General features: G+C 31.4%; 48 protein-coding genes, 5 tRNA genes, 1 pseudogene and 2 riboswitches (1 of these 56 cut by a window edge). Of the genes and pseudogenes, 15 read left to right on the top strand and 39 right to left on the bottom strand.

The window, feature by feature from the left end; genetic code table 11:
* The 5 genes from HMPREF3241_RS03940 to HMPREF3241_RS03920 form a co-directional block, all read right to left on the bottom strand.
* Positions 1-360 carry the start of a DNA translocase FtsK gene (locus tag HMPREF3241_RS03940; protein ID WP_070853472.1) on the bottom strand. It extends 3,150 nt beyond the left edge of the window, so only the first 360 of its 3,510 coding nucleotides appear in the window; the start codon lies at positions 358-360; its stop codon lies beyond the left edge, outside the window.
* A 20-nt stretch (positions 361-380) separates the two neighbouring features.
* Positions 381-977 carry a YtpR family tRNA-binding protein gene (ytpR, locus tag HMPREF3241_RS03935; RefSeq protein ID WP_002446696.1) on the bottom strand — a complete coding sequence of 199 codons (597 nt, stop codon included), beginning with the start codon at positions 975-977 and terminating at the stop codon, positions 381-383.
* A 22-nt stretch (positions 978-999) separates the two neighbouring features.
* Positions 1,000-1,854 (bottom strand): DUF1444 domain-containing protein, encoded by an 855-nt coding sequence (locus HMPREF3241_RS03930; protein ID WP_002457840.1) that lies wholly within the window; start codon positions 1,852-1,854, stop codon positions 1,000-1,002.
* A gap of 137 nt (positions 1,855-1,991) precedes the next feature.
* On the bottom strand, positions 1,992-2,303 hold the full coding sequence (locus tag HMPREF3241_RS03925; protein WP_002446698.1) for a thioredoxin family protein: 312 nt from the start codon (positions 2,301-2,303) through the stop codon (positions 1,992-1,994).
* Between the two features lie 5 nt (positions 2,304-2,308).
* Entirely contained in the window at positions 2,309-3,394 is a 1,086-nt protein-coding gene (locus HMPREF3241_RS03920) for a M42 family metallopeptidase (RefSeq protein ID WP_070592812.1), read from the bottom strand.
* 84 nt (positions 3,395-3,478) lie between these two features.
* Here HMPREF3241_RS03920 and HMPREF3241_RS03915 point away from each other — a divergent pair, with 84 nt between their 5' ends.
* Complete coding sequence (locus HMPREF3241_RS03915; protein WP_002474691.1) at positions 3,479-3,793, top strand: PepSY domain-containing protein; 315 nt, start codon at positions 3,479-3,481, stop codon at positions 3,791-3,793.
* Positions 3,794-3,952: 159 nt separating this feature from the next.
* Here the strand turns inward: HMPREF3241_RS03915 and trmB are convergent, their stop codons facing one another.
* From trmB to HMPREF3241_RS03880, 7 genes are all read right to left on the bottom strand, one after another.
* Positions 3,953-4,600 carry a tRNA (guanosine(46)-N7)-methyltransferase TrmB gene (gene trmB, locus HMPREF3241_RS03910; RefSeq protein ID WP_002457843.1) on the bottom strand — a complete coding sequence of 216 codons (648 nt, stop codon included), beginning with the start codon at positions 4,598-4,600 and terminating at the stop codon, positions 3,953-3,955.
* A 13-nt stretch (positions 4,601-4,613) separates the two neighbouring features.
* Positions 4,614-5,405: a phosphotransferase family protein gene (locus HMPREF3241_RS03905; protein ID WP_070853471.1), complete on the bottom strand. Its 792-nt coding sequence runs from the start codon at positions 5,403-5,405 to the stop codon at positions 4,614-4,616.
* Between the two features lie 386 nt (positions 5,406-5,791).
* Positions 5,792-6,640: a D-amino-acid transaminase gene (dat, locus tag HMPREF3241_RS03900; protein ID WP_002474955.1), complete on the bottom strand. Its 849-nt coding sequence runs from the start codon at positions 6,638-6,640 to the stop codon at positions 5,792-5,794.
* Between the two features lie 3 nt (positions 6,641-6,643).
* Entirely contained in the window at positions 6,644-8,053 is a 1,410-nt protein-coding gene (gene pepV / locus HMPREF3241_RS03895) for a dipeptidase PepV (RefSeq protein ID WP_002486735.1), read from the bottom strand.
* A 302-nt stretch (positions 8,054-8,355) separates the two neighbouring features.
* Positions 8,356-8,784: a YtxH domain-containing protein gene (locus tag HMPREF3241_RS03890; RefSeq protein WP_002457847.1), complete on the bottom strand. Its 429-nt coding sequence runs from the start codon at positions 8,782-8,784 to the stop codon at positions 8,356-8,358.
* A gap of 17 nt (positions 8,785-8,801) precedes the next feature.
* Positions 8,802-9,494: a pseudouridine synthase gene (locus HMPREF3241_RS03885; RefSeq protein WP_002446706.1), complete on the bottom strand. Its 693-nt coding sequence runs from the start codon at positions 9,492-9,494 to the stop codon at positions 8,802-8,804.
* The gene (locus tag HMPREF3241_RS03880) at positions 9,491-11,152 is read right to left on the bottom strand and encodes a putative polysaccharide biosynthesis protein (RefSeq protein ID WP_002457848.1); all 1,662 of its coding nucleotides are present in this window, start codon (positions 11,150-11,152) and stop codon (positions 9,491-9,493) included. The genes HMPREF3241_RS03885 and HMPREF3241_RS03880 overlap by 4 nt, the downstream gene beginning before the upstream one ends.
* 271 nt (positions 11,153-11,423) lie before the next feature.
* Between HMPREF3241_RS03880 and HMPREF3241_RS03875 the strand changes: the two genes are divergently transcribed.
* Positions 11,424-12,686: a BaiN/RdsA family NAD(P)/FAD-dependent oxidoreductase gene (locus HMPREF3241_RS03875; protein WP_002457849.1), complete on the top strand. Its 1,263-nt coding sequence runs from the start codon at positions 11,424-11,426 to the stop codon at positions 12,684-12,686.
* 551 nt (positions 12,687-13,237) lie between these two features.
* Here the strand turns inward: HMPREF3241_RS03875 and HMPREF3241_RS03870 are convergent.
* The 4 genes from HMPREF3241_RS03870 to HMPREF3241_RS03855 all read right to left on the bottom strand — a co-directional run bounded on the left by HMPREF3241_RS03870 (position 13,238) and on the right by HMPREF3241_RS03855 (position 28,978).
* Positions 13,238-24,316 (bottom strand): SasC/FmtB family protein, encoded by an 11,079-nt coding sequence (locus HMPREF3241_RS03870; protein WP_070853470.1) that lies wholly within the window; start codon positions 24,314-24,316, stop codon positions 13,238-13,240.
* A 404-nt stretch (positions 24,317-24,720) separates the two neighbouring features.
* Positions 24,721-25,032: a rhodanese-like domain-containing protein gene (locus tag HMPREF3241_RS03865; protein WP_001830891.1), complete on the bottom strand. Its 312-nt coding sequence runs from the start codon at positions 25,030-25,032 to the stop codon at positions 24,721-24,723.
* A gap of 25 nt (positions 25,033-25,057) precedes the next feature.
* Positions 25,058-27,475 (bottom strand): leucine--tRNA ligase, encoded by a 2,418-nt coding sequence (gene leuS, locus HMPREF3241_RS03860; protein ID WP_002490143.1) that lies wholly within the window; start codon positions 27,473-27,475, stop codon positions 25,058-25,060.
* 288 nt (positions 27,476-27,763) lie between these two features.
* Entirely contained in the window at positions 27,764-28,978 is a 1,215-nt protein-coding gene (locus HMPREF3241_RS03855) for an MDR family MFS transporter (RefSeq protein WP_002474989.1), read from the bottom strand.
* 106 nt (positions 28,979-29,084) lie between these two features.
* On the opposite strand from HMPREF3241_RS03855, the gene HMPREF3241_RS03850 reads away from it, so the two are divergent.
* Together HMPREF3241_RS03850 and HMPREF3241_RS03845 are read left to right on the top strand one after the other, a co-directional pair.
* On the top strand, positions 29,085-30,038 hold the full coding sequence (locus HMPREF3241_RS03850; protein WP_001830802.1) for a tRNA modification radical SAM protein MnmL/YtqA: 954 nt from the start codon (positions 29,085-29,087) through the stop codon (positions 30,036-30,038).
* Positions 30,035-30,598 (top strand): tRNA 5-(aminomethyl)-2-thiouridylate-methyltransferase MnmM, encoded by a 564-nt coding sequence (locus HMPREF3241_RS03845; protein ID WP_002486538.1) that lies wholly within the window; start codon positions 30,035-30,037, stop codon positions 30,596-30,598. Before HMPREF3241_RS03850 ends, HMPREF3241_RS03845 begins: the two co-directional genes overlap by 4 nt.
* Positions 30,599-30,864: 266 nt before the next feature.
* Here HMPREF3241_RS03845 and HMPREF3241_RS03840 read toward each other — a convergent pair whose 3' ends face one another.
* Together HMPREF3241_RS03840 and HMPREF3241_RS03835 are read right to left on the bottom strand one after the other, a co-directional pair.
* Positions 30,865-31,266, bottom strand: a complete 402-nt coding sequence (locus HMPREF3241_RS03840) for a SarA family transcriptional regulator (protein WP_002457854.1) — start codon at positions 31,264-31,266, stop codon at positions 30,865-30,867.
* 490 nt (positions 31,267-31,756) lie between these two features.
* Complete coding sequence (locus tag HMPREF3241_RS03835; RefSeq protein ID WP_070853469.1) at positions 31,757-32,584, bottom strand: alpha/beta fold hydrolase; 828 nt, start codon at positions 32,582-32,584, stop codon at positions 31,757-31,759.
* A gap of 242 nt (positions 32,585-32,826) precedes the next feature.
* Here HMPREF3241_RS03835 and HMPREF3241_RS03830 point away from each other — a divergent pair, with 242 nt between their 5' ends.
* A complete protein-coding gene (locus tag HMPREF3241_RS03830) occupies positions 32,827-33,828 on the top strand; it encodes a proline dehydrogenase family protein (RefSeq protein WP_002490148.1) in 1,002 nt (333 codons plus the stop codon).
* A gap of 45 nt (positions 33,829-33,873) precedes the next feature.
* Here the strand turns inward: HMPREF3241_RS03830 and ribE are convergent, their stop codons facing one another.
* From ribE to HMPREF3241_RS03795, 7 genes are all read right to left on the bottom strand, one after another.
* Positions 33,874-34,335 carry a 6,7-dimethyl-8-ribityllumazine synthase gene (ribE, locus tag HMPREF3241_RS03825; RefSeq protein WP_002446718.1) on the bottom strand — a complete coding sequence of 154 codons (462 nt, stop codon included), beginning with the start codon at positions 34,333-34,335 and terminating at the stop codon, positions 33,874-33,876.
* Positions 34,336-34,347: 12 nt separating this feature from the next.
* Positions 34,348-35,529, bottom strand: coding sequence for a bifunctional 3,4-dihydroxy-2-butanone-4-phosphate synthase/GTP cyclohydrolase II (locus HMPREF3241_RS03820; RefSeq protein WP_002487544.1), 1,182 nt, complete (start codon positions 35,527-35,529; stop codon positions 34,348-34,350).
* 12 nt (positions 35,530-35,541) lie between these two features.
* On the bottom strand, positions 35,542-36,174 hold the full coding sequence (locus HMPREF3241_RS03815) for a riboflavin synthase (protein WP_002457857.1): 633 nt from the start codon (positions 36,172-36,174) through the stop codon (positions 35,542-35,544).
* Positions 36,175-36,180: 6 nt separating this feature from the next.
* A complete protein-coding gene (gene ribD / locus HMPREF3241_RS03810; protein WP_002495708.1) occupies positions 36,181-37,224 on the bottom strand; it encodes a bifunctional diaminohydroxyphosphoribosylaminopyrimidine deaminase/5-amino-6-(5-phosphoribosylamino)uracil reductase RibD in 1,044 nt (347 codons plus the stop codon).
* Positions 37,225-37,373: 149 nt separating this feature from the next.
* Positions 37,374-37,514, bottom strand: a riboswitch (FMN riboswitch).
* A gap of 148 nt (positions 37,515-37,662) precedes the next feature.
* A complete protein-coding gene (locus HMPREF3241_RS03805) occupies positions 37,663-39,147 on the bottom strand; it encodes an FAD/NAD(P)-binding protein (RefSeq protein ID WP_002457859.1) in 1,485 nt (494 codons plus the stop codon).
* A 348-nt stretch (positions 39,148-39,495) separates the two neighbouring features.
* Positions 39,496-40,347 (bottom strand): peptidoglycan release complex glucosaminidase SagB, encoded by an 852-nt coding sequence (locus HMPREF3241_RS03800; protein ID WP_001830727.1) that lies wholly within the window; start codon positions 40,345-40,347, stop codon positions 39,496-39,498.
* A 378-nt stretch (positions 40,348-40,725) separates the two neighbouring features.
* The gene (locus tag HMPREF3241_RS03795) at positions 40,726-40,941 is read right to left on the bottom strand and encodes a hypothetical protein (RefSeq protein WP_002446723.1); all 216 of its coding nucleotides are present in this window, start codon (positions 40,939-40,941) and stop codon (positions 40,726-40,728) included.
* 206 nt (positions 40,942-41,147) lie between these two features.
* Here HMPREF3241_RS03795 and HMPREF3241_RS03790 point away from each other — a divergent pair, with 206 nt between their 5' ends.
* Both HMPREF3241_RS03790 and HMPREF3241_RS03785 read left to right on the top strand, forming a co-directional pair.
* Complete coding sequence (locus HMPREF3241_RS03790; protein WP_002446724.1) at positions 41,148-41,627, top strand: sigma-70 family RNA polymerase sigma factor; 480 nt, start codon at positions 41,148-41,150, stop codon at positions 41,625-41,627.
* Positions 41,628-41,632: 5 nt separating this feature from the next.
* On the top strand, positions 41,633-42,076 hold the full coding sequence (locus tag HMPREF3241_RS03785) for a competence protein ComK (RefSeq protein WP_002457860.1): 444 nt from the start codon (positions 41,633-41,635) through the stop codon (positions 42,074-42,076).
* Here HMPREF3241_RS03785 and HMPREF3241_RS03780 read toward each other — a convergent pair.
* The gene (locus HMPREF3241_RS03780) at positions 42,063-42,506 is read right to left on the bottom strand and encodes a hypothetical protein (protein ID WP_070853468.1); all 444 of its coding nucleotides are present in this window, start codon (positions 42,504-42,506) and stop codon (positions 42,063-42,065) included. The two genes, HMPREF3241_RS03785 and HMPREF3241_RS03780, sit on opposite strands and share 14 nt — an antisense overlap.
* 139 nt (positions 42,507-42,645) lie before the next feature.
* The gene (locus HMPREF3241_RS03775) at positions 42,646-43,359 is read right to left on the bottom strand and encodes a transaldolase (RefSeq protein ID WP_070853467.1); all 714 of its coding nucleotides are present in this window, start codon (positions 43,357-43,359) and stop codon (positions 42,646-42,648) included.
* A gap of 276 nt (positions 43,360-43,635) precedes the next feature.
* Between HMPREF3241_RS03775 and HMPREF3241_RS03770 the strand changes: the two genes are divergently transcribed.
* Genes HMPREF3241_RS03770 through HMPREF3241_RS03760 form a run of 3 tightly spaced genes read left to right on the top strand, consistent with a single transcriptional unit; the run spans position 43,636 to position 44,696 of the window.
* On the top strand, positions 43,636-43,944 hold the full coding sequence (locus HMPREF3241_RS03770; protein WP_002446728.1) for a hypothetical protein: 309 nt from the start codon (positions 43,636-43,638) through the stop codon (positions 43,942-43,944).
* 36 nt (positions 43,945-43,980) lie between these two features.
* Positions 43,981-44,346 (top strand): fluoride efflux transporter CrcB, encoded by a 366-nt coding sequence (gene crcB / locus HMPREF3241_RS03765; protein ID WP_002446729.1) that lies wholly within the window; start codon positions 43,981-43,983, stop codon positions 44,344-44,346.
* Positions 44,343-44,696: a fluoride efflux transporter FluC gene (locus tag HMPREF3241_RS03760; protein WP_002457861.1), complete on the top strand. Its 354-nt coding sequence runs from the start codon at positions 44,343-44,345 to the stop codon at positions 44,694-44,696. The genes crcB and HMPREF3241_RS03760 overlap by 4 nt, the downstream gene beginning before the upstream one ends.
* Positions 44,697-44,944: 248 nt before the next feature.
* Here HMPREF3241_RS03760 and HMPREF3241_RS03755 read toward each other — a convergent pair whose 3' ends face one another.
* The 3 genes from HMPREF3241_RS03755 to metK all read right to left on the bottom strand — a co-directional run bounded on the left by HMPREF3241_RS03755 (position 44,945) and on the right by metK (position 48,171).
* Positions 44,945-45,781, bottom strand: a complete 837-nt coding sequence (locus tag HMPREF3241_RS03755; protein ID WP_002446731.1) for an aldo/keto reductase — start codon at positions 45,779-45,781, stop codon at positions 44,945-44,947.
* Between the two features lie 179 nt (positions 45,782-45,960).
* A complete protein-coding gene (locus HMPREF3241_RS03750; protein WP_002457862.1) occupies positions 45,961-46,869 on the bottom strand; it encodes a hypothetical protein in 909 nt (302 codons plus the stop codon).
* A gap of 102 nt (positions 46,870-46,971) precedes the next feature.
* On the bottom strand, positions 46,972-48,171 hold the full coding sequence (gene metK / locus HMPREF3241_RS03745; RefSeq protein ID WP_002457863.1) for a methionine adenosyltransferase: 1,200 nt from the start codon (positions 48,169-48,171) through the stop codon (positions 46,972-46,974).
* Positions 48,172-48,279: 108 nt separating this feature from the next.
* Positions 48,280-48,389: riboswitch (SAM riboswitch) on the bottom strand.
* Between the two features lie 151 nt (positions 48,390-48,540).
* Between metK and pckA the strand changes: the two genes are divergently transcribed.
* On the top strand, positions 48,541-50,133 hold the full coding sequence (gene pckA, locus HMPREF3241_RS03740) for a phosphoenolpyruvate carboxykinase (ATP) (protein WP_070853466.1): 1,593 nt from the start codon (positions 48,541-48,543) through the stop codon (positions 50,131-50,133).
* Positions 50,134-50,359: 226 nt separating this feature from the next.
* Here pckA and HMPREF3241_RS03735 read toward each other — a convergent pair whose 3' ends face one another.
* Positions 50,360-51,148, bottom strand: a complete 789-nt coding sequence (locus tag HMPREF3241_RS03735) for an alpha/beta hydrolase family protein (protein WP_083324161.1) — start codon at positions 51,146-51,148, stop codon at positions 50,360-50,362.
* Positions 51,135-51,602, bottom strand: coding sequence for an RNA deprotection pyrophosphohydrolase (gene ytkD, locus HMPREF3241_RS03730; protein ID WP_002457866.1), 468 nt, complete (start codon positions 51,600-51,602; stop codon positions 51,135-51,137). The genes HMPREF3241_RS03735 and ytkD overlap by 14 nt, the downstream gene beginning before the upstream one ends.
* A gap of 70 nt (positions 51,603-51,672) precedes the next feature.
* Between ytkD and yidD the strand changes: the two genes are divergently transcribed.
* The gene (gene yidD, locus HMPREF3241_RS03725; protein ID WP_002457867.1) at positions 51,673-51,921 is read left to right on the top strand and encodes a membrane protein insertion efficiency factor YidD; all 249 of its coding nucleotides are present in this window, start codon (positions 51,673-51,675) and stop codon (positions 51,919-51,921) included.
* On the opposite strand, the gene menC is transcribed toward yidD, so the two are convergent.
* Together menC and menE are read right to left on the bottom strand one after the other, a co-directional pair.
* A complete protein-coding gene (gene menC / locus HMPREF3241_RS03720) occupies positions 51,918-52,919 on the bottom strand; it encodes an o-succinylbenzoate synthase (RefSeq protein WP_032604475.1) in 1,002 nt (333 codons plus the stop codon). The two genes, yidD and menC, sit on opposite strands and share 4 nt — an antisense overlap.
* On the bottom strand, positions 52,909-54,333 hold the full coding sequence (gene menE / locus HMPREF3241_RS03715; RefSeq protein ID WP_070853465.1) for an o-succinylbenzoate--CoA ligase: 1,425 nt from the start codon (positions 54,331-54,333) through the stop codon (positions 52,909-52,911). The genes menC and menE overlap by 11 nt, the downstream gene beginning before the upstream one ends.
* 1,234 nt (positions 54,334-55,567) lie before the next feature.
* Between menE and HMPREF3241_RS03710 the strand changes: the two genes are divergently transcribed.
* The 3 genes and pseudogenes from HMPREF3241_RS03710 to HMPREF3241_RS03705 all read left to right on the top strand — a co-directional run bounded on the left by HMPREF3241_RS03710 (position 55,568) and on the right by HMPREF3241_RS03705 (position 56,937).
* Entirely contained in the window at positions 55,568-56,233 is a 666-nt protein-coding gene (locus tag HMPREF3241_RS03710; protein WP_002446741.1) for an Ltp family lipoprotein, read from the top strand.
* Positions 56,234-56,433: 200 nt separating this feature from the next.
* Positions 56,434-56,683, top strand: a pseudogene (locus HMPREF3241_RS12055) (hypothetical protein).
* A 119-nt stretch (positions 56,684-56,802) separates the two neighbouring features.
* Positions 56,803-56,937, top strand: coding sequence for a hypothetical protein (locus HMPREF3241_RS03705; protein WP_002446742.1), 135 nt, complete (start codon positions 56,803-56,805; stop codon positions 56,935-56,937).
* 208 nt (positions 56,938-57,145) lie between these two features.
* On the opposite strand, the gene HMPREF3241_RS03700 is transcribed toward HMPREF3241_RS03705, so the two are convergent.
* The 5 genes from HMPREF3241_RS03700 to HMPREF3241_RS03680 all read right to left on the bottom strand — a co-directional run bounded on the left by HMPREF3241_RS03700 (position 57,146) and on the right by HMPREF3241_RS03680 (position 57,611).
* Positions 57,146-57,234 (bottom strand) — tRNA-Ser (locus tag HMPREF3241_RS03700).
* A 53-nt stretch (positions 57,235-57,287) separates the two neighbouring features.
* A tRNA-Glu gene (locus tag HMPREF3241_RS03695) sits at positions 57,288-57,359 on the bottom strand.
* A gap of 1 nt (position 57,360) precedes the next feature.
* Positions 57,361-57,435: transfer RNA gene (locus HMPREF3241_RS03690), tRNA-Asn, on the bottom strand.
* A 9-nt stretch (positions 57,436-57,444) separates the two neighbouring features.
* Positions 57,445-57,518: transfer RNA gene (locus HMPREF3241_RS03685), tRNA-Gly, on the bottom strand.
* A 17-nt stretch (positions 57,519-57,535) separates the two neighbouring features.
* A tRNA-His gene (locus HMPREF3241_RS03680) sits at positions 57,536-57,611 on the bottom strand.
* Positions 57,612-57,671 lie beyond the last annotated feature (60 nt).

The following is a 57,671-nucleotide window of genomic DNA, read 5'->3' as shown; positions in this document are numbered from 1 at the left end:
TTGCTGTGTAATCTTAGATTGATTGTGTTTTGAATACGCTTGGCGACGGCGTCGATGTCTTTTACCAGTAGAAACAAAATCAAGGTTATCATGCTGGTTATATGAACTCATCGTATCATTTGTTTCTTCTTGGCTATGTTCATTATAACTTTCATTTTTTTGCGTATATTCATTTTCAGAAACTTGTATAGGGAATCTAAATTTACCTCTTGGTCGACTATAAATATCATTATTTTGAGGCAGTAATGAGTCTTGATTATTTTGTTTTGATTGCTGAGACTGACGTCTATTTTTATTTTTGCGTAACAAATCGTCATTCGAACCGTTGTCATCGCCAAATAATTTATCAAACCAGCTCATAATTACACTACCTTTCTTAGTTATTCAAAAAATGCCTGACCAATATCATAGTCATCATTAAGTACCATAATTCCTTTTTCTTTAGGAGCATTAGGCAAATTTAATTCTTTCATTGAGCAAATCATACCACTAGAATCCACCCCACGTAATTGGGCATCTTTGATTACCATGCCACTTGGCATAACGGCTCCAACTTTTGCAACAACGACCTTCTGACCAGATTCTACATTTGGAGCCCCACAAACAATTTGAAGTTTTTCAGTACCAACATTTACATTTAACACACTTAGTTTGTCTGCATTAGGGTGTTTTTCTTTAGTTTCTACGTAACCCACTACAAATTTAGGCGATACATCAGTATCAAGTTGATAATCAAAACCTGCTTCAGTAATTAGTTGTTGGAAATCTTTGATTAATTCAGTAGTTAGTTTAATATGTCCATTATCATTTATTGTCACATTGTTAGACACACGAAATATATTATAACCTACGACCTTATTTTCTTTTTTTATTTCTACCACATTCTGTTTTTGCTCATATTCAAAAGGGCCAACTGAAGGTTCAATTTGAATAAATGCAACATCTCCAACACCTTTAGGATTGTAAAATAAGTTCATTTATAAAACTCCATTTCTTTCATTAATCTTTTTTGAATTTTTTTCTGTTAGCTTCTAAACGTTGAATAACGTTAGGGTCTCTTTTTTGTTTATTATTTTTTCCCAAAATAAATATTGGCTCTAGATGTCCGTTATCATAACCAAATGATAAAGAAGTAATCGGAACAAGTCCTTTAGTAAAGAATTCCATAGTCAAATGAGCCATAACATCATAACCTGTTTTATTTCTAATATCCGCAAGAATTAATACATCTTGATGTGGCACACCAACAAGCATTTCACCTTCACATTGGTGTTGAATATGATTTAAAAAAGAAGTATTTAAAATACGACTTGCATCATATCCATCATTTGTGTTGATAAAGTAAAAAATATTACCTTTAACTTCATCCGTACTATAGCGACACTCTAACTTACGAACATTAAATAGTGACATTTCTTTCACTTGTTGAGCAGTTAAATTTAATGTTTGTAACATATTTTCATCTATTAGCCGATAAGATTTTCCTAAATCAAGAGCGTAATATATATTAGTTTCAGCAGTATGTTCTGTTAACACAAATGCATGACCTTCTTTAGTTTCTTTATCGAAACTTGTAGCTCTTATAACCGGCATAATTTGTATGTCCTCAACATTATTTATCTCTTCATCACCCATCTGAGCGATTGCTTCCTCGACATAATAACAAATTTCATCTATAATCTTTTCTTTTTGTTCTTCGTATTTTGCGACGATAGCGTTAAGTTTAATCGTTACACCTTTGTGATTGTCAATTCTTACAATACGTAACGTTTCTTCTTCTCTATCAAACTTGAATTCTACGTCTAATTGTTTTAAACGCGCTTTCAATTTATCTCTCATTTGGAAGACATTCATTATTAACACTCCCTATTTTCGCACCTTTTTACAGTTTACAATAAATAATGTTGAGTTAACAGAAAAAACTCAGATAATCACATTAATTTGTTATTATAAATTAATGTAGATTTGCTGAGTCATTTTCTGACTAATTATTAAATGTGTTGAGATAAAAATTGATCAATTTGATCAATTGATTTTCTCTCTTTACCTATATAACTTCCTAAAAGTTGACCTTCTTTAAAGATAAGAAAACTAGGAATACCTAAAATATCATTTTGAACACAAATATCTATAAATTGATCTCTATCTACAGACACAAATTGTAATTGACTGTATTTTTTCTCTAATTTAGGTAAATCCGGTTCAATCACCTTACAATCTGGACACCATTCAGCAGTGAATTCAAATACTGTATACCCTTTTTTTAATTCTTCAAATTGTTGTTCTGATTCAAGTTTAATCATAAATGTCAAATTTCCTTTCCATATTGTAATTGTTGAATTTGTTCACTTGTTAAATGAATAATACTTTCTTTTAACAAGTGACGTGCAGCAAAATAATCTCTAATATCAAACACCGCATCTGTACTATGAATATAACGTGCACACACTCCAATAACAGCTGTTGGTATACCTTCATTCGCTTTATGAATCTCCCCACCATCTGTACCACCAGGTGATATATAATATTGATATGCAATCTGATTTTCTTGTGCTAGCTTAAGGAGATAATCTCTAAATATTGGTTTAAGTATCATAGTACCATCTTTGATACGAATTAAAGTCCCTTCCCCTAACATACCAGAAAGTTGTTGTTTACCTTTGATATCATTTGCAGGGGAACAATCGACAACGAATGCAATATCAGGATTAATTTGCTTTGCGGCAGCTTTAGCTCCTCTAAGACCAACTTCTTCTTGTACATTGGCACCAACATATAAATCAACATCTAGTTGAACGTCTTTTAATAATTCTAATATCTCAATAGCTAAGACACAACCATATCTATTGTCCCAGGCTTTCGCGCTATATCTGTTATTTGACAACTGAGTCATTATTGTGTGAGGAACTATTGTATCACCAACCTCCACACCCCGATTGCGTACTTCTTCTGATGAAGAGGCACCAATATCTAACATTAAATCTTTGATTTGAGGTATGCTTTCATTTCCTGTTCTAAAATGTTTAGGAATATTAGCAACTACTCCGATAATTTCTTTACCGCACCTATTTTTTATCTTTAACCTTTGCCCTTGCCAAATATCATTAGCTACGCCACCTAAATTTGTAAATTGAATCATTCCATTATCATTAATATGAGTAATCATAAAACCTATTTCATCCATATGTGCTGCTATCATAACTCGAGGTGCGTTTTCTTTATTTGATTTTTTTATTCCATAGAAACCACCCATCTTATTTTGAATAAACTTATCCACGAACGGTTCCATTTCACTCTTCATATAACTTCTCACTTCATCTTCAAAACCGGGTGCTCCATGAAGTTCTGTTAATATTTTAATTCGTTCCAATGTTTTTGAGTTATCAATAGTCATATAAATTCTCACTCCTTATGCTTAATTATATCATCTTCAATATGGTAAACTAATGATATGAATTATGTAAGAGGAGAATTTGTGATGAAGTCAGTTAATTTTAAAAAAATAACCATATTGTTTTTTTCTACAGCTTTTTTAATATTAATCTTTTCTCTCATTTTTTTGACGAAGAAAAAACTGTATAACGCCGAATTATTACTTAATGAAGTCAAAACTTATTTTAGAGAAGTAAAAGGTTCCTATATTGTGCAAGAACCAATTGTTTTAGAAAATATAAATCAGAACCAACCAATATACCAAGGTGGCATCACAGTATTAAAAAATGACCATCTTATTAATTATGAGTTTTATGCAGATGCTGTGTCAGGACAAATTATTGACATTATTGAACTCTGAGTCAAAATTGATATTATATAATAACAAAACCCTATCACAATAACTTCGCCCCAAATGAATTTATATTTAAAATCATTTGGGGCTTTTTGTAAAAAAACCAACTTTCATGATAATTTTAAACATAAAAGTTGGTTTGATATTAATCATAAGTTACTTATTCTATTCAAAACATTTATGAAATTTAGCTTCCATTCGATAAATACGAGATCCCTTTTCAGAGAATTTCTTCTCATATTCTGTCACAATATTATCTTCATCATCTTCATCGTGTAAATTTAAATTCATTTTAGTAAAATACATTCCAAATTGCGACATACTTTCTATACTAAATGCGAACAAACCACGATTATCAGTTTTAAAATGAATTTCACCGTCATCTTTAAGTATTTGTTTATATAATGCAAGGTATGTATGATACGTTAGACGTCTTTTTGCATGACGCTTTTTAGGCCAAGGATCTGAAAAATTTAAGTAAATTCTAGATATTTCATTATCTTGAAAATACTCATTAAGCTCAATAGCATCATTACAAATCATTTTTAAATTTTTTAGGCCCATCTCTTTAGTTTTATCAAGAACTTTGTACATCACACTTTTTTCACGTTCCATTGATACAAAATTAATCTCTGGATATTGTGCTGCTAATGTTGTTATAAATTGTCCCATTCCTGAACCAATTTCAATATAAATCGGTTGTTCTTTTTCGAACCACTCAGACATTTTACCAGCGTGAGCACCGTCCATGTCTACTAAATCAGGATGGTTCTTTAAATAATCTTCGGCCCACGGTTTGTAACGAACTCTCATCATTAATTACTCCTTATATAAATAAGTTACTTTTCATTACTTCATTTAAAAATTTCAGCCATGTATTCATATCTTTATAGCGTTTTTGTTCTTCATACCACTGAATGAGACCAATTGCTTGAATAACTGTGTACCATTTCATACGTTTATTCAAATTGACACTTTCTTCAACGCCATAAGTTTTAAACCACTGAGACCATTTGTTTTGAGGAACGTAATTGTAAAGCAGCATACCAATGTCAATCGCTGGGTCTGCAATCATTGCACCTTCCCAATCCACAAGGTAAAGTTCATCACGATCTGATAATAACCAGTTGTTATGATTAACATCTCCATGTACAACAGTAAAGAAACGTGCGTCTAAATTCGGTATATGATCTTCAAGATAGGTTAAAGCTCTTCTCACAACATGATGCGTTAAAACTTCTCTTGAAAGTGATGCGTTAATTTTATTCAACATAATTTCAGGCGTAATAGGTTCCATCTCCATACGCTTTAACATTGTTAATAAAGGTCTTGAACCATGAATTTTATGTAGTAGTTCAGCAACTCTGGTTTGATTCATTTCATCTTCATTTAATTCTCTACCATTTTTCCAATGCTGAGCTGTTACTACTTCACCTGTTTCAATACGTTTCGTCCAAACAAGTTTAGGTACAATACCTTCTGCAGATAGCGCAGCAATAAAAGGATTTGAATTGCGTTTTAAAAATAATTTTTGTCCATCTTGTTCAGCCATATATGCTTCACCAGAAGCACCTCCTGCTGAATCAAGTGTCCACCCTAACTGATAAAACTGCTCCAACACGTTCACCTCACTTTCAACTAGAAAATGGCTCAAGAAATAGTTTTTCTGAGCCATATATTCTAATTTTTACAAAGCGTTTGTTTTTTACGCTTTACATTTAATTTGTTAACAGTTTATGTGAGCTATTTAAGTCAATATTTAGTCCCATCTTAATTCGACTTATTTAAGTCCGTTCATAATTTATCACTCATAAAAGATTTTATAATTTTTAGGGTTACATTTCAACTAAAAATCAGAAACAAAAAGATACATTTTACTAGTCTAATGTCTCTTTGATTTCTAAATCGCTTTATTATAAATTATAACACATTATCAGATCAGATTTTCGGTGAAATAAGACAATTATTTTAAATTTTCATCCTCAAACTATAAATTTAAAAATTCTAAATACTATGTGATTGAATATACTTTTCAAATCCTTGTTGTAATTGGCGTGTTATAGTACCAACTTGTCCATCTTTAACATTTTCACCATCAATTTTTGTAATTGGCATAACTTCTGCAGAAGTACTAGAAATGATAACTTCATCAGCATTTTTAAGAAATTCTACTGTAAATGTTTCTTCTTTGAATGGTATTTGTTCATCCTCTGCTATCCACTTTATGACACGGCGAGTAATTCCGTTCAATATAAAATTATTGACAGGATGCGTGTATATTACTCCATCTTTAATTGCGTAAACATTACTAGATGCACCCTCAGTGACAATATCACTTCGGTGTTGTATAGCCTCTGCAGCATTATATTTAACAGCATATTCTTTAGCTAATACATTACCTAATAAATTTAAACTTTTAATATCACAACGTAACCATCTAATATCTTCAGTTGTAATGGCATAAACACCTTGTTCTAATTCTTCATAAGGTCTATCATAACTTTTCGTAAACGCCATAATAACAGGTTTTACAGGTGGTGTTGGAAATGAATGATTTCGAGGAGCAGCACCACGGGTAGCTTGTATATAAATACCGCCATTCACAACGTTATTTTCTTTTAATAATCGACGTACTAATTCAATTAATTCCTCGATAGTAAAATTTAAATCTAGACCTATTTCTTCAGCACTTCTTAAAAATCTTTCAAAATGTTCTTTAACGGTAAACAATTTCCCATCATATGCACGGATATATTCATAGATTCCGTCCCCAAACACGTATCCTCGGTCTTCGTATGAAACCTTAGCATCCTCTTCATTAACAAATTCACCATTTATAAAAACTTTTGTCATAAATTAATCCTCCACACATAAAGCGTAAATAGCTTCTAAATAAATACTTGTTGCATTGATCAATTGCTTTTTAGTTATATACTCATTTTTTTGATGCATTAAATCTTCTGAATCTGCAAACATCGCACCAAATGCGACACCCTTATCTAAATTTCTCGCATATGTTCCTCCACCAATCGTATATGGTTCAGTCATATCACCTGTTTGATTTCTATATGCGTTTACAAGTGTTTTTACAAATGGGTCATTTTTATCAACATAATGCGGTTTTTGAACTTTACCAAGTTCTAAGCTAAAACCTAGTTCATTAATTTCGCTTCTAAATCTTTCAATTGCGTCTTCAAATTTAAATCCTTCGGGATATCTTAGATTAACACCATAACGGCCTGCTTTTTCTTTATCATAACTGATAACCCCGATATTAGTAGTGACATCTCCCATAATATCTGTATGGAACTTCATACCCATTTTTTCACCAAAGTGAGATTCAAATAAGTATCGCTCATTGAATTCTACGAAATCTTTTGCGCTTTTATTTAGATTAAGACTTGCTAAAAATTTAAGTAAAAACAATCCTGCATTAACACCTAAAGATGGATCCATGCCATGAACTGCTTTACCTTCAACTGTTAATATTAAAATACCACTGTCAACTGTACTTTCACCCTGCAGTTGATTTTGTTGTAAAAAGTTTTCAAAGTTTTGAATGACATCTGTCATATTTTCTTTGACGAGCACTTCTGCTTTAGCGTAATCAGGAACCATATTGTATCTTTGACCAGATTCAAATTTTAATAACTCATAGTCAGGTTCATCTGTATCTTCCGTCACTTCATTTTGTACTAAATCAAAGGTTGTTATACCCTTTTCACCATGTATAGCTGGGAATTCTGCATCTGGTGCAAAACCTAAGGCAGGCATTTCTTCTGTTTTGAAATATCTGTCTGTACATTTCCAATCTGATTCCTCATCAGTTCCGATAATAATGTGTATACGTTTTTTCCAATCTACCTTCATCTCATTTAAAATTTTAACTGCATAATAGGCAGCAATGGTTGGTCCTTTATCATCCAGTGTCCCTCTGGCTATAATTGCATTGTCTGTCACTACTGGTTGGAATGGATTTGAATCCCATCCATCGCCTGCCGGTACTACATCGACATGACATAAAATACCTAATACCTCTTCTCCTTTACCAGCTTCAATTCTACCAGCTATATGATCAACATCATGGGCTGAAAAACCATCTCTTTTACCTAGCTTGTACATGTAATCAAGAGCTTCTCTCGGTCCTGGTCCCACAGGTGCATCAGCTGTGGCTTTAGAATCATCTCTGATGCTTTCTATAGATAGTAAGCCTTTAAGATCTTCAATCATTTGATTTTCGTACTCTAGAACCTTTTCTTTCCACATTCGAGATCAACTTCCTTTTTTCTAAGTTATGTTCCATTTTACATGATGTTTAAAAGAAACTACAGTAAGATGTCAGAAAAATAACTTAATTTTTATTAATAAGTTGCGACTAAAAGATTAACTTATAGTTTAAAAAATATAAAAAAGCCTAGGTACAAGTTAATGTCCTAGACTTCTCTTATTCTTAACAATCGTTAAACGGATTGAAAATAAACTTATAACGCTTATGTTTAAAACTAATCTTTGTTATCGCTATGGAACAACGAATTCAAATTCTGTTCCACTAAAGTTAAAATGTATAACTATTCTTTTTTATCTTGTAATGCATTTTTATTATTTTTTAAGTCATCTTCAGTAACAACTCTTAAATTATTATTGGCAGTTGCGCCACCTTCAGCATCGAATTTTCCTTCTTCGATATCATCTTGAGTCTGATCATTTTTGCCAATAATTTTAGACTTTTCTTCTTCTAAAAATTCTTTAGGATTACTTTTGATACGTTCAACATAGTCTTTAGGGTTCTTCTTAACTTCTTGAATTGTTTCATTAGCTTTATTACCTATTTGAGTTGCTAAATCTTTAGCGCTAGATTTATATGATTCAGGATCTTCTTTATATTTATTATATTCTTGTTTAAGTTTATCTCGACTTTCTTTACGTGATAATGCTACAGCAGTAATAGCACCACCAATGCCTAATGCAACTTTAAATAAATTAGTACTTTTTCCCATTTTACATCTCTCCTTTGTTAGTTTTTAAGGTTATCAAAATCCAATTGTGTTAACAAACGATAACTACCTAAATCTAAATTATGGTCTAGTTCTAGTTCAGCAATCTTTATGCGTTTCAATTCTAATACCTCATTTTCGATACTATGAAACATTCTTTTAACTTGATGATATTTTCCTTCGTAAATGGTGACATGTGATACATAATCATCAACTTTCTTTAAAATTGCAGGCTTTAATTTTCCATCTGATAATTCTATTCCGGATTTAAATTCATCAATATCAAATTGAGTTATTGGGTGTTTTGAATAGACTTCATAAGTCTTTGAAACATGCTTATTGGGATTCATTACTTCATGATTAAACTGCCCATCATTTGTAACTAGGAGTAATCCTTCTGTATCTTTGTCCAAACGTCCGACCGGAAAAATATTTAAATGTGCGTATTCAGGTATCAAATCAATAATAGTAGGATGCAACTCATCTTCTGTAGCTGAAATATAACCTTTTGGTTTGTTTAACATGATATACACTTTGTCAATATAACTTACTACTTCATCATTTACCATTATCTCATCAGAATTAGGATTAACATGAAGTTTAGGTGACTTAACTTTATTTTGGTTGACCTTAACAGCTCCTTTTTTGAGTAACTGTTTAACTTCTGATCGCGTTCCAACGCCCATATTAGCTAGAAATTTATCTAATCTCATCGCAATATCTTCACTTTACGTCTTATTTTAGTGGGAATATCACCTAAAAATTCATCAGCTAATCTAGTCTTGATTGTAATACCACCATAAATGATTGCTCCTACAATGACACCAATTGCAACAATAATCAAGTAATTAAATCTAGTTGGTTCCAAGAATAATCTTAAAATGAAGAAAATCACCTCAACCCCAATCATCATGATGATTGAAATTAGAATAATCTTAGCTAAATGTATCCAACTGTAACTAAATTTAAAGTTTGCGTATTTTTTAAGAATATAGAAATTGCAACAAATTGCAAATAATAAAGCTATTGCTGTACTTAATACAGCGCCAGGTGTGTGTAATAACATAATTAAAGGATAATTCAGAATTAATTTAATTAAAACAGATCCTAAAATAACAAAAACCGTTAATTTTTGTTTATCGATACCCTGTAACATTGATGCTGTAACACTTAATAATGAAATTAAAATTGCAACAGGAGCATAGTAAAATAATAATCTACTTCCATCGAAATTTGGATCGTGACCGTGAACAACTGGATCAAAACCATAAAATACTGTGAATAAAGGTTGCGCTAATGCCATGATCCCAATACTAGCTGGAACAGTAATAAACATTAAAACTCCAATCGAAGTTCTAATTTGTCGATGCATCTCTGCATATCTACCTTCTTCATAGGTTTTAGTTATAAATGGTATTAAACTGACAGCAAATCCAGCACTTAATGATGTTGGAATCATTACAATTTTGTTTGTAGACATGTTTAACATGTTAAAGAATATATCTTGCAAACCAGGTTTGACACCTACAAGGTTAAGCGCACCATTATGAGTAAACTGATCAACCAAATTAAATAGTGGAAAATTCAAACTTACTATGACAAATGGAATGCTATAAGCAATAATTTCTTTGTACATTTTCCCGTATGAAACATTTAAATTTGCTGTATCTGAGTCGACCATATTTTTAATATTATTTCTTCTTTTAATCCAGTAATACCATAATGTAAGTATTCCTGCGATTGCACCTATTGCCGCTGCAAACGTTGCAATACCGTTCGCCTGAAGAACTGTACCTCCAAATACATTGAGCGTTAAATAACTACCTACTAAAATAAATACAATTCTTGCAATTTGTTCTGTAACTTCTGATACTGCAGTAGGTCCCATCGATTTGTATCCTTGAAATATACCTCTCCAAGTTGCGAGAACTGGAATAAATATAACTACCATACTTATTATTCTAATAATCCAAGTGATATCAGCAACTGTCCACCCATTCTTACCATGAGTATTACGTGATAAAGTTAGTTCGGCTATGTATGGTGCTAATAAATATAAAACTAGGAAACCTACAATACCAGTAATACTCATGACTACAAAACTTGATTTATAAAACTTCTGACTGACCTTATATGCACCCAGTGCATTATATTTAGCAACATATTTTGACGCGGCAAGCGGAACACCTGCTGTTGCTATAGCTATAGCTATATTGTATGGTGCATAAGCATAAGTAAAAGGTGCCATGTTGGCTTGTCCACCTATTAAAGCAGTAAACGGAATAATAAATAAGACACCTAATACTTTTGTAATTAAAATACTTATTGTAATTAAAAAGGTTCCACGAACCATTTCTTTACTTTCACTCATAACCTATCTTCCTATCTTAATAATTATTAATGCTTGTCAGTTCTATTTTTACTGTTAAACACATTATCTTGCATTACTTTAAAATATATCACAAAATAATAGTTGTTTGTCCTATAAAGATAACTTTAATTAAAATCGATATGACTTTAAAAGACTCTCAACTTCAATTTTAATATTATTTGCCAAGTTTTATATTATAATTATTATCTTAAGCTCTGTCATCCTATTCCATTTACAATAATTAAGATAAAAAAGTGTGGAGGTTATCATTATGTATCAAACAATTGTTATCGGAGGCGGCCCTAGTGGGGCTATGGCTGCAGTTGCTGCAAGTGAAAAAAATGAATCAGTTTTATTAATCGAAAAGAAAAAAGGTCTTGGACGAAAACTAAAAATCTCAGGTGGTGGTCGTTGCAACGTAACTAATAGACTTCCGTATGATGAAATCATAAAAAATATTCCGGGTAATGGTAAATTCCTATATAGCCCTTTCTCAGTTTTTGATAATCTTTCTATTATAAATTTTTTTGAAACCCGTGGAGTCAAACTTAAAGAAGAAGATCATGGTAGAATGTTCCCAGTTTCAAATAAATCTCAAGATGTTGTTGATGTGCTTATTAACCAGCTCAAAGAGAATCATGTTGAGATTAAGGAAGAAACACCAGTTGTCAGTGTTTCGTATGACCATAATTTTAAAGTTAAAACACAAATAGGTGAATTTGAAAGTCACAGTTTAATTATTGCTACAGGAGGTACATCAGTGCCTCAAACCGGTTCTACTGGAGATGGTTACAAATTTGCAAAATCTCTAGGTCATTCTATAACAGAATTATTCCCTACTGAAGTACCTATCACTTCTTCAGAAACTTTTATCAAATCAAATCGCTTAAAAGGGTTAAGTTTAAAAGATGTTAATTTATCGGTTTTAAAGAAAAATGGTAAAAAAAGAGTAAGTCATCAAATGGATATGATATTCACACATTTTGGAATTAGTGGTCCTGCTGCTCTTAGATGCAGTCAGTTTGTTTATAAAGAGCAGAAAAATCAAAAAAAGAAAAATATCCAAATGCAATTAGATGTTTTCCCTGAACTAAACGTAGATCAACTATTTCAAAAAGTGAGAAAAATACTTAAAGCAGAACCAGATAAATATATTAAAAATAGTTTGCGTGGAATAATAGAAGAGCGATATTTATTATTTATTCTCGAACAATCTGGTATTCATGATGAAATGACTGCACATCATTTATCAAACCAACAGTTTCAAACTTTTGTTAATCTTCTAAAGACTTTTACCTTTACAGTAGATGGTACACTTCCATTAGACAAAGCTTTTGTGACAGGTGGCGGTATTTCTTTAAAAGAAATAGAACCCAAAACTATGATGTCCAAATTAGTGCCAGGATTATTTTTATGTGGCGAAGTCCTAGATATTCATGGATACACTGGAGGTTATAATATAACAAGTGCATTAGTTACGGGTCATGTTGCTGGAATGTTTGCCGGTGAATTTAAAATAGATAAAAACAAATAATTTTATTAATATAATACAAATTAGCATAAGCTATAAAGTACTTGATAATAATCAAATACTTTATAGCAATTTTTTTATATTAGACACGTCTAGATTGTACATACACTAATTCATAAAATATATTTCTTCATATTTTCACAAGATAACTACCACAAATATAAGTAAAATGATATGCTAGATTTTTATTATTTAATAGCTTATATGTTTTATATTTTATTAGAAATATTTAATTGCTATATCTGAATTCAAATATTCATTTACAATTATTAATTTGTTGTTCTTTGAATAACGATTGTTATTAGAATGTGATAAAGGTGTTAAACTCCATATTATATTTCACATATAGATGGTTAATATTAATAACTACCTTAATAGTATTGAAAAGAATTTACATTTTGCTATCCTTAAAAGACGTTTAATAATAGATTAGCGACGATTTTATGTTGAATAGCTAAAAATACTCCCTTCAAAGTTTTCATTGTATTAATGTCTACTTTGAAGGGAGTTTATTAATTGATATCTCCGATTCTGTGGTTTATAAATTTATAATATTAGTCATTCACTTTTTTATCTTTTTTCTTTTTGCGTGAGGACATGATTGCTAAACCAGATATTAAAGTAACTCCAGCTAATGGTACTGATTTATCAACATTTCCTGTCTCTGGTAGAGATTTAATTGTATTATTCTCGGAACTATAACATTGATTAGATTTTTCTGTCATAGATGTTGTTGAGCCTTGACTACTCAATATTTTATCTTCTCTTAATTGTATTGACTTAAGTTTTTCAATCGTCTCGTTAACTATTTCATCAACTTCTTTATTTGTGGTTACTTTATTAAGTTGACTTAAAGCGTTACTAACAATTTCATTTATCAATGTATGAGCATTTTGTTTCACTCTAGTACTAGCACTTAGATTTGCATTTATCATTTGCTTTACATGATCTGCTTCTAATTTAATTTCCTTCAATGCTTTAGCTTTTTTACGTACAATTGAGTTTAATTTATCCACTTCAACTTTAAAGTTTCGGACAATTGTATCAACTGACACAATTGTTTCAGCTTCGTCAATCTGTTTATGTGCACGATTGATTAAAGCTTTAAGTTTACTTACAAATATTTGTTTTTCTTCGTTAGTCGCTCTAGAAGATATGTCATTAATTCTATCGTCACTATATCCATCAATGTATGCTTTAGCTTCTAATTTTTTATGTGCTTGAATTTCAATCGAGTCTATTAAAGATATACTTTCTTTTAATGCAGCGCTCACTGATTCATTATTTTGAGATTGATGAATATGATTAATAGCTGATTTTAAAGCTTGTTCTAATTCATTGACAGCTGATTGCTTTTCTTCAATAGTAGCTTCTTGATTTTGTTTAAATTTATTTAATTTTTTATCTGCTAGTTTTTGAATTTCTGCTATAGCTTCAGGCTTTTTAATGGCAATGACAGAAATTTTATTAATTTCAGAAGTTGCTATTTCTTTAGCTCTATTAACAGCTTCATTAGTTAATGCTTGGTCAATTGAAAGATTTGCTTGTGTTAGAGTTGTGTCTAATTGATTTAATGCTACATCTTTTTCTTCTTTAGTCGCTTCTTCATTATCATTAATTAATCCACGAATAACTTCTGCTTTTTGATGAATTTCATTTCTTGCAGCCGATTTAATTTCAATAACAGGTAGTATTTTAGAAATTTCATCAATACTTTGTTTTTTAATATCTTTAACTTCTTCATTTGTTTGAGCTTTATCTATTGCTTCGGCTATTCTTGCTGCATATTTAATTAATTTATCGATAGCCGAGGCTTTTTCTTCAACTGTAGACTCTTTATTATTCTTTATTAAATCACGTTGAGCGTCTAATTGAATAGTGATTTCATTTAATGCTTGTGGTTTGATAGTTGATATTGGTTTGATTTTATGAATAGCTTCAATCGTTTTGTTTTTTGTATCATAAACTTCTTGATTTTTATTAACATTATTAATTGTAATAAATGAATGATTTACTAATGTATCAACTTGTTTTAAAGCTTCTTCTTTTTCTTCTCTTGTCGCATCACTATTTCCATTAATACGTTCTCTTTGAATTTCAGCTTGTGCATTGATTTCTTCAAATGCTTGTGGTTTAACTTGTACATCTGCACTGATTGCTTGTAACAATGTTATTGTGTTTGATTTTGTTCCAAGTACTTCGCTATCAGTGTTAGCTTCTCGTATTTTTTCATTTGCATCATCAACAATCGCCTTAACTTTATTCAGTGCAATTTGTCGTTCTTCTTCTGTAGCATATGGCGTATTATTGATAGAGTTGTTTAATTGACTCGCCTTATCACTAATTGCTTTTCTGGCAGTAGGCTTTTGAGTTATGTTGATAAATATACTATTTAATTCATTTAATCCAAATAATTCATCTTGCGCAACTTGTATATCTTTTCGGTCTTTTTCAATGGCATTGAATACTAATGATAATTGTTCTTTTACATGATTAATCGCATCATTACGTTCCTCATGAGTAACATCTGGAGTATTTTCAAAATTTTTAATCAATTGTTTAGCAAGTGCATTAAGTACAGAACGTGCTACCGCTTTTGTATCTACACGTGGTAAAATAGTTTTCATTTTTTGGGAAACTTCATTATAAGTATCATCAACTTCATTATTTGTGTGTGCAAGACCAATTTGTTTTTTTGCATCTAAAAGTATTTTATTTAACTTACTATTAGCTTCTTGAAGTTCATCTTCAGTTGCATCAGGATAACTATTAATTATAGCTTCTTGAGTATCTGAAACATCATATAATTTTAATATAGCATTTTTCTTTTTATTATATTCTGGTCTGTATTCAGTTATGTTATTCACCCCAGAAGTTTTAGCATTATCTACTTCATTATCTGTATTAGCTTGATTTATAGAATTAATGATTTCTTTAACCTGTTCATCTAAATGTTGTAACGCATTATCTTTTTCCTCTTGTGTAGCACTAAATTCTTGCTCTATTTCATCAATTTTGTTTTGTTGCGCTTTAACAATTTCAGCTACTGCATTACGTTTTTTACTAAAATCTGGTCTGAAGTTATTGATTTGATCTAAACTATTTTGCTCAGCATTTTCAACTTGCTGATTAGTTTGAGATTGATTTACATCATTTTTGGCTTTTTCATGAATTTGATTTAACTGATTTAAACCCTCTCTTACTTCATCATGAGTTGCATTTTGTGTTTGTTTAATTTCAGTTTTCTTTTTTTCTACTGCGCTTTCAATTTTAGATTTGGCAGTAGGTTTTTTAACTACAAGTGGTTGAATATCTCTAATTGTACCTATACCTTTGTTCTTTTCTACATTCACTTGGTTGGTATCTGGCGCATCCTCAATAGCTTGATTTGTTGTCTCGACAACGTGATTTAAATTGTCACTAGCAACTAATTTTTCTTCAGTCGTTGCTTCATCATTACTATTAATTTGTATGTTTTTCTGCTCTTTTTCAGCATTTACATCAGCTTTAGCTTTATCTTTAACTGTAGTAGCAGGTAATATATTTTCAATTTCAGCTATTCCGTTTACTACAGTCTTTTCTACATCATCATTAGTTTGACCTTTATCTATTTTAGCTATAGCTTTTTTAAGGACTTCTTGTAGTTTTGTACTTGCTTCCTGTCTTTCTTCAATTGTTGAATTAGGATGAGTTGCAATAGTACTTTGTTGTTGGTTAGCTTTTTCATTTAATCTGTGACGCCCGGTTGCTTTTGTTTGTGGATGTGGTTGAATTTGCTCTATATCTTGAATACTACGTGTTTTCGCATTATCTACATCTTTATTTGACTGTGCTTGATCAATATTTACTTTAGCCTGATTAAGTAATTGGTTTATTTTATTTAATGCTTCAGTTTTTTCTTCATTCGTAGCTTCTTGGTTCTCTTGTATTTCTTGAGTTTGTGAATTAAATGCTTCTTGGATTGCATTTAAAGCATCTCGTTTCTTACTAACTTGTGGTACAATTGCCTCAATTTTAGGTCTTGCTTTATCTAAAGCTTGATCAACCTCGTTGTTATGATCTACATTAGCAATTTCATCTGATGCGGACGTTAGTACATTTTGAAGTAATCTATTAGCTTCAGCTTTTTCTTCAAGTGTTGCATCAGGCGTATTTTCAATAATTTTCTTTTGATTATCAATGAATTGATTCAATTGGTTTTTAACGTTTTGTTTCTTGATAACTTCAACTTGAACAGCGTTAATATTTTGAACAGCTTGATTTTTAATATTATTTACTTCCTCAGTAGTTTGCGCTTTCAGGATATTAGCATCTGCTTCTTCTTGAAGACCATCAACTTTATTATTTGCTTCTTCTTTTTCTTCTGCTGTTGCATTTGGCGTTTGATCTATTATAGCGTTTTTATTTTTAGCTTCGGTAGCTAGAGCTGCTAATGCATTAGTTTTGACTGCTGTACTTGGTAATATTTGGGTAATACTCGTGTTACCACTATTTTTAGCATCATTAACTAATTGTGTAGTTGTAGCATTAGTAATACTGTTAATAGCATCAATTTTAGCTACATTAACTCTATCTATAGCGGCTGATTTTTCTTCATTAGTTGATTTATTATTTGTATTGATAGTATCAATTTGACTTTGCGCAACTTGTTCAATCTCTTGTTTAGCATTACGTTTAATATTAGTCTCAGGATGAACCTCAGAAATTTTAGCAATTCCATTATTTTCCGCAATTTTCACATCATTATTTGAGTGTGCCTGTGATACTTGATTTAACGCTTCATTCTTTACTTCTTCTAATTTGCCAAGTGCTATTTGTTTTTCTTCTAGTGTCGCATCTTGATTTTGATTTATTAAAGTCGTTTGTTCCGCAGCTTTTTTTCTAATATTTTCATTAGCCTTAGGTTTTACAACTACAATAGGTTCAACATTTCTTATTGTTTCTAATATATTATTTTTTTCGTCTGTAACATTTTGATTTGCTAAAGCTGCTTGTATTCTATCATTGACTCCATTTGTATCTTGATTAAGTCTCTCAAGTGCTTCTTGTTTTTCTTCAGTTGTAGCATTTTGATTCTGATCTATTGTCGATCTTTGTTGACCTATTGCTTGGGCAATATCTGCTTTAGCTTGTGTTTTAGTTTGGGTAGACAACTCAATACGTTGTAACTTTTGCTTACCATCTTCTAAATTCTCATCCACTAACGCATTTGTATTTGCACCATTAATATTGTTACGTGCTTGTGCTAACGTATCATCTATAGATTGTATTGCCGTATTTTTTTCTTCAGTAGTTGCATCTTGATTGGCTCTTATATCTGATTTTTTACTTTCAGCTAGATTAGTCAAAATATTGATGGCATCTTGTCTTTTATGTGCATTTGCATTAATCAATTTAATTGCAGTAATAGCTTGTGCTTTTACATTATCAACTTGATTATCTTGTGTACTTTCATGAATTTTTTGAATTTCTTCATTTAATTTTTGGGTCACTAATTGTTTTGCAACCTCTTTTTCATCATCAGTAGCATTACCATCATTACCTATTAAAGTCTTTTGGTTATTAGCTTCTTGAGTCAAATCATTTATAGCAGTCGGTTTTTTGATCACATTGGGTAGTACACTCTTGATTGTAGCAATACTATTTGTTTTAGATTCATTTACTTCTTGAGTACTATGTGCATTATTAATATTTTGTATTGCTTGTGCTAATCCGGCATTGACTCTATTTGTTGCATCTTGCTTTTCTTCTTCGGTTGCATCAGGCGTGTTGTTAATTTGGATCAATTGTTCTTGAGCTTTGTCATTTATTTCTTGTTTAGCATTTGTTTTAGTTTGAGTTGATGGATGAATATTGTTTATTTTTTCTAACCCATTAGTTTTAGCACTATTGACTTCCCTTTCAGTATCACTATTTGTAATATTAGATTTGACTTCAGTTTTCGCTTTTTCAACCAGCTTTCTAGCCTCTGCTTTTTCTTCATCTGTTGCATCATTATTACCATTGATGATTGTAACTTGTTGCTCAGCTTTTTTATCAATCGCCGTTTTAGCATCTGTTTTAATTGTTGTTGCTGGTATTATGGTAGCAATCTCATTCATGCCGTTATCTTTAGCATTATCAACTTGATTATTAGTTTGCGCTTGATTGATATTTGTTATAGTTTTATTTTTACTAATCTCCAGAAGTCGTTTAGCTTCATCTTTTTCTTCATTAGTTGCATCTTTATTATTATTAATTAACTCTGTTTGTGAAATAAATTTAGTTTGTAACTCTTGAAGTGCGTCAGATTTTCTAGTTGGATTAGCATGAATCGTTTCTAATTCTTGAAGTCCAGTATTTTTGTGCTGTTCAACGTCATTGTCACGTCTGTCTTGATTTATTAGATTCTTAACTTCTTCTCTTTTAACATTCAATCTTTGAATTGCATCTTGTTTTTCTTCTTCTGTAGCATTAGGCGTTGCATTGATTTGACGCTTTAAATCTTCAAACTTTGAATCTAATTCCATTCGAGCGGATGGTTTTTTTGCAACATTTGCTTGAATATTAGTTATCGTATCTATAGCCTCAGTTTTTGCATCAGATACTTGTTGGTTTGTTTGCGCTTGATCAACTTTGTTGTATCCTGCATCTTTAGCTATTTTTAATTTATCTAATGCTTTTTGCTTTTCTTCATCTGTTGCATCTGGTGTAGTGTTGATAGTATTACTTTGCTCATTATATTTATCATCGATACTTTGTTTAGCATCAGATTTTTTGTGCGCATCTGGCGTAACTAATTCAATTTCATGAATGCCGTTAGATTTAGCTTGTGCGACACCATTGTTACTATGTTCATTTTGAATTGCTGTTCTTGCTTCATTTGCTTTTTGATTTGCCAATTGAATAGCCGCTTCTTTTTCCTCAATTGTAGCAGTTTGATGTGTTTGAATTTGATTAATCTGTTGCGCGAGTTTTTGATCAATATCTTTTTTTGCTTTAGACTTAACAGAGGTTGCTGGTAAAACTTTAGCTATTTCATTTATTCCTGTTACTTTAGCATTTTCAATATCACTATTTGAAGATAAAGAGTTAATATTATCTAACGCATTTTGTTTTCTAGCTATAACTAAATTATTGGCGACCTCTTTTTCTTCATCTGTAGCATTATCATTATCATTAATGAATTGCGTTTGTTGTGTTGACTTTTGTTCGATTGCATTTCTTGCCGACTCTTTCTCAACAACTTGCGCATTAATTCGAGATAAAGAAGTTATCGCATCGTCTTTGATATTTTTAACACCTTGGGTTGTATGTTCCGCATTTATTTGTGCTTGAACTCTTGCTAATTCAGCACTTACTCTGTTTATTGCCTCTTGTTTTTCTTCATTAGTAGCATCAGGCGTGTTTTGAATATGAATAATCTGTTCATTTGCTTTATTCTGTACTGCTTGTCTAGCTTCAGATTTCACAGTAGTTGCTGGAGTTATATTTTCTATTTTATTTATTCCATTAGTTTTCGCTTCATTTACTTGGTCTCTAGTGCTACTGTGTTGAATATTATCTTTTGCTTCAATTTTAGCTTCTTCAATTTTACGATTCGCTTCTTGAATTTCCTCAGCTGTAGCATCATTTATTCTTTGAATTTTTATTTTCCTATCAGCTGCTTTACCATCAATATCATTTTTTGCATTTCTTTTAATTGATGTATCAGGTGTGATTGCATTTATGGTTTGTCTACCATCACTCACAATACCATCAATTTGGTTATTGGTTGTAGCATTATCAATCTTACTAATTACATTTTGCTGTGATACATTAACTAAATTATTTGCGACTTCCTTCTCTTCAGTTGTAGCATCATCATTATTTTGTATAGTTTGTTTATGTTGTTGAACAATATCATTAATCGTAGTTCTGGCTTCTTGTTTTTTCCTAACATCCACATGTATATTTTGAATATTTTGAATTCCATTAGTAAGTGCTGTATCAACATTTTGATTTGTTTGTGCTTGATTTATGTCATTGAGTGTACTTTTTTTTGCTTGTGTTAATCTAGTTAACGCATCTTGTTTTTCATCTTGAGTTGCATGAGGAGTTGAATTTAATTCAGCTTCTTTTTCTTGAAACTTTTGATTTACTTGATCTCTAGCTTGTTGCTTTTTAGTGAAATTAGTCTGAATTTTACTGATATTACTTATACCTATATTTAAGGCGTTATCAACATTTTGATTAGAAGCAGCCTGTGTAATTTGTTCATCAGCTGAATTTTTAGCATCATTCAAACTTTGAATTGCTTTTTGTTTTTCTTCTATAGTGCCTTCATTATCAGTATTAATCGCACTCTGCTTTTCATTTACTTTAGCAATCAGTGCTTGTCTAGCTTGAGGTTTTTTTTGAACATTAACATCAGTATGAGTAATAATTTGTTCTGCATTACTAAGTGCTTGATCTACATCATCATTAGAATTTGCTTGGTTGATATGATTATTGCCATTGGTAACAGCTTGCGAAACAACACTGACAGCTTCTTGTTTCTCTTCAGTCGTAGCATCAGGTGTTTGAGCTATTGCTGACTTTTTCTCGTTTCCTTTTTGTTCTAATAATGTTTTTGTATTATTTTTCTTAACTGCATTAGGTTGATCTTGATTAATAGTATTTATGCCATTATTCTTAGCTTCAGAAACTTGTTGAGTTGACTGAGCTTGATTGATATTTGCTATTGTAGCTTGCTTATGTGCTTCTACTTGATTTAATGCATCCTGCTTTTCTTCAGTTGTTGCCATATTATTTGAATTAATTTGTTGATTTTGTGCAATAGCTTTAGCTTCAACTGCTGCACGTGCGTCCTCTTTAATCTTCGTTGCAGGACTTATTGTGGATATGATACCACTTCCCATTGTTTGTGCTTGATCAACATCTCTATTAGTAGGTGCATTGCTAATATTTTGAGTTGCAGTTAATAATGCTTCATTAACTTTACGCTCTGCATCTGCCTTTTCTTCAGTCGTTGCATTATTGTTCGCTTGAATTAAACGTTTTTGTTCATCCGCTTTAGCATTGATAGTTGCTATTGCATTTTGTCTTTTCACTGGAGTTAATGGTACTTGTTGTATCGTATTCGTTCCATTGTTTTGTGCTTCAGTGACATCATCATTACCTTGTGCAGTGTTAATATTTTGAATCGCTTCATCTTTTGATCTATTAACAAGTGTGATAGCATCATTTCTTTCATCTAATGTAGCTTGTGTATTATTGTTGATATCCTTAATTTTTGAATTTGCACTGTTGGTAACTGCCTCTCTAGCTTCTGCTTTTTTAGTTGGATTTGGAATATCTGTAGCTATTAATCTCGTACCATTATCTCTTGCTTCATTCACAGTGGTATCTGTTTCTGCCTCACCTATTTTGGCGATAGCATCAGATGAATGTGCCTCAACTTGACTAATCGCTTCATTTTGTTCCTCAGTCGTTGCTTCATGATTGTTACGTATAAGCGTCTTTTGTTGTTCCGCTTTGTTATTCACAACTTGTCGAGCATTTGGTTTAGTTACTGGATGTGGAGTATCACTTTCTAGAGTGTGTAATCCAGCCTCTTTAACTCTTTCAACACCATCATCTGTAAGTTCATCATCAATGTTATTAGAAATTTCATTTTTATGATTTTCAATTTGATCAACTAATGTAACTTTTTCTTCAGTAGTTAATTCTGTACTATCATATACACCATCAGTCATTTCTTGAGCTTTATCATTAATTTCTCTCGAAGCACTCACACGACTTATTAGTGTTGTTTGTAATTCGTGTAATAAATCATCAATTTGAGTTTGAGAGTATCTTTGGTTAAAAGGTGTATTGTTTGTTTCTTCATCCAGAACAGTCTGAGCACGTTCTTTCAACTTATTATATTTATTATAAGAAGCAAGTGTATAGTTCGATGGGATGATATCCTTATTGACCTGTTCTGATAAATCGTCTTTATTCATGATGACATTAATACTGAAAGGTGTTTGTTGACCAGTAACAGTATTGTCATTAGTGTTGATGTAATATTCAGAAAATGTCTTATATTTAATTGCTTCATTGAAAGTCACTTCACGTGGCGTTGAGATGTTGACAGGTCTAAGCTTGTATCTTATATTTAGTATTTTATTGGGCAAGAATCTAGCAACATCCTGAGCACTTCTTCCTAAATTTAAACCATTACTAGAAAATGTTAAAGTATGATTTTGTCTATCGAAATTAACTGAAAACGGATTTACCGTAGAATTCGGCACATTCCCGTTAACAAATGAAACTTCAGTTGAATTATCAACGTATTCGAAATTGTCTGGTAGTGTGACTTTATAAGTAAGTTCATTTTGACCTATAGCAGCAGCGAAGTTACCATTATTCTCTATACGAGTATTAACTTCAAATTCTTTTCCATTCTTTACATTTTTGTTAACTTGTCTTGATTTCACATATAGATGTGAACCAGAATTAACACCAATTGTATCTATAAAAGAATAGTATCTATACCCATCATGTAGCTGTTGAATTCTTTTAAAATCTGAGTGTATTTCGTTCATAGGTAGAAATTGAACTTTTAGCCTATGTACGTTATCAGGTAACTTGAATAAACGATATACGCCGCCTCCTTGAATATCAGTTGAAGCAATTTCTTGATTATTTTCTGCATTTCTTAAAACTAATTGAGTTCCACCTTTTCTGTTTTTAGCAGTCATTGTATTAAATGAAAATATTATCTCAGAATTAGGATTTACTGAAAATTCTTTTTCTATACCGTTGAAACCATCATGATCATTCGGATCATTTCCTTTAATACGTCCTAAGGCTACGACATTATCTACTGCTTGATAATTTTTCGGATCGGCACTATCAAACACACTTGTACGTTCTAACACACTATTTAATAAGCCAACCTTACCACCATTAACCATTGTAAAGCCATTTAGACTATCAACTACCTTTACCTCAGGTCGAGAGCGATTTGTACTTGTCTTTATTCCTAAATCATCAAATGTAATTACAGTGTTAATGCTATTTGGACCTGTATTACTTAAATTTGGATCCGTATTTTGAGTTGTACTTGTAGCGTCATTTCCGCTATTTGTATCTAATGATCTTTTCCCTCTCTTTTTAGGTTTACTTGATGATTCTGTTGTAGCTTTATTTTCCGGAATCGATGAATTTGAATGATTTGAGTTCGTATGATTTGTTACATCTTCAGATTGGGCTTCAATATGATGTTTAACCGGCTGATTAACATGTAACCCGTTGTCACTCGTATCATTATTTTCATAGATATTGGTATAAGGTGCTGTTTGAGCAGATTCAGCTTCTTCAGCATTTATTGCAATTGGTTGAGCATTATGATGAGGATCATTTTGTGTTTGCTTAGTTTCAGTAGATGAAGGTACTGTTTGCTCAGATAATGTATTTGTTGTTTCCTCACTTATAGGATTAGACTGAGATGTGTTTTCTAACCCTCCATCAGATTGAGCTGTAGTGTCATTATTTTGAGAAGGTTCCAGTTCTGATGCTGTTGCTTGCCCCGGATGAGCTAAAAATGCGACTGTAGCTATTAATGCTGAAAAAATACCTATATTAAATTTTCTAATACTAAATTTCTGTTTTCTAAATAGATTCATTAAATTGGCCTCCTAGTTGTAAATTCTTTATGATGTATGTCTAATGAACTTTGAAAAATATTTAAAGTAATGACTCTTCCCAATATCGCTCATTTAATTAAACACAACTATTTAAAGTCTTTTTAATTTTATCATCTATATTATTCTAAATCTAGTAGTATAAAAATTTATCTTAATATATTTTTAATTGATATCGGAATTTGTTTTTTGAGATCTACATTGAATTATTTAATGATTTTTATATCAAAAAAAGTACGATTAAGATTTCAAATCAAAATCTTAATCGTACTCAGTGACCATATTTGTGATTTACATTCTAACTGCAGAAATTCCTAGAATAAATTATAAACTCATTTGTATTAATTTTTAACTTAGAATATCGTTATCTACAACTTCGAAGTTCTTTAAATATTATCAATTACAGTACCTTCATCGCCCCAAGCATTCATTCCACCTTCGACGTTTACAGCATGAACACCTTGTTCTTCTAAATATGAAACTACTTTAGCACTGCGTGATCCCGCTGCACATACAATATAATATGTGTCATTTTTATTGAATTCTTTCAAATTATCAGGAATTTCATCCATAGGAATTGTTTTTGCTCCAGGAATAACACCCATTTCAGTTTCTTCGTTTGTGCGAACATCTACAATGTTAACTGGATTTGAATCTAATATTTTTTTCTTTAATTCATCTACTGTTATTGACTCCATTTAATAGCACTCCTTTAGAAAAATATTATTTAGCAACTATATTAACTAGTTTTTGAGGTACAGCAATAACTTTTTTAACTTCTTTTCCTTCAATACTCATTTTAACATTATCATTAGACAAGGCTAAGTCTTGCATTTCTTCTTTAGATAAATCTTTTGGTATATTGATTTTTGCTCTAACTTTACCATTGACTTGAACTACGATTTCAACTTCATCATCAACTAATAAGCTTTCATCAAATGTTGGCCATGGTTGATAAGTAATGGTATTTTCATGCCCTAATCGATCCCATAATTCTTCACCAATGTGTGGTGCAATAGGGGCTAACATTTTTACAAACCCTTCGATATAAGGTTTGTAAACTTCATTTGTTTTATAACACTCATTAATAAACACCATTAATTGACTGATTGCGGTATTAAAACTAAGTGTATCAAAATCTTCTGTTACTTTTTTCACAGTTTGATTGTATACTTTATCAAGTGAATGATCGTTAGAATCTACAATTTTTTTATTGATTGAATTTTCATCAGTAATGATAAGTCTCCAAACGCGATCTAAGAATCTTCTAGAACCATCTAAACCTTTTTCACTCCATGCGATCGCAGCATCTAACGGTCCCATAAACATTTCATATAGTCGTAATGTATCAGCACCATGTGATGCAACTATATCATCTGGATTAATCACATTGCCTTTAGACTTACTCATTTTTTCATTGCCTTCGCCTAAAATCATTCCCTGGTTGTATAGTTTTTGGAATGGTTCTTTTGTCGGTACAACACCTAAGTCATATAACACTTTATGCCAGAATCTTGCATATAATAAGTGAAGTACTGCATGTTCCACGCCTCCAATATATAAATCAACAGGTAGCCAATGTTTTAATTTTTCAGGATCCGCTATCATTTTTTCGTTATGTGGATCAATGTAACGTAAATAGTACCAGCAACTGCCAGCCCATTGAGGCATTGTATTGGTTTCTCGGCGCCCCCTCATACCTGTCTTTTCATCGATAACGTTTACGAACGCATCTATATTTGCAAGTGGAGATTCACCGGTACCTGATGGCTTAATTTCATCTGTTTCTGGAAGTAGTAAAGGCAATTCATCTTCAGGAACTGTAGTCATTGATCCATCTTCCCAATGTATAATAGGAATTGGTTCTCCCCAATAACGTTGCCTACTAAATAACCAATCACGTAATTTATAATTGACTTTTTTCTCACCAGCACCTTTAGATTCAAGCAATTCTATCGCTTTACTTATTGCCGCTTCATTTTCTAGACCGTCTAATTCTCCAGAATTAATGTGTTTTCCTTCACCTGTGTATGCATTTTTTTGAACTTCGCCACCCTCTATAACTTCGATAATTGGCAAATTAAACTTCGTAGCAAATTCATGATCTCGCTCATCATGTCCAGGCACAGCCATTACTGCACCAGTACCGTAAGTTGATAAAACATAATCTGCTATCCAAATAGGTAATTTATCGCCAGAGAGCGGATTAATTGCAAATGCTCCAGTAAACACACCTGTTTTTTCTTTAGCTAAGTCTGTACGTTCTAAATCAGATTTTTTTGATGCTTCATTTTGATACATTTTGACTTCTTGTTCTTTATCACTTGTCGTAATTTCATTCACAAGTGGGTGCTCTGGGCTTAAAACTAAGAAAGAAGTACCATAGATTGTGTCTGGTCGTGTCGTAAACACTTCAATGTTTTGGTCAGATTTTTCAATTTTAAATGTTACTTTGGCACCTTCTGAACGTCCAATCCAGTTTCGTTGCATGTCTTTAATCGATTCAGGCCAATCTAACTCATCTAAATCTTCTAGTAATCTATCAGCATATTCTGTAATTTTGAGCACCCATTGTTTCATAGGCTTACGGTAAACAGGATGACCGCCACGTTCTGATACCCCATCGACAACCTCTTCATTCGACAAAACAGTACCTAATGCAGGACACCAATTAACAGCAACTTCATCAACATAAGCTAAACCTTTATTATACAACTGAATAAATATCCACTGCGTCCATTTATAATATTCAGGATCTGTAGTATTCACTTCTCTATCCCAATCATAACTAAATCCTAATTCTTGAATTTGTCTTTTGAAAGTTTGAATATTCTTCTGTGTAAATTCACGAGGATCATTACCGGTATCTAAAGCATATTGTTCTGCCGGTAAACCAAAAGCGTCCCATCCCATAGGATGTAATACATTGTAACCTTGCATTCTTTTATATCGTGAGATGATATCTGTTGCCGTATATCCTTCTGGGTGACCTACGTGTAAACCAGCACCAGATGGATAAGGAAACATGTCTAATGCATAAAATTTCTTTTGTCCTAAATTGTCATTCGTTTTAAAGGTCTTATTTTCTTCCCAGTAATTCTGCCACTTCTTTTCAATTTCCTTATGATTATAATTCAACACATTTCCTCCTAATTCATAAAAAAGACATCCCTACTATTAATGATTTGAAAGGGACGACCTGCGCCGCGTTACCACCCTTATTCGCTAACAATTAGCGCACTTCATTTTAATAGTAAGAGATGTCTAATTAAATGTCGTTTATGTTAATAAGTCATTTAGTCCTTAACACTAGTTCTCACCAACACTAGCTCTCTGTAGAAAAGCCTCTAAATGCTTAATACTATACGTGTTTAATATTATTGTATATGGTCAATGAATGCAAGTAGTTAATTAAACATCATTACATTATTAAACACCATTCTGATTTCGTCGTCCTCTTGATTGATGTTGATTTTTAAAATTCTTAGGCAACACTTTATCATAGAAACTTAAAAATAACAGTGCAAAACTTAATAATATAATCATCCCAATAAACATCATACTCATATTAAATGTATCTACAAGTATACCGCCAATAAAAGGTCCAAATGCTTTTCCCACTGTAGATGCTGAATTAACAAATCCTTGGTATTGACCTTGCTTTCCAACTGGTGCAAGTTGATTTGCTATAGTTGGTACTGCAGGCCAAACAAACATTTCTCCAAATGTTAAAATGACCATGCCAACTACAAATATTGCAAAGTGATTTGCAAAACTCGTTACTAGGAAAGAACTCATAAAAATAAAAATACCTACAAACATCTGATGCTTTAAATTACCTTTTAATAAGATGATAATTGGTCTTATTAACGGTTGAGCTACTAAAATCATTATTCCATTGATTGTCCATAATACACTATATTGGGACATTGAAATATTAATTGATTGAGTGAATGAAGCTATCGTTGTTTCCCATTGAATATATGCAATCCAACAAATTGCAAACATTGCACATACTAGCATCATAGCAGTAAATCGTTTTTTATTTTCTTTGCTTTTTAAATCTATCGAATCTTGTGGTTTAAATTTAGCATTAATCTCTAAATTAAACTGTGTAATCGCCACGATGGCAAAAAGTACATACATAATGAGATTTGCCATAAAAATATAATTGAAACTAAATTCAGCCACAAAACCTCCTAATGCCGCACCTAAAGCAACTCCTATATTTTGTGCTAAGTATATAGCATTAAAAGTTTGTCTCCCTCCATTAGGCCAAACGGCACCTGCCATCGCATAAATAGCAGGAACTATCATTCCGCCACCAAATCCAAGTAGTACTAACCAAATTGCGTACCAAGGCCAGCCATGAAACAAATTGAGTAATGTTGTACTACATAAACAAGTAAATGTACCTATTAAAATCGTTTTGTAACCGCCAAGTTTATCAAACAAAGAACCACCTAACAAATTACCTACAACCATTCCAAATGAATTAATCATCAAAACGATACCTGCAATTGTTAAACTCTTATGAAGTTCTTCCTTCATGAAAATTGTATTTAAAGGCCACAAAAAACTGGCGCCAGTTATATTAAGTGCCATACCTATAACTAGCCACCAAACTGATTTAGGTATATTCATATCATGAGTCCCTCTCTTTATATTTTTCTCAATCTACAATAGACACTATAACACTAAAATATGTTAAAATCTGTACTTAGAACTTAAATAGAAAGGAAAATGTATTATGGGTAACTATTTCCCGTATGCCTTTGAAGATAAACGCTATCACACATGGAACTATCATTTAAAAAACAAGTTTGGTCAAAAAATATTTAAAGTCGCTTTAGATGGAGGATTTGATTGCCCAAATAGAGATGGTACTGTAGCTCATGGAGGTTGCACATTTTGTTCTGCAGCAGGAAGCGGTGACTTTGCAGGTAATAGAGCTGAACCAATTGAAGTTCAATTCAAAAAAATAAAAGAACGAATGCATGAAAAATGGAGTGAAGGTCAATATATTGCATACTTTCAGGCGTTTACAAATACGCATGCACCTGTAGAAGTATTAAAAGAAAAATATGAACCTGTATTAAAAGAAGATGGCGTCGTTGGTTTATCAATCGCGACAAGACCTGATTGTTTGCCTGATGATGTTGTAGAATATTTAGCTGAACTTAATCAGCGCACTTACTTATGGGTAGAATTGGGCTTACAAACTGTGCATCAGTCCACTTCCGATTTAATAAATCGTGCTCATGATATGCAAACATACTATGACGGCGTAACAAAATTACGCAAGCATAATATAAATGTTTGTACACACATAATCAACGGCTTACCAGGTGAAAATTATGACATGATGATGGAGACTGCTAAAGAAGTCGCTCAGATGGACGTTCAAGGTATTAAAATTCATTTATTACACTTGCTAAAAGGAACGCCTATGGTTAAACAATATGAAAAAGGTATGCTCGAGTTTATGAGTCAACAAGATTATACTAATCTTGTTTGCGATCAACTTGAAGTATTACCCCCAGAAATGATTGTGCACAGAATCACTGGAGATGGGCCTATAGATTTAATGGTTGGACCAATGTGGAGTGTTAATAAATGGGAAGTATTAAATGAAATTGATAATGAGCTTGCTAGACGAAACTCCTATCAAGGTAAAATGAACAAGCAGAGTATACAATCATGAAACTAGAACGTATTTTACCCTTCGCTAAATCGTTAATTGATTCTCATATTAATCATAATAGTATTGTAATTGATGCAACATGTGGTAATGGGAATGATACTGCTTATTTTGCTCAACATGTTCCAAATGGATTTGTCTATGGATTCGATATACAAGAACAAGCAATTTTGAATACGCACAAAAAAATAAAAGATTATTCGAATGTAAAATTAATCCAATCTGGTCATGAAAATGCTAAATTGCACATTCCTGCCCAATATCATGGCCACATAGATGCTGCTATTTTTAATTTAGGTTATTTACCGAAAGGTAACAAAGAAATTGTCACTAAACCTGAAACAACAATTATGGCTATTAATGAAATCTTTGATATCTTAAGTATTGAAGGAATTATTATATTAGTTATATATCACGGTCATGAAGAAGGTAAAGTAGAAAAAGAAGCACTACTTGAATTTTTACAAAACTTTGATCAAAATAAAGCTCATATATTGCAATATCAATTCATAAATCAAAAGAATAACGCTCCTTTTATCTGTGCTATTGAAAAGCGTAATTAAAAAGTTTATACATGTATATTTTCAATTCAGTCATAGAATACGTGCACGTAAAAAGAACCTGAGACAAGCAAACATTTTGTCCCAGGTTCTTTTTTAATTATAAATTTCATCATGAAGTATACCTTACTTTTAATTACTATTAAGCTTACTGATTATCATAATTTTGAACACATTCTTTAATACATAGTTCAATAAATAATTCTCATAAGTATACTCATGCTTTAAATAAAATAATTTATTCAGTTAAAGATTTAAAGCGCGTTAAATTAAACCGCTAAAATAGATTGTAAACTAGATTGCATTGGTTCAGACTTGATTTTAATTGAGTCATCAATAAATTCTAACAAATCTTCTTTTTTTGAATTTTGCTTGTCATTAAAATGAATAATAACTGTACGTTCATCATCTTGAGGTCTTTCTTTGTAAATCCACTCAAGATTAACTAAATTATTATAAGTACGTGTACGTTTATACGGCTTAATATGAACATATTTATCCATTTCCTTTAAAGTCATTGAGCCTTTTTCTAAAAGTGTAAGTAAAATCAAAATTTCCTCTTTAGACATTCCATATTCTTCTTTGATTGTATTAAAAATTGAATCAATCTCTTTGAATAATGTCTCTAATTGTAAAATACCATAAACCCTGTTCTTTTCACTATTAGCCAAAATTAACATCTCCCAAATAAAAAATTGTGAATTCTATAAACTAACTTAACCATTTCCCCCAAATTTAATTTTACAAATGGTAAAGTTATTAAACTTTAGAATTATACCCTTTTATTTCAATGATTGAGCTACTTAAAATCAACTTTATCCGTAAAAAGATTTAAAAATGAGATTTAAAACAAATCTTACATCTAGTGCAACTCAAATTCTAACCCAAAAACTTAGTGTTAATACATAATAAAATTAAATTAATTATATAATCAAAATATATCAATTCTACATTTAAAACGCAATAATTTTGGCAAAACTTTCTATACAAATTGTTAAATATATTTTTTATTAAACCAAACTAAATATATCATTAAGAATTATAAGAGCCCGTAGATGTTTAGGATCTACGGACTCATTACTATAGTCCCGGTATAAAACCGAGTTACTTATTCACATTATAGAATCGTATACAAATTGATAACATTTTTCTTTCGCTCACTTAAATGTCTTCAATTTCCTCTTCATTTACTATAAAACCCATAGTATTTACACTATTATTTAAAAATGATAGAACATATCTCATCACCAAATCGCGTTCAGGTTCATTATGTATTTCATGATATAATCCATCCCAAACTTTAAAGTACATCTCCTTCGACTTTAATTTATCTTTCATTTCATTAATAGATTGAGTTTCTAAAATTTTGTCTTTGGTACCATACATTATCAATGCTGAAATAGGTTTAATATCTCTGATATGATCCATTGTTTCTTTCATCTTTTCATTTATAAGGTTATACCAACTATATGTTACCTTTTTAAGCATTAGCCCATCATTTGCTGTTTCTTCAATAATTTCATCATTACGTGTTAAATCATGAGGGGTTATACCAACTTTAAATCTAGTATCTTTAGAAATTTTACCAACATTAGAAATCAAATTGTTTTTTCGCCCTTTATAGTCTTTCTTTAGTTCTAACATAGGTGAAAATAATAATATACCCTCAATAGGTAATTCTGTTTTCTCAAGCAGATTTAAAATGATGAGACCACCTAATCCCACACCTAAAACAAATGTTGGAATTTTATATTCATTAGCTATTTTTATCCACTCTAATATATTCTCATGGTACGTATTAAAATCATCTATTTGTCCCTTTTGAGCTCGTGAAGTTTGCCCTTGTCCTGGTAAATCGCCCATGATAACGTGATAACCATTTCTTCTTAACATCGTGATAACATATGCATATCTACCTGTATGTTCTAATATATTATGAGCAATGACAACAACGCCTTTTGCGTCATTTTCTGTTTCCCACTTCCACATTTTCTAATTGCCCCTTTTTATATGTTCTTTATTAATATAATTATAGCAAATCAAACATATTGAATGCTATTTTAAGTGAAATTTGATAGATATTTAAGTGTTTTCTTTAACTCTTCCAATATATCCTAAAGTATAATTACTCTTTAAGTGTTCAAACTCTTTATGTAAACGCTTTCTTAAAGTTAATTTTCATGATACACTATTTAAAAATATCATAGTTTAGTATAACGGAGGTATTGCATATGTCCTTATTTAAAGATTTTTTCATTGCGTTATCTAATCATACATATCTTAATAAAATAGCTAAAAAGATGGGACCTCAAATGGGAGCAAATCGTGTAGTCGCAGGAAATACGATTCATCAATTAATTGAGACCATACAATATTTAAATGATTATAATATTTCAGTTACTGTCGACTCATTGGGTGAATTTGTTAGTACTAGAGAAGAAAGTATTAAAGCTAAAGAAGAGATTTTAGAAATTATTGATGCAATCTATAACAATAATGTTAAGGCACATATGTCAGTTAAAATTAGCCAACTTGGAAGTGAGTTTGATTTAAATCTTGCTTATGAAAATATGAGAGAAATTTTACTTAAAGCTGATAAGAATGGAAAGATGCACATTAATATTGATACAGAGAAGTACGATAGTCTTTCTAAAATTCAACATATTATTGATAGATTGAAAGGTGAATTTAAAAATGTGGGTACAGTCATTCAAGCCTATCTGTATGAAGCCGATGATTTAATTGATAAATATCCTGAATTACGTTTGAGACTAGTGAAAGGTGCTTATAAGGAAGATGCATCAATCGCTTATCAATCGAAAGAAGAAATTGACGCAAATTATATTAGAATTATTAAAAAACGACTACTAAATTCAAAGAACTTTACATCTGTAGCTACACATGACAATGAAATTATCAACCAAGTCAAACAATTTATGAAAGAAAATCATATTAGCAAAGATAAAATGGAATTTCAAATGTTGTACGGTTTCCGCACGGAATTAGCACAAAAAATAGCTAATGAAGGTTATTTATTTACAGTTTATGTACCATACGGTAATGATTGGTTTGCGTACTTTATGAGAAGACTAGCAGAACGCCCTCAAAACTTGTCATTAGCTATAAAAGAATTTACTAAACCCAAAATCTTAAAAAAGATAACTTTGGGTATCGGTATATTTGCAACTTTATTGACGTCTCTTATCCTTGGCATTAAAAGACATAAAAAATAAAATAAAGGCATGAAGTATTTTGATATCTACTTCATGCCTTTATTTTTAATTGATTTGCTTAATTAGATTAGCCATTTCGATTGCACTAACTGCTGCTTCTGAACCTTTATTTCCAGCTTTAGTACCAGCTCTTTCTACTGCTTGCTCAATACTTTCAGTTGTTAGAACTCCAAAAATCACTGGAGTATCTGAAATATCATTTGCTTTAGAAACACCTTTAGCTACTTCATTACATACATAGTCATAATGTGAAGTTGCGCCTCTAATCACACATCCTAATGTAATCACAGCATCATATTCACCTTTTTGAGCTAATTTTTTTGCAACGAGTGGTATTTCAAATGCACCAGGCACATAAGCTACATCAATATTAGTATCTACTACTTCATGACGAATGAGTGTATCTTTAGCCCCTTCAAGTAAACGTGTAGTAATAAAATCATTAAATCTACTAACAACAATCGCAATTTTTAAATCCTTACCAACTAATTTACCTTCAAAATTCATTTTCGAGTCCTCCTATATTAAATGTCCCATTTTATTTTTTTTAGTTTCCATATAACTATGGTTATGTTGCGTTTCTGGTACGATAAGTTCAATTCTATCTACGATCTCAATGCCGTAATCTTTTAAACCTTCAAATTTTTTAGGATTATTGCTGAGCAAGTTAATTTTACTTAAACCAAAATACTTTAATATTTCAGCTGCAACATGATAATCCCTCAAATCCTCATCAAAACCAAGAGCAAGATTTGCAGTAACTGTATCATAGCCTTTTTCTATTAACTCATATGCGCGCAACTTATTCATTAACCCTATTCCTCTACCTTCTTGAGGTAAATAAATAATCATTCCACCATGTTCTTCAATATATTTCATTGACGCTTCAAGTTGCGCCCCGCAATCACATCTTTGACTATGAAAAATATCCCCAGTCAGACAAGCAGAATGCATACGTACATTAGGATTGCTTTTTAAATCTCCTTTAACAATAGCAACGATTTCTTCTTCGCTATAATCCGTTGTAAATCCATACATATCAAAATGACCAAAATCTGTTGGCATCTTGACCTTTGCCTTGAGATTAACATTAAGTTCAACAGCCTTACGAAAGGCAACCAAACTTTTTATAGTAATCATTTTTAAATGGTGACGTTCTTTAAAGGACTGGAGATCTTCACCCTTAGCCATTGTTCCATCATCATTCATAATTTCGCAGATTACGCCAGCTGGTTGTGCTCCTGTTAAACGTGCCAAATCTACGGCAGCTTCAGTATGACCATTACGTGTTAACACACCATTTTCTTTTGCTATAAGTGGAAATAAGTGCCCCGGACGATGAAAATCTTCAGGATTAGTCTTTTCATCTATGAGTGCTCTAGCCGTTTGTGTACGTTCATGTGCACTGATTCCTGTAGTAGTTTTATAATGATCAACACTTACAGTAAAATGTGTGCCATAAATATCTGTGTTATTTTGCTCCATAGATTGTAGTTTTAATCTTTCAGCTATAGATCTATCAATTGGTGCACAAATCAGACCACGACCCTCTTTAGCCATAAAATTAATGGTATTATCATCCATCCATTCCGTAACAGCTACAAGATCTCCTTCATTTTCTCTATCTTCATCGTCAACTACAATAATACTCTCTCCATTTCTTAAAGCCTCTATAGCCAACTCAATTGTATCGAATTGCATGTGATATTCCTCCTAAAAACCAAATGCTCTAAGCTTCTCTTCCGTTATCTGCGATTGATTTTGATTCATGATGTTTTCAACATATTTGAATAGTACGTCAGACTCCAAATGCACTTTGTCGCCCACTTTTTTAGATGAAAGAATAGTAGATCGACGTGTCTCTGGTATAAGATGTATATCAAAAGTATGATCATGTAAATCAAATACAGTAAGACTAACTCCGTCTACAGTTATAGAACCTTGCTTGACCATTTGATTCAAAATATTTTTAGTTGTTTTAATAGAAATAATTCTTGAGTTAGCAGTTTCATTGATTTTAGAAATTGTTCCAAGCTCATCAACATGACCTAACACGAAATGTCCACCAAATCTCCCACTTCCACTCATGGCTCTTTCGAGATTAACTTCTGTATTACGTTGAACATTTCCAAGATATGTTTTGTTTTCAGTCCCTTTGATGACTTGAACTGAAAAACTTGAATCAGTGAAATCTATCACAGTTAAACATGCACCGTTAACACTTATTGAATCACCAATATGCATATCAACTAAAATGTTTTGTGCTTTAATTTCAAGCGTTCTTACTGATTGCTCAGAGCGAACTTGTTGTACAGTACCTATTTCTTCAATGATACCTGTAAACATAGACATTCACTTCTTTCGTAATTTCAATTTTAAATTTTGATTAATTAACTTGGAATCAACAATTTCAAATTGAGTTGCTTCAGGCAAATCAATCACTTCGTCAGTCTTATAAAATTGATGTTTGCCAGAACCACCAATTAATTTCGGGGCTATATATAAAATGAGTTCATTTAGATGTTTGGATTGGAGAAATTGCGAAGTAATATTTGGGCCTGCCTCGACTAGCAGTTTCCCAATACCTCTTTGATATAAGTCTTGTAATATTGTCGTTGTATCACATTTACTTATATTTATTATTTTAATAAAACTTTTATCTGTTTTTAATTTTTCATTTTCAGTGTAAATCCATATCTCCGATGCAGTATCTTTAAATATTTGTTGATTAAAATCGAGTTGTCCTGTCTTAGAGAGAATAACACGAATCGGATGTTTTCCATCAGGAACCCTGGTTGTATACAATGGATTGTCTGCTTCAATGGTTCTACGCCCAGTAATAACTGCATCATGCTCATGTCTTAATTGATAAACATCTTCTTTAACTTCTTTGTTTGTTATCCACTTACTTTCATTAAAGTCTGTTGCTTGTTTACCATCTAAACTAGATGAGACCTTTACAGTTACTTCCGGAACTTCGTTTCTTTTAGCAGTAAAAAAGTCACGGTATAGTGTAGCTGCATTTTCATTATATTGAAATTCAACCTCTATACCAGCTTCTCTCAGAATCTCGTCACCCTTGCTTACTAAAGTAGTATCTTTAACAGCATAGATGACCTTTGATATGCCCGCTTCAATAATTTTATCCACACAAGGTGGCGTTGAACCATGGTGTGTGCATGGTTCTAATGAAACGTATATGGTAGCACCTTGGGCTTTTAAACCTGCCATTTCAATAGCTTGTACTTCAGCATGTTTATCTCCCTTTTTTAAATGTGCACCTAAACCTACAATCCTACCATTTTTAACAACAACGGATCCTACTGGAGGATTAACACCTGTTTGTCCATTTACCATTTTTGCTAGTTGAATAGCATCATCCATAAATCTACTCAATTGATCACCTCAAAAAAAACCTTATACCTGTACTGTAGGCATAAGGAGATATCTATATCTTTAAATAAGCCTATTGGCATACTTAAAATTGCACAAAAGTATACAATACGCTTATCATAACTACACGAATTTGTGTAAGTCGATAATTCATCTTCTTTCTCCCATCCAGACTCTAACTGTCGGCTCTAGATTCACACTAGATCAGCCACTAACATCAAAAAAACAATACTAGTGGGTCGCAGGCTTAATTTACTGCCGGTTGGGAATTTCACCCTGCCCCGAAAGAAATATATGAAATTGTTATGATTAATTGAGTCCAGTAGTTCTTCACTACATTTTAAATCTTACTATATTTAAATTTAAAATACAATTTTATAGCTTATTTTATTCAATGATTTTATGAAGATATATTAAACTCACAAACACGCTAAATGCATATTACTTATTTCGATTTTCCTGTGTTATATATAATTGAGATACTGTATCAACAACTTGATTAACAATCATCTTTACACCATTTCTAAGTTTATTGACACCGTTGGTCATTTGTCCAATTGCAATCACATTTTTTAAGGTTCCATATCTAGGACTTATGACTTGATTTGTTTCTGGGATAATTTGAATGCCACCCATAGGATGACGTTGAACAATTTGTCTATTTTCTAAGTTTAAAATTAATTGATCATCCTCATCTAATTGAGAAAGATGTGTTTTAGAACCTGTAGCATTAATAACAATGTCAAACGACTCATAATTTTGCGTGGTGTCGTTGTACTTTAACATAAATTGCTCATTTTTATGGACTATGTCTTCTAGTCCCTTTTTAATGACAAGTTCATTATTCTGTATTAACTTAATTAGTAAACGAGCCGTTCTAGGAGGCATTGGATTAGAATTTAATTGAATGATTTTAGTGTACTTACGATTAAAAGTTTCTTGATCTTTAACGCTCAAACTATTCCAAATCCAGTTTAAATTTTCTTTTAAATGTTCAATAATACTTTGGAATATCCCCATTTCTTCTTCATGTTTCAAATCATACTCCAAGTCTTTCACATGGTTTCCAGTTCTACGATAAATAAGTTTTTTAAAGTCTATTCCATAATCTTCACATTCTTTTAAAAATAATGAAACTACCTTTTCTAATGGTACATTACCAAAGTGTTTTTTCATAATTCCATTAAATCGTGATTTAGTTAAATGCGTAAACTGAATTTTAGTCATTTTTCCTCTAACACTTGGCAATGCTGCAGAACGACTTGTCATAGTAATGGGTAAAGATGGATGATGTGCAGCTACATATCTCACAGCATCTAAACTAGCCAACCCTGTTCCAATAATCACGATTCGATCTGAATCTTTAACATTATCAAGAGTATGATATGTAGGATACGGCGTTTGGATATAGCCTTTAGTTCCCTTCAAATCATAAGGGTCATGGTAACTAAAAGTTCCAAAAGTTAAAAATAAATAATCATATTCACGCCATTCTTTTTCATCATCACATGTACATACATGATATTTTAAATCTGTGTCATCAACATCGGATTGTGTAAAAATTTCTTGTACTTTATCATTGATAATAGTTAAATTATCAAATTGGTCATTATAATAAGATAAATAAGACTTCATATAATGACCAAATACAAATCTAGGCAAATATTGAGGATTACTAAAATTGAATTCTGTCTGATTTTGATACCACTTCCAAAACTCTTGGTCATCATCAAGATTTAAGCTCATAGATTTTGATGGCATGTTAATAAGTAGTTCGCTACTATCATTTTGAAATGGAACACCTTGACCCATATTTCTATCATCATCATATACATCTACTTTTAATTGAGAAAAGTTTTCATGTTTAACGAGTTGGCGTAACACACTTACACCAGCTGTTCCCATACCTATTATTGCTACACGCATATCAATCATCCTTATGTATTTATTATTAGTAGTTACATTTTATTGTACACTTTTTCACTATATCTATATTACCTATTTGATTGACTTTTAATCTTAAAATAGTATGCTAAAATTTTATTTGAGGTGAAGCTTATGAAATTTATAGTTAAAGTTTTAATTGCTTTTGCAGTTCTGTTTACAATACTATCGCGAAAAAACAAAGCTGAATAATTCAACATTTAATCCAATAAATTAAAAACACCACTATAAAACTATTGAAAGTTAACTATTGCTTAAATCTAAATTAATTTTAATTAGCACGATTAACTTCACAACTTTTATTAGTGGTGTTTAGTTTAACTATTTAATTTATTTTTGGTGTTTATCGTCATCTTTATAAACATATAATTTGAAGTATTTACCTTCTGTTTTCATGTTCTTGTAGAAATCTGCAATGATATTCGCGTTACTTTCAGCCCATTTTATATCAGTAGCATATTGGTGTTCACCCGGATTTTTAGGATTCCATCTCATACTATAAAGTGTATTTTGATCATCATGAGATAAGAAATGCTTATGAATAAAATCAGCGCCACCATATATAGCTTTTTGTGGTGTGTCCCATCCATGTTTTTTAGCATATTCGGCACCTGTTTTAATAGGGTCACTATCTAATGCACCAACACCATAGAAATTGTAATATTTTTTACCATCTATTTCTACACCATTAGCGAGTTCACTTTTAGCTGCACCTGTTTCTAATAGAGCATGAGAAATAAGATATACTTCATTGACATGTTTAGACTTTGCGGCATTAATAAAATCATCTGTATGTTTTAGTAGTACTGGTCTATCAAACAACATACGTTTAATTCTATTTTTATCAATGCCTTGATACTTAGACAAATCTAAAAATTGATATTTTTGTTTATCATCATCTATGAATTTACTACTATCCATAGCTTCTTTAATTTCTGTACCAGACGCATCACGCCAAGCTGTATTAGCTTTGTTAGATACTTGTTGGCTCGTATAATTGTGTATTTGCTTTTTAGATGCTTTATCTAAAGTTTTATCTAATTTTTCAACCTTTTCAACTGGTTTGACATGTTTAAAAAATATTTGATCTGAAATCATTGAAAAGAAGATAAAACCTGTAACAACAAATACAATTAGCAAACCTATGATAGCTAATATTGAGCCTTTCTTGTGCTTAGTCATATTCACACCTCTTAGGTCATTGTTGTTAAACTAGTCATTCTATTACGATAATCAAGTTTAACATTATTCAAACACATTCACAATTTGAAACTTCTTTTGTTACAAATTCATAAATAAATGGTAATCAAATTGAAATTTAAATAAATAGGTTACACGATGCACATATTAAAAAAATAAGACAAGAATCGAAATTTTTTTAATGCCAAATGAATGTTTTTATATACTGACAAAACTGAAAAATTCATTGATTATTATTAAACAGCAATATCACCTTTTGTTTTTATGGCAATTAGATTTAAATTTTAATTTATTTAAACATTATAGTGTTGAATAGGTTTTATAAATCCAGATTTAGTCACTATGGTGACACTCTAAATATCATTTCTTATAATTCATCATTATGAAACTTACAGCTTGTGATCTATTTTTATAATAGTATTGATTTAAATCGATAGTTCCTTCAATTTCACCTTCACGGTATTTCATCTCATTGGTGAAATTATTAATCATCACAAAATCAGATCGATCTCTAATGATATCCAAATCATCATTTCGTGCAAAAAAGTGCTCTAGATTTAAATGTGCGTAATCCATAAAAGTCCCTCCTCTTTATTCAAAAAGTATTTATGTTGAAAAGCCAAGTTAGCATGCAAATAAAACACTTATTTTATATATTAATAAAGTCTATGACTACTATTTAACACCTATTGCTTCAATTACGCAAATGATTATTTTCAAACAATAAGTTAACTTCTATTTATCCGGAAATCACTTTATGTACATAAATAGGAGTTAATTACATGTCATTTGAGGAATCATATAAAAAATACAATAATATCATACATTATTTGTTAAAAAGTTATCAAATCACTTATAATTATGATGAATTTTATCAACAAATGCTCATTAAAATGTGGCAACTTACACTCGATTTTGATGAACAACAATCTTCTTCTTTTAAATCTTATCTATTTATACGCTTAAAATTCTATCTTATAGATTTATTTAGACAAAAAGATACTACGCTTAATATATGTAGTATTGATACCCTTTCAGAACTTTCTCCGTCAATTTCAATCAACGAAATCGATTTATTTATTAAAGATATTTCACAACAGTTACTTCCACGCGAACGAGATTGGTTAGCCTTATATTTACAAGGATACAAACAATATGAAATTTCCCAAATCTTAGATTTTTCACCTACAACGATTAAAAAAATAAAATCTAACACAATACGAAAACTACGTCGTTATTTAATTTTATCTACAAAGGATTGACATCTATGAAATGTATATCAACGCATTCACTTTTATATCTTCAAACTGCGTTTTCAACAAATGTTGAAACCTATATTCAGTATGAACATTACAATATTCATTTACCATGTTCACCTGAAAAAACATTACATTATTTATTGGAATTACATCAAAAATCTTATCATCATCAATGTATGTTATCTAAAAATATTTTAAACATAAAAAAACTCATACCTATCTATATCAATGAGGAAACCATATTATTTCCAGTTACGCAAAAACGTGCATCGATTAAATATTTTATCAATGCACGCAATATTATAGGAATTCATTCTTCAATTCATACCACAAAGATAGTTTTTGAAAATGGTTCGACTATCGAAGTGAACATCCCCTATACCCTAGTAACAAAAAAGTGGCAAGAAAGTCTTACCGTAGGTCATATCATAGAGAAAACTACTTTTTATTAAATTTATATTCTAAAAGCTTTTTAGTGAATAAGGCAGTCGTATGTTTAATAGCATATAAACTAGCAATCATCATAACTATCGCAATAATCAAAACAGTTAACATAACAAAACCTGATAAATCAATACGTGGGTTGATATAGGCATGTACTATAGCTAAGCTGGTCACTAACCCTAAAATAAAGAGTCCGAGCAAAAATGCATAAGCTAAAACCATACAAATTAAAAGTACGAACACATGAGAAGTCGATTTTTTCTTATGATTAAATATAAATTTCATTAAATATTCATTTGAAAATCTTATTGGCTTATTTGTGTCAACACTTTTATCCTGATCAACTGAGTCAATATATTTGTTAAGCGCATTTTTTTCTTTAGCATTTAAAAACCATAATTGCTTATTTACTCTTTTGATGAATTCATTTTTACTCATTTGATAGGTACCTCTCTTCAGAATTAGTCATATTTATCAATAGTAAATGAATTAAACTATTCTTTCAAATCTTCTTATATAACTAAAATAAAACAGCAATCTAGTGAAATAAATCCACTTAATTGCTGTTTTTTTACATTTATAGAATTGACAAACCAGAACTTTGAATATCTTTGGCAAAACCTTTGACTGTATCTACTGAAAGTTCTCCTATATCACGGCCTAAATTATTATTAACTTTTTTTACAACATCAGCTGGGCAAGTAATAATATCAGCGCCAATTTCATCAGCTTGAATTACATTATATACTTCACGACAACTAGCCCATAATAATTGAACGCCTTCTTTACTATGAGTTACCTTACCGGCTTCTTTCATCAAAGGAAGTGGATCAATACCAGTATCTGCAATACGTCCTGCAAATACTGACACATATGTTGGCACACCTTCAGTTACAACGTCAGTAATTGCTTTTACTTGCTCTATAGTATAGACAGCTGTAACATTCAACCTTACCTGTTTCGATGATAAACTTTTAATTAATGGTAGTGTAGACTCACCGGTTGTTGTAACAATAGGAATTTTTACAAATACATTATCACCATATTGTTTTAAAATCTCAGCTTCTTTTTCCATAGTAGGTAAATCGTCGGCAAACACCTCAAAAGAAATTGATGCGTCAGGTATTTCACTAACCGCTTCCTCTGCAAAAGCTTTATAATCAGTTACACCCGCTTTAGCCATTAAGCTTGGGTTCGTTGTAAAACCATCTACAAGTTGATTCTTATATGCTGATTTCATTTCTTCAATATCTGCACCATCCGCAAACACTTTAACATTTAATTTTGTCATGTCATTTCTCCTCCTGAACGTGAAAGGTCAATACTATCAATTATATGTATAGAATTGATTATTTGTATGTATATCATACTAAAACTAGGGATAGCGTTTTGTTATCACGTTTTAAATTTAAAAATTTTATAACTTATTTATAACATGACCTTGAAATGTAAGCGAATTATTTGCTTTAATTTTAAATATACTGTCTAAAATGGAATGAAAATTACTATGTTTAAGTTTAATAAATATGATAGTATATTGTAATAATGTTTATCTAGGAGGCAGTTTATGGCTCGGTCAAAAAAGTATTTTTATCTTAGTCTATTAATGATAATTTTAAGTTTTTTCTTTAATACCAATAATTCATTATTGAGTAATATATTTCAATCGTTTATGAAAATTGTTGTAGTTACAAGTATCGTTAATATTATAATACTTATTTTATCGATAGTTTTTGCCGATAAATCTATAAAGTATGCTAAGGAAAGTTCAGATTGGATTAGATTTGCAAGCAAAATTTTACCATTGATTATTTTAATCACTATTATTATCCATATTCTTTCATCTTTACATACTTTTGGTTACATTTTTAAATAAACAATCAACTCTTTTATATTTTGAGGTGAAATATAGATGCAATATCTATATATTTTTGTAGGCGGTGCTTTAGGTGCATTGATAAGATTCTGTTTATCAATGCTTAATGAAGGTTCAACCTTTCCGTTGGGAACATTTGTTGCAAATTTATTGGGTGCTTTTTTAATGGGCAGTATCGGCGCTTTAAGCGTTTCACTCTTTAAAACTCATCCAAACATAAAAAAAGGGCTTACCACTGGTTTACTTGGTGCGTTAACTACTTTTTCAACATTTCAATTTGAACTTATAACACTACTTAATCAACATCATTTTATACTGTTTACTGTATACGGTGTAACGAGTTATATTTTAGGAATACTAAGCTGTTACCTCGGTGTCAAAATAGGAGGTAGATTTTCTTGATTACTATTTTGCTCGTTATGTTAGGTGGAGGAATCGGTGCTGTATTTAGAGCCTTAATCACAAATATATGCCAAAGCTTATTCAATAGTAAAATTCCTATTGGAACATCTATAGTAAATATTACAGGTAGCTTAATTATCGGGTTTATGATGGGGCACGCACTCGCTAGCCAGGATATGTTTCCTTTCTTTGTTACAGGTGTTCTCGGAGGTTTAACTACTTTTTCAACATTATCATCTGAACTTGTTAATATGTTAAGCCCTCAATTTAAACCATTACGTTTTGTAGTTTATTCCTTATTACAATTTATTTTAGGTTTCATTGCTTGCTTCTGTGGATACCATATCTAATATTAAAATAACTTTTACTTACGGTTATAGTAACTTATTTCATAGATTATGATTTCTATTTGTATCTTTAATTATCTTATTAATTTAGAAGCTCAACGAAACTAAATCCTTATTAAGGTCCTCAAGCTATCATGACAACGAGAATAATTGTAGTTAAAAAATAAACATATTCTCAACTCAACGATGTTGTACCAATATATAATAATGGCTAAGACAAATGCTATTGTCTTAGCCATTTTACTATTGATTTACTTACCGTCAAATTCAAGAGGGTTAGGTCCAATTCTTTTATCTTGATTTAATTGATCGATTCTTTCCATTTGGTTGTCGCTTAATTCAAAATTCCATACGTCTAAATTTTCTTCTATGCGATGTGGTGTTACGGATTTAGGTATAACAACAACATCGTGCTGAATATTCCATCTTATTACAACTTGGGCTGGAGTTTTCCCTACTTCATTAGCTACTTCATTTATGACATCATCATGGAGAATTTGTGAATTCATTAATGGAGACCATGATTCCATGATAATATTTTGGGCTTCTAAATACTTTCGCAATTTATTTTGTGTTAAATAAGGATGAAATTCTACTTGGTTAATGACCGGTTTAATAGAAACTTGGGCAAGCAAAGCTTCAAAATGTTCTGGGGTAAAATTGCTCACACCAATATTTTTCACCTGATTTTGTTTATATAAGTCTTCCATACCTCTCCAACTATCAATCATTACCGCTTCATTTGTACCTGGCCAATGCATTAGATATAAATCTAAATAATCCAGTCCTAATTTTTCAACAGATTGGCGATAGGCTTCTTCCACATTTTGACGTCCAAAATCAGTTAGCCATAATTTAGAAGTTATAAATAAATCTTCACGGCTCAAACCAGTCGATTTTAATCCTTCCTTAATACCTTGACCTACCGTTTCTTCGTTACCATAAATCATTGCCGTATCTATACTTCTATAACCTTGTTCGATAGCATGTTTTACAGATTCTCTACATTCATCGCTATCTTTTACTCTATAAGTTCCGAGTCCTATTTTAGGCATTGTTCTTCCGTTATAAAATTGAACCGTCTCCATATAATCTCTCCTTTAATCATTGTAATTAAAAAATTTACTAGTAATACATACCCTTTTTTTACTTTTTAAAAAAGTAATACTATCAAATCAAAAAAGTCTTCAAAACAATTAATTTGTAGTAATTGTTTTGAAGACTATAATAAGCACTCATATGAAAATAAAGTAATTTCTTTAATAATTTAATTGAATGACTCAATTTTATCCATGATATCTTGTAAATCATCCACATTGTACTGTATGCGTCCATGGAAAACAAACTTATTAAAGAATTCATCTAATTGTTCAGGACCAACTAAAACTTTAACATTTGATGATTGTGTATAATGAGAAATAGTCACATCATTATCCTTTTTAGGATTAAAATACAGTATTGATGTTGGCGTATATTTAGTATTCAATTCATTTTGTAAGTCTCCTGCTAATTTTTCAATATGTTTAATCTTATCCGAATAATTAACAAAAGATAATGAATGTTGATCTTCATTTTGATCCAAGACCAATGTCTGTGGCTGTGATGAATCTAAGTCGAGCGTGTCAAAAACTTGTGACATCGTAGGTAATTCTTTAAATTGCGCACCACTAATGCCATTATAAACATGGCCTTTTAATAATTGAGAGTCAATAATATATAAGCCAGTTCGTGTAAGTACTAGATGACTCACACGTTCAATATTAGTTAACTCATTACTAGGCAAGAAAATATTTGCCATAATATGCATATCTTCAGGGCGTATTCTCTTTTCATTTACTAGTCTCTCACGAATACCAATTAATCTCATATCTGTAACATATTCGCTATGATTTTTTGAGAATAGTTTCAACGCATCAATTTCACGATTTTTGTTACTAACTGTCACGTCAAAATCTTCTTGTTGTTTTGTAACAACTTTTTTATTCTCTACTCTCTCTTTTTCTAAAGCTTCTTCATGAGATTCTTTAAGATGTTGCTCTTTTTCTTTATAATGTGCTTCTGTTTGATTTTTCACTTTCTTCTTACTATGGTTCGCTACTAAGAAGAGTACAAAGAATAAAACAGCCACAAGTATTGCAACAATTAAGCCGATTACTGTCGGTGAAGAAAAATCCATTAAAACAACGCTCCTTTATCAGTTTCAATAACTCTAATTATAATAGAAAAAAGGCTTATTTTCGACATATATTTTATAATTATTTATTTTCTATTTTACAAGTCATTGAATTTCAACTGCATCTTTTAAAAGGTTGACTTTATCTAATTTTTCCCATGGTAATAATACGTCTGTACGTCCAAAATGACCATACGCTGCTGTTTGTTTATATATCGGTTGTTTTAAGTCTAACATTTTAATGATACCTGCTGGTCTTAAATCAAAATGCTTTCTTACAGCTTCAACTAAACGTGCTTCTGAAACCTTTCCAGTATCAAACGTATTAATTGAAATAGAAACGGGTTCTGCTACACCGATTGCATATGCAAGTTGTACTTCACATTGTTTAGCTAAACCAGCTGCAACAATATTTTTAGCTACATATCTTGCTGCATAAGCTGCTGAACGATCTACTTTAGTAGGATCTTTACCACTAAAACAACCTCCACCATGACGGGCATAACCACCATACGTATCAACTATAATTTTACGTCCAGTTAAACCAGCATCTCCTTGAGGTCCTCCAATAACGAAACGTCCAGTCGGGTTAATGTAAAATTTAGTTTCTTCATCTAATAAAGCTTTATCTACAGTTGGGTATATAACATGCGTTTTAATGTCTTTTTCAATTTGTGCTAACTCTACATCTTCAGCATGTTGTGTAGAAACAACAATAGTATCAATACGTCTAGGTTGGTCATCTTCATCATATTCAACAGTCACCTGTACTTTTCCATCTGGACGAAGATAATCTAAAATTTCATCTTTTCGTACATCAGATAATCGTTTAGCAAGTTGATGTGACAGGAATATAGGTAGAGGCATATACGTATCAGTTTCATCAGTTGCGTATCCAAACATTAATCCTTGGTCACCTGCACCTGTTGCTTCAATTTCTTCTTCAGAAATTTCATTTCGATATTCAAGCGCTTTGTCTACACCCTGTGCTATATCAGGTGACTGTTCATCAATCGCAGTTAACACTGCCATTGTTTGTGAATCATAACCATATTTTGCTCTAGTATAACCAATATCTTTAATCGTTTCCCTCACCACTTTAGGAATATCTACATAAGTAGTTGTTGAGATTTCTCCAGAAATAAGTGCCATTCCTGTTGTTACTGTTGTTTCACATGCTACACGAGCATTGGGATCATCCTTTAATATTTCATCAAGAATGGCATCTGAAACTTGGTCAGCAATTTTATCAGGATGGCCTTCAGTAACTGATTCTGAGGTAAATAATCGTTTATTGTATGTCATCATTTTCTCCTTTAAATAAATTACGAAAATTCTCTTTAAATATGAGAGCTAAATAAAAGAGCCTTCTTCACTATATAGATAGAGAGAAGGCTCTTAAACGTCCATTCGCTCTTATCGTTCAGACCATATTTGTCTGCAAACGGTTTGGCACCTTTCTTTAAATAAAGAGGTTGCTGGGTTTCATTGGGTCCATGTCCCTCCACCACTCAGGATAAGAGAATCCGTTAAACTTAATAATATCTAATTCAAAGTATGTTGTCAATTTTATACATTGTCACTATTTCTATTTTAAAGTGGATAAATTCAATCGGTGTGTTATACTATCTAAATGTAAGGGCTTACATAAATTATTGTATGGAGGGATTGGGTATGTCTATAGATACATACACAGAAACACTTAAGATAAATCAGCTAATAGAAAAAGCTACATCACATTTTCAACTATCATCAACACAATTATACAAAAAAATTTTAAAAAACCATGAGGGTGAATTAACTGAACTGGGGGCAATAAATGTTAAAACAGGTAAGTACACTGGTCGTTCACCTAAAGATAAATTTATTGTCACTGAACCATCGTATAAGGATAATATAAATTGGGGAGATATCAATCAGCCCATGGATGAAGAAACATTTCTAAAACTTTACAATAAAGTACTCGACTATTTAAATCAGAAAGATGAACTTTACATATTTAGTGGATATGCAGGGAGCGATAAAGAGTCACGTCTTAAACTTAAGGTGATAAATGAATTAGCTTGGCATAACTTATTTGCTCGTAACATGTTTATTCGTCCAGAATCTATAGATGAAGCTCAAAATATAAAACCCAACTTTACGATTGTTTCAGCACCTAACTTTAAAGCTAATCCTGAATTAGATGGGACAAATAGTGAAACATTTGTCATTATATCTTTTAAACATAAAGTGATTTTAATTGGTGGTACAGAATACGCTGGTGAAATGAAAAAAGGTATTTTCTCTGTAATGAATTATTTGCTTCCAATGCAGGATATCATGAGTATGCATTGTTCAGCTAATGTTGGAGAAAAAGGAGATGTAGCATTATTCTTTGGATTATCAGGAACTGGTAAGACGACGCTTTCTGCCGATCCAAAACGTAAGTTAATTGGTGACGATGAACACGGTTGGAATAAAAATGGCGTTTTTAATATTGAGGGTGGATGTTATGCAAAAGCAATTCATTTATCTAAACAGAAAGAGCCTCAAATTTATAACGCTATTAAATATGGAACAATCTTAGAAAATACAGTTACAAATGATGACGGTACAGTAGATTTTGATGATAACACCTATACTGAAAACACTCGTGCCGCCTACCCTATTGACTATATAGAGAATATTGTTACACCTTCAAAGGCAGCACATCCGAATACGATTATATTCTTAACCGCTGATGCATTTGGAGTTATCCCTCCTATTTCAAAGCTAACTAAAGATCAAGCAATGTATCATTTCTTAAGTGGGTTTACGTCTAAACTAGCTGGAACAGAACGTGGTGTTACTGAACCTCAACCATCGTTTTCAACTTGCTTTGGAGCACCATTCTTACCTTTAAGTCCAACAAAGTATGCTGATCTACTTGGAAATTTAATCGATATTCACGATGTTGATGTATATCTAGTAAATACTGGATGGACAGGCGGTAAATATGGTATAGGGAGAAGAATTAGTCTACACTATACTCGTGAAATGGTAAATCAAGCTATTTCAGGTAAATTAAAAAATACTAAATATATTAAAGATGATACATTTGGCTTAAATATTCCAGTTCAGATTGACAGTGTACCTACAACTATTCTGAATCCTATCAATGCTTGGAACAATAAAGATAACTACAAAGCACAGGCATACGATTTGATTCAACGCTTTAATAATAACTTTAAAAAATTCGGCAAGGAAGTCGAACATATTGCCAACAAAGGTGCATTTAATCAATAATTAATATGCACATTTATATGTTAAATTTAAAAGCATTGTGCCTGAGAAAGCTTTCAATACCTCAGGCACTTAAATTTTTATTTAAATGCCGAGTGGATTATTAATACATTTATTTGAGGATATCTATATATGATAATACATTTCTAAAGTTTCAAACAATCTCATTATTTAATATCTAATTATTCCTAATATATACATTGTTATCATCAACATGTATAATCCATTGTCACAATATATTTAAATTTTTATTTTCGACGTCGTTCATCCATTGATGTATATATTGAATTACGTCTCTCATCGCAGCAGGTCGTGGTACATGACCTTCATCCAATTGATAATAGGTTTGATAATAGGTTCCTTTGAATTTTAATTTTTTTTCTAAATCATAAGCTTGGTGTATTCCAACTTGAATATCTTTCCCACCATGAATAATGAGAATAGGAGGACTATCTTTTTTTATAAATTGCATTGCATCTCTGCTCTTATAAGCTTTCGTATCTTTTTTTGGATGTCCAACCATTCGTCGTAACATCCCTCTCAAATCAACTCGTTCTTCATACATTAAATGTATATCAGATACGCCACCCCAAATCATATAACTATCTACAGGCAAATCATTAAAAGTAAGTAATCCCTGTAGACCTCCACGCGAAAATCCTACCATATGTATAAATGCAGAAGGATAGTTTTGATTTAAAAGTCGAATCAAATGCGTTACATCATTTAAATCACCACGGTAAAATTCATCTCTTCCTTCACTTCCATTATTTCCTCTATAGTATGGACCTATAACTAAGGTATGTTCATTTGCAAATTGCATAAGTCTTGCGGCTCTCACTCTTCCAACTTGCCCTTTACCACCTCTTAAGTATATAACAATACGTTTGATATCTTTTTTGCTTTTCGGAATCATCATCAAAGCCTTAACTTTTAAATAATCTACAATATATGTTACTTCATTAAAAAAATGAGTTTCATATTCGATTGGCATGCGCTTTTCCTTAATAAAATCCAAGTGCTCTCACCCTTTCCAAACAATGAAGAATCGCCTTATCATTGATTAAAAAACTTCTTTTATTTAAAGGAATATCATTAATATGATGATAAAGACAAGGGCCTAAAGTCTCGTAATAGGTATCTACATATTCCAAATGACTTACTTCAACGAAGTAAACGTCCTTAATAAACGGCTCACCATGCTCCGTTTTTATACGATACTGTGCAAAATAGTAGATAAATTTTGCGATTGCACCCGTCTCTTCGTATAACTCTCTAATTACTGCTTCTTTACTTTGTTCGTTTATTTCAACTTTACCACCAGGAAACTCTATCCCACGTTGTTGATGGTGTGTAAATAATAACTGACTATTGTATACAGGAATTGCAAGAACGTGATTACCATTTGGCATATCATTTTCATTTTTATAGTTCAATGTTACAACCCTTCCATCTTTATCCTCAAACTCCACGTTCCTCACTTCCTCTCATCCTATGTTAAAATATATTTATCAAATATTTATTTGGAGGCCTTTATCAATGTTGAAAAAAATATTGTTATCTCTAGTTGTATTTTATCAACGTTTTATTTCGCCACTTACACCCCCAACATGTCGATTTTATCCAACATGTTCACAATACACTAGAGAAGCCATCGAATACCATGGTGCTCTAAAGGGACTTTATCTCGGTGTAAGGCGCATACTTAAGTGTCATCCATTGCATAAAGGTGGCTTTGATCCTGTTCCATTAAAAAAAGATAAAAATTCTAAGACCACACATCATCATTAAACTTTGTTAAGTAAAGAACGCTTGACTTTAGGGGGAGTGAAATAAATCATTCCCTCTTTTAATATGCCACATGTTTCTACGATATCATTAGCAAAATAATAACCGTGTGGCGTTATATCACCCGGATAATTTCCTTCTTTAGCTAACATTGCTGTAAAATATCTACTTAGACCAAACTCATACATGCCCCCAACTACAAACCTTATATTTTTTTCTTTCAAAATTTTCATGGCGTCTAACATTCTATCTATTCCTCCAAGTCTAAATGGTTTTAACACGACGACTTGTATGGGATATTGTTGAATTATTGATTGTATTTTTTCTATAGAAAGTGCCTTTTCATCGATGGCAATTCTAGGAAAAATAGACATATCAATATCATTTAAATCTTCTAGAATTTTAAAAGGTTCTTCAATATATATAATATCTGATGTTTTTTCATTGGCTAATTGTAAAAATGCTGGCTTTGTTAATGATTCATTTGCATCTATTGCAATATCACACTCAAGATTTAATAAACGTATAGTTTCAAGGTCTTTGATAAGTGATGTTGACCATTTAAGTTTAATACGTTTCGGTCTTGTTTCTAATAATGTTTCAATTTGACTATTAGTTAAGCCACTAACTGTAGCACCATATTGTACTTCAAAATCATGCAGATCGTTATACATTTGATAAACAGCCATGACAACCATTGATCGAGCAGCTGGTGCATCATTCATTTGATTGAGGTAAGGTAACCATGAATCAAAAGATGCCATATCTCGATGAAGTACTTGTGGTATCCACTTTCTTAATCTATTTGCGACTGTGAGTATTGTTTCTTTGTCATACCAATTAGTTGAAAATGCATTACACTCCCCATAATAAATTTCTCCACTATAAGTTACTATTTCCGTAAACAAACTTTCTCGATGCGTTAACTTCACTTTCGGTGTTGAAATTGGTGATTTAAAAGGTTCCTTATAAGTATATAGATTGATTGCCTTAACTTTCATTATTCTTTCCCTCATTCAAGTCTTCACTTTTGACCTTTTTACGTTGTAATTTACCTGTCGATGTATAAGGTAAAGATTCCACCTGATAATATTTTTTAGGAATTTTATATCTAGCTACATGATTTTCAAAATGTTCTATTAATTCATTACGATTAATATCTTGATTTGTCACATAATATAATATTGGTACTTGCCCCCAAGTATCATCTGATATTCCTACACATACGGCATCTTCAATACCTTCAAAGTCTTTTGCTATTGTTTCAATTTGGTAAGGGTAAATATTCTCTCCGCCACTTATAATCAAATCTTTGCGCCGATCATATATCATGACATAACCCTCATCATCTATTTCAGCTATATCTCCAGTTTGAAAAAACCCATCATTATCAAATGTGTCTTTTAAATCTTTGGGGTATAAATAACCATTCATCACATTTTCACCTTTAATTAATAACTCTCCATGGCCATATACGTTGGGATTTTTTATTTTCACTTCGACATTTTCACTTGGTTTTCCAACAGTATCGAAACGTTCTTTTAACATTTGAGGTGAAGCTGTTAGAAACTGAGAGCAAGTTTCTGTCATACCAAAAGAATTATATACAGGTAAACGGTAAGTCAATGCTTGCTCAATTAATTGTGGTGATAATTTAGCACCACCTAGCAGAATTTTTTCTAAAGAAAATGGTTGAGTCAATCCTGCATCCATTAACCACTTTAACGTTTGTGGAACAAGAGACATGTGGGTGATTGGATAAGTCTTGATTTGTGTTAACATATCATCAGTTTGAAACTTTTTAACAAGTCTGACAGTGAATCCTTCTATCACTGCGCGTAAAATAACACTGAGCCCAGAAATATGATATATAGGTAAGACCGAAAGCCACACAGTATCTTGTTCGAATCCTAAACTATGTTTACAGCCTATAGCACTTGCTAAATGATTATTAAACGTTTGAGGCACAGCTTTTTGAGGTCCCGTCGTTCCAGACGTAAACATAATTGATGCAATCGATTCTAAATTAAATTTGTAACTTGAAACATCACATTTATCTAATTGTGTTAAATCATTAAAATGATATAAATTAAACCCTTCTAATTCTAAAGGCAACGTGTGTACAATCGTTGTTATGTCGACTGAATTCATTTGATTTATCATCTCATGTCGCGTTAAACGTGTATTTATCATAGCTATTTCAATATGAGCTAACCAACAAGCATGAATCAAAACAACTGAATCAATATCATTGCTTATATATAAACCAATCCTTTTCTGATTTAAAGAAGTTAAATATTGCGCGATTGCTTTTGCACGATGATATAATTCTTCGTACGTTAAAGATAACTGATTTGTAACAATCGCCAATCGATTTCCATTTGATTGAGCTTGTTCTTGTAACCAAAAATTCACAATGCATTCCTCCAAATTATATACACGTATAATTATACCTACTTGCTTATTAAATATCAGTAGTTGAGCTTAATATGTTATTTTCAACTTAAAGTAATATGTTTAAAAGTCAATCCCCTATTGAAAATGTGGACTACATGCGTCATCTATAAGTCTTTAATATAGTCATGCTTTTAAGTTAGTAACCTACGCAACTTTCATTATCACATTTCAACTAATAATGTACTCTATTTATTTTCATCAATCATTCTATTATTAGCTATATATACATTTTTATAAGAATCGTTCTCTTTTCAAAAAGAACCACCTCATGAATTCATTATTTAATATATTTCATTTAAATAATATTGTAACACCGATTAATTTGTGATATTTTTAAATTACTTTATATAACAATATGGGGTCTTATATGAGTACCGAAATTGTTAGATAATTTTTCCGAGATATCTCAACGAATATTAAAAGTATAGATTGAAGAGAAATAGATGAAGCTATAAAATTCACTCATTCTAACATTCCAATAGGAATAAAGAGAATTTAAACTGTAACTGATAATGTTTAATGTTTCTAAATTAACAGAATAAAACTTCATAATGAAAAACAATCAAATTATCTCTTATATTACACCTGATGTTACTGAAGATGAAATGAGAGAAATTATAGCTTTTATGGATTAATAAAAACAAAAGAAAAATAGCGATAAATAAAGAGAGACGCTTATATTACTAATTTACACTTTAGTATGATTAAGTCTCTTTTTTTTTATAAATAAAATTATGCATAATTTAAGGTTTCATATAGGCGTTGATGTTATATATAAAATATATACAATTTCTAAAAAATTGATAAGGAATAAGAATTATGCATCAATATAAGGAGTTGATTGAAGGTATAGATATTAAATATATTGAATTAGAATGAGCCATTTTAGGTAGTGAATTATATATTAACAGTAGATTATCATCAAGTTCTTATGTGAAAGAAGACATCAAAACTTACTATGTAAAAAGTAATAAAACTAACGCACTTATCTCTTTAAATCAAATTGAAAAAGCAATCAACGCTCACGATTGCAAAACACTTCAAGACTTGAGTAATTACTTTAACTTACCTACTACACATTTATTTCTAACAATGTGATTCTATAACCTTAAATATACAAATTTGCTTTTTTCAATATATTAAAAATTAAACCTGCTACTTTTCATCAAATAGATACACAGGAGGACGTTTTATGCAACAAGAAACGACATCATGGTACAAACAAGAGTGGTTTATAGTTTTATCACTTTTGTTCATTTTTCCACTAGGTTTATTTCTCATGTGGAAATTTAGCAAGTGGCCATCTATTGCAAGAACAATCATTACTGTTGCAATTTCAGTTATCGTATTAGCAAGCATTACCTATTATGGTAATCTACAAATGATTGTACCAGCAACATCAATTTCAAATAACGAAACTAAAGAAACTACAGAGAATACTGTAAATGATAAAGACGAGCTAAATCATAAAGCTGCAGTAGAAGAAACAAAAACTAATTATGACTCCACCAAAGAAAATACTAAAGAACCTGCAAAAGAAAATGAATCTGCAACACGATTGGAGAACTCTGCACTTGAAAAGGCAAAGTCATATTCTGATGATTTCCACATGTCTAAACTAGGAATTTATGATATTTTAACATCTGAATATGGAGAAAAATTTGATAAAGAAGATGCACAATATGCTATAGATCATCTAGAGGCTGATTATGAAAAGAATGCACTTGAGAAAGCAAAATCATATGCCAAAGATATGCATATGTCTAATGACTCAATTTACGATCTTTTGGTTTCTAACTACGGTGAAAAATTTACAGAATCAGAAGCAAAATATGCTATTGAGCATTTGGATAATTAAGTTTACGGACGAGTAACTTTCTCGTCCTATTTTTTAACATCAAGAGTAAAACAATGAGAATGAATGTGCAAAAATTAATATAACATGGTCTTATGATTTTAGATGTAAAATAAGAGCTCTCGTAAAAGAGGTTATAAAACTAAAAAGTAGCGTATAAGGCAATGCAACTTAAATACAATGAAATAAATTAGAATTAACTCATTTCGTCTGACACACCGTTTCTAGAATACTTTCAAGATTAGATAAAAATTAATAAAGAGTACAAAATATCACAATCAACTTTAAACCGTTATTATAATGCATTAAATATCTTTGATGAAAAGTTTGGCAATACAGCTATTAAAGATTTTTCACAACTCAAATATAGAGAAATGTTAAAAGAGTATGCAGAAAGTCACTTTATTGGTGGACATAAAAAAAGACATACGAAAGCAAGTGTTCAAAAATTAAATAATTGCTATTCATAAGCTTTTAAAGGTGCGTTAAATGAGGAAATAATTGAACGTGATCCAACTTGGAACGCCCCTATCTATGAAAAGAAACCTACAAAAAAAGAAGAAGATAAATTCATGTCTTTAACTGAATACAGGAAATTAAAATTATTCTCAACTTGTAAAAATGAATTATCATATTTAGCTATTTTTATACTTATAGTTGCAGGTGGACCTTTTGGAGAGGTACAAAATTACAATACAACGATTTAGATTATATCAATATTACTATTCATTTAAGAAGTACTATGACAAAATCAGCTAATAAAATCATTTCAATTGCTAGAAAAGATATGAAACATATACAAAATGTTTTAAACAGACTATTACAGATTTCTGCCAAAAATAAAAAAGAACGTTGATATAACAACGTTCTAACGTAAATCAGTAAAACTAATGCTTACTAATTTTTACTGTTTTACGGAGAGTGAGGGATTCGAACCCTCGAGACGCTTGTGACGCCTACACACTTTCCAGGCGTGCTCCTTCGGCCAACTCGGACAACTCTCCATGCTAGAATATAGTAATAAAAAAACAGAAGCGATATTTCACTTCTGTTTGTATGACTCCTACGGGACTCGAACCCGTGTTACCGCCGTGAAAGGGCGGTGTCTTAACCGCTTGACCAAGGAGCCATGGCTCCGCAGGTAGGATTCGAACCTACGACCGATCGGTTAACAGCCGATAGCTCTACCACTGAGCTACTGTGGATAAATAAAATGGAGCGGGTGATGGGAATCGAACCCACAACATCAGCTTGGAAGGCTGAGGTTTTGCCATTAAACTACACCCGCTTAATGAAATACGATTATGGGGCGGTTGAAGGGAATCGAACCCTCGAGTGTCGGAACCACAATCCGATGCGTTAACCACTTCGCCACAACCGCCAAAAATGGTGAATGGTTCAGGACAGAGTCGAACTGCCGACACATGGAGCTTCAATCCAT

The organism is Staphylococcus sp. HMSC34G04, assembly GCF_001838765.1.
GTDB classification, from domain to species: Bacteria; Bacillota; Bacilli; order Staphylococcales; family Staphylococcaceae; genus Staphylococcus; species Staphylococcus epidermidis.
The sequence above is the reverse complement of the archived record's forward strand: the minus strand, read 5'-3'. Positions and strand labels throughout refer to the sequence as shown.

Coding starts and splice junctions, on each gene's coding strand:
- metK (WP_002457863.1), bottom strand. CDS start 48,171: ATGACATACAATAAACGATTATTTACCTCAGAATCAGTTACTGAAGGC.
- HMPREF3241_RS03870 (WP_070853470.1), bottom strand. CDS start 24,316: ATGAATCTATTTAGAAAACAGAAATTTAGTATTAGAAAATTTAATATA.
- HMPREF3241_RS03705 (WP_002446742.1), top strand. CDS start 56,803: ATGTCTTTAACTGAATACAGGAAATTAAAATTATTCTCAACTTGTAAA.
- HMPREF3241_RS03805 (WP_002457859.1), bottom strand. CDS start 39,147: ATGCGTGTAGCAATAATAGGTATGGGAACAGCTGGTGTAAGTGTGTTA.
- HMPREF3241_RS03790 (WP_002446724.1), top strand. CDS start 41,148: ATGTCATTTGAGGAATCATATAAAAAATACAATAATATCATACATTAT.
- HMPREF3241_RS03880 (WP_002457848.1), bottom strand. CDS start 11,152: ATGAGTGAAAGTAAAGAAATGGTTCGTGGAACCTTTTTAATTACAATA.
- HMPREF3241_RS03875 (WP_002457849.1), top strand. CDS start 11,424: ATGTATCAAACAATTGTTATCGGAGGCGGCCCTAGTGGGGCTATGGCT.
- ribE (WP_002446718.1), bottom strand. CDS start 34,335: ATGAATTTTGAAGGTAAATTAGTTGGTAAGGATTTAAAAATTGCGATT.
- HMPREF3241_RS03855 (WP_002474989.1), bottom strand. CDS start 28,978: ATGAATATACCTAAATCAGTTTGGTGGCTAGTTATAGGTATGGCACTT.
- HMPREF3241_RS03865 (WP_001830891.1), bottom strand. CDS start 25,032: ATGGAGTCAATAACAGTAGATGAATTAAAGAAAAAAATATTAGATTCA.
- HMPREF3241_RS03770 (WP_002446728.1), top strand. CDS start 43,636: ATGGCTCGGTCAAAAAAGTATTTTTATCTTAGTCTATTAATGATAATT.
- pckA (WP_070853466.1), top strand. CDS start 48,541: ATGTCTATAGATACATACACAGAAACACTTAAGATAAATCAGCTAATA.
- HMPREF3241_RS03815 (WP_002457857.1), bottom strand. CDS start 36,174: ATGTTTACAGGTATCATTGAAGAAATAGGTACTGTACAACAAGTTCGC.
- crcB (WP_002446729.1), top strand. CDS start 43,981: ATGCAATATCTATATATTTTTGTAGGCGGTGCTTTAGGTGCATTGATA.
- HMPREF3241_RS03710 (WP_002446741.1), top strand. CDS start 55,568: ATGCAACAAGAAACGACATCATGGTACAAACAAGAGTGGTTTATAGTT.
- HMPREF3241_RS03780 (WP_070853468.1), bottom strand. CDS start 42,506: ATGAGTAAAAATGAATTCATCAAAAGAGTAAATAAGCAATTATGGTTT.
- HMPREF3241_RS03920 (WP_070592812.1), bottom strand. CDS start 3,394: ATGACTATTGATAACTCAAAAACATTGGAACGAATTAAAATATTAACA.
- HMPREF3241_RS03835 (WP_070853469.1), bottom strand. CDS start 32,584: ATGTGGAAGTGGGAAACAGAAAATGACGCAAAAGGCGTTGTTGTCATT.
- HMPREF3241_RS03755 (WP_002446731.1), bottom strand. CDS start 45,781: ATGGAGACGGTTCAATTTTATAACGGAAGAACAATGCCTAAAATAGGA.
- HMPREF3241_RS03785 (WP_002457860.1), top strand. CDS start 41,633: ATGAAATGTATATCAACGCATTCACTTTTATATCTTCAAACTGCGTTT.
- trmB (WP_002457843.1), bottom strand. CDS start 4,600: ATGAGAGTTCGTTACAAACCGTGGGCCGAAGATTATTTAAAGAACCAT.
- HMPREF3241_RS03915 (WP_002474691.1), top strand. CDS start 3,479: ATGAAGTCAGTTAATTTTAAAAAAATAACCATATTGTTTTTTTCTACA.
- HMPREF3241_RS03850 (WP_001830802.1), top strand. CDS start 29,085: ATGGGTAACTATTTCCCGTATGCCTTTGAAGATAAACGCTATCACACA.
- HMPREF3241_RS03795 (WP_002446723.1), bottom strand. CDS start 40,941: ATGGATTACGCACATTTAAATCTAGAGCACTTTTTTGCACGAAATGAT.
- HMPREF3241_RS03930 (WP_002457840.1), bottom strand. CDS start 1,854: ATGAATGTCTTCCAAATGAGAGATAAATTGAAAGCGCGTTTAAAACAA.
- pepV (WP_002486735.1), bottom strand. CDS start 8,053: ATGTGGAAAGAAAAGGTTCTAGAGTACGAAAATCAAATGATTGAAGAT.
- HMPREF3241_RS03885 (WP_002446706.1), bottom strand. CDS start 9,494: ATGAGATTAGATAAATTTCTAGCTAATATGGGCGTTGGAACGCGATCA.
- HMPREF3241_RS03830 (WP_002490148.1), top strand. CDS start 32,827: ATGTCCTTATTTAAAGATTTTTTCATTGCGTTATCTAATCATACATAT.
- HMPREF3241_RS03820 (WP_002487544.1), bottom strand. CDS start 35,529: ATGCAATTCGATACAATTGAGTTGGCTATAGAGGCTTTAAGAAATGGA.
- HMPREF3241_RS03775 (WP_070853467.1), bottom strand. CDS start 43,359: ATGACAAAATTAAATGTTAAAGTGTTTGCGGATGGTGCAGATATTGAA.
- ytpR (WP_002446696.1), bottom strand. CDS start 977: ATGAACTTATTTTACAATCCTAAAGGTGTTGGAGATGTTGCATTTATT.
- HMPREF3241_RS03845 (WP_002486538.1), top strand. CDS start 30,035: ATGAAACTAGAACGTATTTTACCCTTCGCTAAATCGTTAATTGATTCT.
- HMPREF3241_RS03800 (WP_001830727.1), bottom strand. CDS start 40,347: ATGACTAAGCACAAGAAAGGCTCAATATTAGCTATCATAGGTTTGCTA.
- HMPREF3241_RS03925 (WP_002446698.1), bottom strand. CDS start 2,303: ATGATTAAACTTGAATCAGAACAACAATTTGAAGAATTAAAAAAAGGG.
- menC (WP_032604475.1), bottom strand. CDS start 52,919: ATGAAAGTTAAGGCAATCAATCTATATACTTATAAGGAACCTTTTAAA.
- HMPREF3241_RS03890 (WP_002457847.1), bottom strand. CDS start 8,784: ATGGGAAAAAGTACTAATTTATTTAAAGTTGCATTAGGCATTGGTGGT.
- HMPREF3241_RS03750 (WP_002457862.1), bottom strand. CDS start 46,869: ATGGATTTTTCTTCACCGACAGTAATCGGCTTAATTGTTGCAATACTT.
- dat (WP_002474955.1), bottom strand. CDS start 6,640: ATGACAAAAGTTTTTATAAATGGTGAATTTGTTAATGAAGAGGATGCT.